50 protein-coding genes (1 of these 50 running past the window's edge) are annotated in these 57671 nt (G+C 73.8%); 41 read left to right on the top strand and 9 right to left on the bottom strand.

From position 1 onward, the window contains the following. Positions 1–633, bottom strand: the 5' end (the start) of a protein-coding gene (locus AW16_RS0105435) for an AAA family ATPase (protein ID WP_051681688.1). The gene continues 1656 nt to the left of window position 1, outside the view; 633 of the gene's 2289 nt are visible here — the first part of the coding sequence; the start codon lies at positions 631–633; the stop codon falls past the left edge of the window. Positions 634–803: 170 nt separating this feature from the next. On the opposite strand from AW16_RS0105435, the gene AW16_RS0105425 reads away from it, so the two are divergent. The 5 genes from AW16_RS0105425 to AW16_RS0105405 all read left to right on the top strand — a co-directional run bounded on the left by AW16_RS0105425 (position 804) and on the right by AW16_RS0105405 (position 5472). Beyond that, positions 804–2021: a PP2C family protein-serine/threonine phosphatase gene (locus AW16_RS0105425; protein WP_029288783.1), complete on the top strand. Its 1218-nt coding sequence runs from the start codon at positions 804–806 to the stop codon at positions 2019–2021. Continuing rightward, complete coding sequence (locus tag AW16_RS0105420) at positions 2018–3559, top strand: ATP-binding protein (RefSeq protein WP_029288781.1); 1542 nt, start codon at positions 2018–2020, stop codon at positions 3557–3559. Before AW16_RS0105425 ends, AW16_RS0105420 begins: the two co-directional genes overlap by 4 nt. A gap of 15 nt (positions 3560–3574) precedes the next feature. Beyond that, the gene (locus tag AW16_RS0105415; RefSeq protein ID WP_029288779.1) at positions 3575–4012 is read left to right on the top strand and encodes a response regulator; all 438 of its coding nucleotides are present in this window, start codon (positions 3575–3577) and stop codon (positions 4010–4012) included. A gap of 100 nt (positions 4013–4112) precedes the next feature. Next, positions 4113–5063, top strand: coding sequence for a proteasome assembly chaperone family protein (locus tag AW16_RS0105410; protein WP_029288777.1), 951 nt, complete (start codon positions 4113–4115; stop codon positions 5061–5063). 205 nt (positions 5064–5268) lie between these two features. Next, complete coding sequence (locus AW16_RS0105405) at positions 5269–5472, top strand: cold-shock protein (protein WP_029288775.1); 204 nt, start codon at positions 5269–5271, stop codon at positions 5470–5472. A 70-nt stretch (positions 5473–5542) separates the two neighbouring features. Here the strand turns inward: AW16_RS0105405 and AW16_RS0105400 are convergent, their stop codons facing one another. Next, positions 5543–6421, bottom strand: coding sequence for a spermidine synthase (locus AW16_RS0105400; protein WP_034648154.1), 879 nt, complete (start codon positions 6419–6421; stop codon positions 5543–5545). A gap of 82 nt (positions 6422–6503) precedes the next feature. Between AW16_RS0105400 and AW16_RS0105395 the strand changes: the two genes are divergently transcribed. Genes AW16_RS0105395 through AW16_RS0105385 form a run of 3 tightly spaced genes read left to right on the top strand, consistent with a single transcriptional unit; the run spans position 6504 to position 8729 of the window. Continuing rightward, positions 6504–6974, top strand: coding sequence for an SAV_6107 family HEPN domain-containing protein (locus tag AW16_RS0105395; RefSeq protein WP_197021564.1), 471 nt, complete (start codon positions 6504–6506; stop codon positions 6972–6974). Between the two features lie 34 nt (positions 6975–7008). Beyond that, entirely contained in the window at positions 7009–8286 is a 1278-nt protein-coding gene (locus AW16_RS0105390; RefSeq protein WP_029288763.1) for a DNA polymerase IV, read from the top strand. Between the two features lie 38 nt (positions 8287–8324). After that, the gene (locus tag AW16_RS0105385) at positions 8325–8729 is read left to right on the top strand and encodes a DUF3040 domain-containing protein (protein ID WP_029288761.1); all 405 of its coding nucleotides are present in this window, start codon (positions 8325–8327) and stop codon (positions 8727–8729) included. Positions 8730–8841: 112 nt separating this feature from the next. On the opposite strand, the gene AW16_RS0105380 is transcribed toward AW16_RS0105385, so the two are convergent. Genes AW16_RS0105380 through AW16_RS0105370 form a run of 3 tightly spaced genes read right to left on the bottom strand, consistent with a single transcriptional unit; the run spans position 8842 to position 13423 of the window. After that, on the bottom strand, positions 8842–11187 hold the full coding sequence (locus AW16_RS0105380) for a DUF3488 and transglutaminase-like domain-containing protein (RefSeq protein WP_156044056.1): 2346 nt from the start codon (positions 11185–11187) through the stop codon (positions 8842–8844). Beyond that, positions 11184–12428 (bottom strand): DUF58 domain-containing protein, encoded by a 1245-nt coding sequence (locus tag AW16_RS0105375; protein WP_029288759.1) that lies wholly within the window; start codon positions 12426–12428, stop codon positions 11184–11186. The genes AW16_RS0105380 and AW16_RS0105375 overlap by 4 nt, the downstream gene beginning before the upstream one ends. Next, complete coding sequence (locus tag AW16_RS0105370; protein WP_034648169.1) at positions 12428–13423, bottom strand: MoxR family ATPase; 996 nt, start codon at positions 13421–13423, stop codon at positions 12428–12430. The genes AW16_RS0105375 and AW16_RS0105370 overlap by 1 nt, the downstream gene beginning before the upstream one ends. Positions 13424–13872: 449 nt before the next feature. Here AW16_RS0105370 and mraZ point away from each other — a divergent pair, with 449 nt between their 5' ends. From mraZ to dnaE, 21 genes are all read left to right on the top strand, one after another. Next, a complete protein-coding gene (mraZ, locus tag AW16_RS0105365) occupies positions 13873–14310 on the top strand; it encodes a division/cell wall cluster transcriptional repressor MraZ (RefSeq protein WP_197021566.1) in 438 nt (145 codons plus the stop codon). Positions 14311–14466: 156 nt separating this feature from the next. Beyond that, positions 14467–15477 carry a 16S rRNA (cytosine(1402)-N(4))-methyltransferase RsmH gene (gene rsmH, locus AW16_RS0105360; RefSeq protein ID WP_029288756.1) on the top strand — a complete coding sequence of 337 codons (1011 nt, stop codon included), beginning with the start codon at positions 14467–14469 and terminating at the stop codon, positions 15475–15477. Further along, a complete protein-coding gene (locus tag AW16_RS0105355) occupies positions 15474–15884 on the top strand; it encodes a hypothetical protein (RefSeq protein ID WP_029288755.1) in 411 nt (136 codons plus the stop codon). Before rsmH ends, AW16_RS0105355 begins: the two co-directional genes overlap by 4 nt. A gap of 278 nt (positions 15885–16162) precedes the next feature. Next, the gene (locus tag AW16_RS0105350; RefSeq protein WP_034648168.1) at positions 16163–17872 is read left to right on the top strand and encodes a penicillin-binding protein 2; all 1710 of its coding nucleotides are present in this window, start codon (positions 16163–16165) and stop codon (positions 17870–17872) included. Positions 17873–17948: 76 nt separating this feature from the next. After that, entirely contained in the window at positions 17949–19529 is a 1581-nt protein-coding gene (locus AW16_RS0105345; protein ID WP_029288753.1) for a UDP-N-acetylmuramoyl-L-alanyl-D-glutamate--2,6-diaminopimelate ligase, read from the top strand. Beyond that, positions 19526–20968 carry a UDP-N-acetylmuramoyl-tripeptide--D-alanyl-D-alanine ligase gene (gene murF / locus AW16_RS0105340; protein ID WP_029288751.1) on the top strand — a complete coding sequence of 481 codons (1443 nt, stop codon included), beginning with the start codon at positions 19526–19528 and terminating at the stop codon, positions 20966–20968. The genes AW16_RS0105345 and murF overlap by 4 nt, the downstream gene beginning before the upstream one ends. Continuing rightward, positions 20965–22047 (top strand): phospho-N-acetylmuramoyl-pentapeptide-transferase, encoded by a 1083-nt coding sequence (gene mraY, locus AW16_RS0105335; RefSeq protein ID WP_029288749.1) that lies wholly within the window; start codon positions 20965–20967, stop codon positions 22045–22047. Before murF ends, mraY begins: the two co-directional genes overlap by 4 nt. Next, the gene (gene murD, locus AW16_RS0105330) at positions 22048–23469 is read left to right on the top strand and encodes a UDP-N-acetylmuramoyl-L-alanine--D-glutamate ligase (protein WP_029288747.1); all 1422 of its coding nucleotides are present in this window, start codon (positions 22048–22050) and stop codon (positions 23467–23469) included. A 3-nt stretch (positions 23470–23472) separates the two neighbouring features. Then, a complete protein-coding gene (ftsW, locus tag AW16_RS0105325; protein WP_081861467.1) occupies positions 23473–24765 on the top strand; it encodes a putative lipid II flippase FtsW in 1293 nt (430 codons plus the stop codon). Next, positions 24758–25909: a glycosyltransferase gene (locus AW16_RS0105320; RefSeq protein ID WP_029288743.1), complete on the top strand. Its 1152-nt coding sequence runs from the start codon at positions 24758–24760 to the stop codon at positions 25907–25909. The genes ftsW and AW16_RS0105320 overlap by 8 nt, the downstream gene beginning before the upstream one ends. Before the next feature lie 56 nt (positions 25910–25965). Then, positions 25966–27360 (top strand): UDP-N-acetylmuramate--L-alanine ligase, encoded by a 1395-nt coding sequence (gene murC, locus AW16_RS0105315; RefSeq protein ID WP_081861479.1) that lies wholly within the window; start codon positions 25966–25968, stop codon positions 27358–27360. Continuing rightward, positions 27357–28433, top strand: a complete 1077-nt coding sequence (locus AW16_RS16890; RefSeq protein ID WP_029288739.1) for a cell division protein FtsQ/DivIB — start codon at positions 27357–27359, stop codon at positions 28431–28433. The genes murC and AW16_RS16890 overlap by 4 nt, the downstream gene beginning before the upstream one ends. Positions 28434–28679: 246 nt before the next feature. Next, positions 28680–29933, top strand: coding sequence for a cell division protein FtsZ (gene ftsZ / locus AW16_RS0105305; protein WP_029288738.1), 1254 nt, complete (start codon positions 28680–28682; stop codon positions 29931–29933). Continuing rightward, the gene (gene pgeF / locus AW16_RS0105300; protein WP_051681686.1) at positions 29930–30688 is read left to right on the top strand and encodes a peptidoglycan editing factor PgeF; all 759 of its coding nucleotides are present in this window, start codon (positions 29930–29932) and stop codon (positions 30686–30688) included. Before ftsZ ends, pgeF begins: the two co-directional genes overlap by 4 nt. A 105-nt stretch (positions 30689–30793) precedes the next feature. Next, entirely contained in the window at positions 30794–31273 is a 480-nt protein-coding gene (locus AW16_RS0105295; protein WP_029288734.1) for a cell division protein SepF, read from the top strand. A 3-nt stretch (positions 31274–31276) separates the two neighbouring features. Then, a complete protein-coding gene (locus AW16_RS0105290; RefSeq protein ID WP_029288732.1) occupies positions 31277–31570 on the top strand; it encodes a YggT family protein in 294 nt (97 codons plus the stop codon). 125 nt (positions 31571–31695) lie between these two features. Continuing rightward, positions 31696–32394: a DivIVA domain-containing protein gene (locus AW16_RS0105285; protein ID WP_029288730.1), complete on the top strand. Its 699-nt coding sequence runs from the start codon at positions 31696–31698 to the stop codon at positions 32392–32394. 111 nt (positions 32395–32505) lie between these two features. Next, complete coding sequence (locus tag AW16_RS0105280; RefSeq protein WP_231495955.1) at positions 32506–32964, top strand: TraR/DksA C4-type zinc finger protein; 459 nt, start codon at positions 32506–32508, stop codon at positions 32962–32964. Between the two features lie 20 nt (positions 32965–32984). Next, complete coding sequence (locus tag AW16_RS0105275; RefSeq protein ID WP_051681685.1) at positions 32985–33569, top strand: signal peptidase II; 585 nt, start codon at positions 32985–32987, stop codon at positions 33567–33569. Beyond that, entirely contained in the window at positions 33562–34497 is a 936-nt protein-coding gene (locus AW16_RS0105270; protein ID WP_029288724.1) for an RluA family pseudouridine synthase, read from the top strand. Before AW16_RS0105275 ends, AW16_RS0105270 begins: the two co-directional genes overlap by 8 nt. A gap of 65 nt (positions 34498–34562) precedes the next feature. Beyond that, positions 34563–38138 carry a DNA polymerase III subunit alpha gene (dnaE, locus tag AW16_RS0105265; RefSeq protein WP_029288722.1) on the top strand — a complete coding sequence of 1192 codons (3576 nt, stop codon included), beginning with the start codon at positions 34563–34565 and terminating at the stop codon, positions 38136–38138. 18 nt (positions 38139–38156) lie between these two features. On the opposite strand, the gene AW16_RS0105255 is transcribed toward dnaE, so the two are convergent. Further along, entirely contained in the window at positions 38157–38399 is a 243-nt protein-coding gene (locus tag AW16_RS0105255; protein ID WP_029288720.1) for an RNA-binding S4 domain-containing protein, read from the bottom strand. Positions 38400–38467: 68 nt separating this feature from the next. Here AW16_RS0105255 and hisD point away from each other — a divergent pair, with 68 nt between their 5' ends. The 7 genes from hisD (at position 38468) to AW16_RS0105220 (ending at position 46801) form a co-directional block, all read left to right on the top strand. Then, positions 38468–39790, top strand: a complete 1323-nt coding sequence (gene hisD, locus AW16_RS0105250) for a histidinol dehydrogenase (RefSeq protein ID WP_029288718.1) — start codon at positions 38468–38470, stop codon at positions 39788–39790. Positions 39791–39883: 93 nt separating this feature from the next. Further along, positions 39884–40906: a 3-oxoacyl-ACP synthase III gene (locus AW16_RS0105245; protein WP_029288717.1), complete on the top strand. Its 1023-nt coding sequence runs from the start codon at positions 39884–39886 to the stop codon at positions 40904–40906. Beyond that, positions 40903–43503: an alpha/beta fold hydrolase gene (locus tag AW16_RS0105240; RefSeq protein WP_029288715.1), complete on the top strand. Its 2601-nt coding sequence runs from the start codon at positions 40903–40905 to the stop codon at positions 43501–43503. The genes AW16_RS0105245 and AW16_RS0105240 overlap by 4 nt, the downstream gene beginning before the upstream one ends. Beyond that, positions 43500–44492 (top strand): NAD(P)-dependent oxidoreductase, encoded by a 993-nt coding sequence (locus AW16_RS0105235; protein ID WP_255347051.1) that lies wholly within the window; start codon positions 43500–43502, stop codon positions 44490–44492. Before AW16_RS0105240 ends, AW16_RS0105235 begins: the two co-directional genes overlap by 4 nt. A gap of 43 nt (positions 44493–44535) precedes the next feature. Further along, positions 44536–45663 carry a histidinol-phosphate transaminase gene (locus AW16_RS0105230; protein WP_029288711.1) on the top strand — a complete coding sequence of 376 codons (1128 nt, stop codon included), beginning with the start codon at positions 44536–44538 and terminating at the stop codon, positions 45661–45663. A gap of 35 nt (positions 45664–45698) precedes the next feature. Beyond that, positions 45699–46310: an imidazoleglycerol-phosphate dehydratase HisB gene (hisB, locus tag AW16_RS0105225; RefSeq protein WP_029288709.1), complete on the top strand. Its 612-nt coding sequence runs from the start codon at positions 45699–45701 to the stop codon at positions 46308–46310. Next, positions 46310–46801 (top strand): hypothetical protein, encoded by a 492-nt coding sequence (locus AW16_RS0105220; protein ID WP_029288707.1) that lies wholly within the window; start codon positions 46310–46312, stop codon positions 46799–46801. The genes hisB and AW16_RS0105220 overlap by 1 nt, the downstream gene beginning before the upstream one ends. A gap of 18 nt (positions 46802–46819) precedes the next feature. On the opposite strand, the gene AW16_RS0105215 is transcribed toward AW16_RS0105220, so the two are convergent. Then, positions 46820–49129 (bottom strand): glycosyltransferase, encoded by a 2310-nt coding sequence (locus AW16_RS0105215; protein WP_051681684.1) that lies wholly within the window; start codon positions 49127–49129, stop codon positions 46820–46822. A 5-nt stretch (positions 49130–49134) separates the two neighbouring features. Further along, complete coding sequence (locus AW16_RS17555) at positions 49135–50616, bottom strand: glycosyltransferase family 29 protein (RefSeq protein ID WP_051681683.1); 1482 nt, start codon at positions 50614–50616, stop codon at positions 49135–49137. A 184-nt stretch (positions 50617–50800) separates the two neighbouring features. On the opposite strand from AW16_RS17555, the gene AW16_RS17550 reads away from it, so the two are divergent. From AW16_RS17550 to AW16_RS0105185, 5 genes are all read left to right on the top strand, one after another. Beyond that, a complete protein-coding gene (locus AW16_RS17550) occupies positions 50801–53827 on the top strand; it encodes a glycosyltransferase (protein WP_051681682.1) in 3027 nt (1008 codons plus the stop codon). Further along, complete coding sequence (locus AW16_RS0105200) at positions 53824–55014, top strand: DUF6716 putative glycosyltransferase (protein ID WP_029288918.1); 1191 nt, start codon at positions 53824–53826, stop codon at positions 55012–55014. The genes AW16_RS17550 and AW16_RS0105200 overlap by 4 nt, the downstream gene beginning before the upstream one ends. A 121-nt stretch (positions 55015–55135) precedes the next feature. Further along, positions 55136–55786, top strand: coding sequence for an imidazole glycerol phosphate synthase subunit HisH (hisH, locus tag AW16_RS0105195; RefSeq protein ID WP_029288701.1), 651 nt, complete (start codon positions 55136–55138; stop codon positions 55784–55786). An 81-nt stretch (positions 55787–55867) separates the two neighbouring features. Beyond that, a complete protein-coding gene (priA, locus tag AW16_RS0105190) occupies positions 55868–56608 on the top strand; it encodes a bifunctional 1-(5-phosphoribosyl)-5-((5-phosphoribosylamino)methylideneamino)imidazole-4-carboxamide isomerase/phosphoribosylanthranilate isomerase PriA (protein WP_029288700.1) in 741 nt (246 codons plus the stop codon). 2 nt (positions 56609–56610) lie between these two features. Continuing rightward, positions 56611–57339, top strand: a complete 729-nt coding sequence (locus tag AW16_RS0105185) for an SseB family protein (protein ID WP_029288698.1) — start codon at positions 56611–56613, stop codon at positions 57337–57339. Positions 57340–57445: 106 nt separating this feature from the next. Here AW16_RS0105185 and AW16_RS18570 read toward each other — a convergent pair. Continuing rightward, positions 57446–57671, bottom strand: a 226-nt coding sequence (locus AW16_RS18570) for a hypothetical protein (protein WP_034648152.1), incomplete at its 5' end; no start/stop codon positions are given.

Raw genomic sequence — 57671 nt, 5'->3', positions numbered from 1 at the left:
GGTCTTGCCGGTGCCCGGACCGCCTTGCACGACGAGCGCGCCGCCCAGCTCGGACCGGATGATCGTGTCCTGCTCCGCCTGGATCGTCGCGACGATGTCGCCCATGCGCCCGGTCCGGCCGGCACCCAGCGCGGCGAGCAGCGCGCCCTCGCCCGAGAGGCCCTCGAGACGCTCGTCGCCGTCGACGACGAGCGTGAGGTCGAGCACCTCGTCCTCGACGGCCGTCACGGAACGACCCCGGGTCACCAGGTGCCGACGACGGACCACGCCGTCGGGGTGCGCGGCGGTCGCGCGGTAGAACGCCTGCGCAGCCGGAGCGCGCCAGTCGGTGAGGAGCTGGCTCTGCTCGGCGTCCGTCAGGCCGATCCGACCGACGTAGCGCCTCGACCCGTCCTCGAGGTCGAGCCGGCCGAACGCGAGGCGCTCCTCGACGGCCTCGAGCTGGGCGAGACGGTCCTCGTACAGCGTCGCGAACGCGTCGCGCTCGCTCCGGTTCTGCGGCGAGCCTGCCGGTCCCGTGCGGCGCACGTCCGCGAGGCGCGCGCGAGTCTGCGCGCGCAGCTCGTCGAGCCGCGCGTACAGCGTGTCGATCGTGCGCTGCTCGCCCGTCAGCTCGTCGTTCGTCGCCGTCACGCGTGCCCTCCCGTCGTCGCCCGCTCCCGCGTCCCCGCGAAGCGGCCGTCCATTATCCGCCCGCGGCACGGGGCGTGTTGCACGCGTCCGAGGACGGACCGGACGATCGGAGCGCGCGGCCGGCGACCAGCACGTACAGTTCGCATGCCGACGAGAGGACGACCGTGACCATGGCACCGGAGCACCGTCGGGGCGACCCCTCGGACGGGCGCTCCATCACCGCGCAGCCGGTGCGGCTCGTCGAGCCGGCGATCCGCGTCCTGCTCGTCGAGGACGACGAGGGCGACGCGGTGCTCGTCGGCGAGCACCTGCGCGACGCGGGGCTCGACGTGGTCCTGCGCCGTGCCCGGACGCTCGACGAGGCGATCGCGTCGCTCGACGTCGACTGCGTGCTCCTCGACCTCGGGCTCCCGGACGCGACGGGCATCCCCGCGCTCGAACGGCTGCTCGACGCGGGTGCGCCCGCGGTCGTCGTGCTCACGGGCCTGGCCGCGAGCGGGACCGGTGTGCAGGCGGTGGCCGCCGGCGCGCAGGACTACCTCGTCAAGGACGAGGTCGACGGCCACACGCTCGGGCGCGCCGTGCGCTACGCGGTGCAGCGCCGCAGGCTCGAGGAGACCGACCGTGCGCTGTACCGGTCGCTCGTGCGCGAGCAGGAGACGAACCGCCTCGAGCGGGCTCTCCTGCCCGTCCCCGTCGTGGGCGACGAGAGGCTTCAGGTCCATGTCGGCTACCGCGCGGGGCGTGACGGGGTGCTGGGTGGGGACTTCTACGACGTCGTCGAGCGTCCCGACGGCACGGTGCTGGCGATCGTGGGCGACGTCTGCGGCCACGGCCCGGACGAGGCCGCGCTCGGCGCGACGCTGCGCACCGCGTGGCGCACGCTCGTGCTCACGGGGACACCGGTCGACGAGGTCCTCGGCCGGCTGGAGATCGTGCTCGAGGCCGAGCGGCCGCGCCCCGAGGTGTTCACGACCGTCGCGATGCTGGCCGTCGCGCCGGACCGGCGCACCGCGCAGATGTACCTCGCCGGGCACCCGGTGCCGCTCGTCGTCGGGCCTCCCTCGCACCTCGCGCCGACGCGCACGCGCGGGCGCGCGCTGGGGATCCCGGTGCCCGGGACGTGGCTCCCCGAGACGCTGGAGCTCGGTGACGCCTGGATGCTCATGTGCTACACCGACGGGCTGCTGGAGGCGACCGTCGGCGACGCCGCGACCGCCCCGGCGCAACGGCTCGGCAAGCGCGGTCTGCTCGACGTCGTCGACGCGGCGCTCGTCCGCGGGCCGGCGACGGGACTGGTCGAGAAGGTGATCGCGGACGTCCGCACGCTGCACGGCGGCGACCTGGTGGACGACGCCGCCGTCGTGGTGCTCGGGTGGGGCCGGTGAGCGCAGCTCCTCGTCACGGCGTCACGCTGCGACGCCGGCTCGCGACGCTGCTCGTCGTCGCGGGAGCGGTCCTGGGCCTCCTGCTCGGAGCCGCCGGGTTCGCGATCGCCCGGCTCGTCGACCGGCAGGACGCGGTCACGCAGGACCTGTACGAGGCGGTCGCCGCCTCCGACCAGGCGTTCGCTCAGCTGCTCGACGCCGAGACGGGGTTCCGCGGGTTCGCGCTCACGGCCGCGCCCCGGACGCTCGAGCCGTACGACCAGGCCGCGACCGACCGTGCGTCGTTCGAGCGGGTCGCGCAGGACCTCCAGGGCGTCGTGCACGACCCGCGCCTCGTCGCGCTGGGGTCGCAGGTCGACGACGCGGCCGACGCGTGGTTCGCGTACGCCGAGCCGCTCGTCGAACGAACGCGCGAGCAGGGCAAGGGCGCGGTGACGACGTCCGACATCGAGACGGGCAAGGAGAAGTTCGACCGCATCCGCTCGAACGTCGACGAGTTCTCCGACGAGCTGCGCGCCGCGCGCGGCCACGTCGCCGGCGAGCTGCACCGCTGGACCCGGGTGACGACGGCCGTCGTCGCGCTGCTCGCGGTCGCGGCGGTCGTCGTCGCGGTGCTGCTGTGGAGCGCTCTGCGGCGTTGGGTCGTCGAGCCCGTGGACGAGCTCGCGAGCGACGTGCGCATCGTCGCGCAGGGCGACCTGCACCACCCGGTGCTGGCCACGGGCCCGGGCGAGATCGCGGCCCTCGCACGCGACGTGGAGCACATGCGCATCACGCTCGCGTCCCAGGTCGAGGAGGTCGAGCAGGCGCACGCCGCGCTCGCGGAGCAGGCCGAGGAGCTGCGCCGGTCGAACCGTGACCTGGAGCAGTTCGCGTACGTCGCGTCGCACGACCTGCAGGAGCCTCTGCGCAAGGTGGCGAGCTTCACGCAGCTCCTGCAGAAGCGGTACGGCGGCCAGCTCGACGAGCGGGCCGACCAGTACATCGGCTTCGCGGTCGACGGCGCCAAGCGCATGCAGCGGCTCATCAACGACCTGCTCGGCTTCAGCCGGGTCGGTCGCGTCGGCGGCGAGGTCACCGACGTCGACCTCGCCGACGCCCTCGCGGCCGCGGTCGACAACCTGGACACCGCCGTGACGGACACCGGGGCCGTCGTCACGCACGGTGACCTGCCCGTGCTGCGCGGCGAGCGCGCGCTGCTCGTGCAGCTCTTCCAGAACCTCGTCGGCAACGCCGTCAAGTTCCGCGACCCCGGACGCGAGCCGCACGTGCACGTGAGCGCCGTGCGCGTGCACGAGTCGGGGCGCGACGCATGGCAGATCGAGTGCCGCGACAACGGGATCGGGATCGACGCGCAGTATGCGGAGCGCGTCTTCGTGATCTTCCAGCGGCTGCACCCCAAGGACGTGTACGAGGGGACCGGCATCGGGCTGGCCCTGTGCAAGAAGATCGTCGAGTTCCACGGCGGTCGGATCTGGATCGAACCGGTGGACGGGGAAGGGACCAGCATCCGCTGGACCCTGCCCGACGCCGACTGACGCGAGGAGAGCCGCATGTCGGAGCGCAAGACGATCGACGTCCTGCTGGTGGAGGACGACCCGGGCGACGTCCTCATGACCCGCGAGGCGTTCGCCGACCACAAGGTGACGAACCGGCTGTCGGTGGTGTCCGACGGCGTCAGCGCGATGGAGTTCCTGCGCAAGGAGGGCGAGCACGCCGACGCGCCCACGCCGGACCTGATCCTGCTCGACCTCAACCTGCCGCGGATGGACGGGCGCGAGGTGCTGGAGGAGCTCAAGGCCGACGAGGCGCTGCGGCAGATCCCGGTGGTCGTGCTCACGACGAGCGAGGCCGAGGAGGACGTCGTGCGCAGCTACTCGCTGCACGCCAACGCGTACGTCACCAAGCCCGTCGACTTCGACCGGTTCATCGACGTGGTGCGCCACATCGACGAGTTCTTCGTCGAGGTGGTACGCCTCCCGACCCGCTGACACCCGGTGCGGGAAGAGGATCGGCGTCGGTCGCGTTGAGGCAGGCAGCACGGGGACTTCTTCCCCGGATGGCCTGCACGAGCCGACGAGAGGTACCGAGTTGCTCGACCCCAGCGACATCTACGACGTGGACCCGGACGTGGCCGCTCGCCTCGACGAGCGCGCTGCGGCGGGGCATCGGCCGGTGCTCGTGCACGCGGTGCGCGGCTTCGTCGACGCGGGCGCGGCCGGACGGCTCGCGGCCGAGCACCTGCTCGACGAGCTCGAGCCCACGCGGCTCGCGTCGTTCGACGCCGACCAGCTGATCGACTACCGGTCGCGCCGCCCGACGATGACGTTCGACGCGACGACGTGGACGTCGTACGAGGAGCCGGAGCTCGTGGTCGACGTGCTCGAGGACGGGGTCGGCACCCCGTTCCTGCTGCTGCACGGCCAGGAGCCCGACGTCCAGTGGGAGCGGTACGTCGCGGCGGTCCGCCAGCTCGTCGAGCGGTTCGACGTGTCGCTCACGGTCGGCGTGCACGGCATCCCGATGGGGATCCCGCACACCCGGCCCGCATCGGTGACGGCGCACGCGACCCGCGCCGAGCTCGTGGCCGACCACCCGTCGTGGTTCGGCACGGTCCAGGTGCCGGCGAGCGCGAGCGCCCTGCTCGAGCTCCGGCTCGGGCAGTCGGGGCACGACGCGATGGGCTTCGCGGTGCACGTGCCGCACTACCTGACGCAGTCGTCGTACCCGCAGGCCAGCATCGCCGGGCTGCGGGCCGTCGAGCGCGCGACCGGTCTGGACCTGCGCAGCCACGCGCTCGACGCGGCCGCGTCGGAGGCGACCGCCGAGATCGAGCGCCAGGTGGAGGAGTCGCAGGAGATCTCGACCGTGGTCCACGCGCTCGAGGAGCAGTACGACGCGTTCGCGCGGTCCTCGGAGCGGGGGAGCCTGCTCGCACGCTCGGCCGACCTGCCGACGGCCGACGAGCTGGGCGCCGAGTTCGAGCGCTTCCTCGCGGAGCAGGGAGACGAGGGCCGGGGCGAGGAGGGCCGCGGCGACTGAGCCGTCCCGCGCGTTGCCGCCCCTTCACCCCATCGTTATCGAACCTTGCCCTGAGGGTGCCGCAAACCGTGGCGTGCGCCACACGGTGCGTGCAACGATGCCTGCGTTGCAACGTGCTCGTCGATCGTCCGGTGCAGGACGCGAGGCATTGCGGCACGGCGGTCGGGCCGACCGCCGTCGTCACCGGAGGAGAAGGAAGCAGGACATGGCACAGGGTGCTGTCAAGTGGTTCAACGCCGAGAAGGGCTACGGGTTCATCGCGCAGGACGGCGGTGGCGCCGACGTCTTCGTGCACTACTCCGCGATCGACTCCCAGGGCTACCGCTCGCTCGACGAGGGCCAGCGCGTCGAGTTCGACATCGCGCAGGGCGACAAGGGCCCGCAGGCGGAGCACGTCCGCCCGCTGTGACGCCCCGGGTCGCCGCGGCGCCCGTCGAAGCCCCCGCCCGCTCTCGCGGTCTCACGAAGGGTCGTCCCGCTCAGGGGCGACCCTTCGTCGTGCGCTCGTCAACGGCGTCTCCGTCGTCCTTGGGTCCGGGATCGGCGAGCACGGCCGCGCCACGCGCGAACGCCGCGGCCTCGTCGCCGTGCAGCAGGCGCGCGGGTGCGGGCAGGCTGCGCACGGCGCGTGCGAGCGCCGGCGAGGCGAGCAGGTCGGTGCGGTCGGTCGCCGCGAGCACCACGTTGCCGTAGCCGCGCCCGCGCAGGAGGCCGGGCTCGGCCACGACCGCGACGTCGGCGAACTGCTCGGCGAGCGTCGCGACCTCGGCACGGGCGAGCGCGAGCGGTGCACGGTCCGCGCAGTTGACGAGGTACACGCCGCCGGCGCGCAGCACGCGCGCCACGTGCGTGGCCATCTCACGCGTCTGCACGTGGGTGGGCGTCCGGTCGCCGGCGAACACGTCGCGCACGACGACGTCCGCCGACCGGTCCGGGAGCCTCTCGGTGACAGCACGCGCGTCGCCGGCACGGATCCGCAGCGCGGGGGAACGCGGCAGGTCGAACCACCTGCGCACGAGCTCGGGCAGCGTCGTGTCGAGCTCGACCGCGAGCTGACGCGACCCCGGACGAGCCGCGTCGAGCGCCCGCGCGAGGGCGCACCCCGCCGCGCCCAGGTGCACGACCTCGAGGGGGCCGGCGGGCATCGCGTCCACCACGGCGGCCATCTGCTGCATGTACTCGAACGCGAGCAGCGCGGGGTCGTCGAGGTCGACGTACGAGCTCGGCACGCCGTTGACCATGACGACGACCGCGGACGGTCGGTCCGGGTCCCGCACGAGCTCGACCGTGCCCGTCGAGATCGAGACGGGCCCCGTGGGCCAGTCGCGTGTCGGTGGTCGGTGGGACGCTCGGGACATGGCACACACCGTAGGCGGATCGGGCGTACGGGTTGACGGATCTCGAACGTCTGTTCGATCATGGGGGTCGGAGGTGAGGCACATGGCTCAGTCGTCTGTCGCCGGTCCCGTGACCGACGTCGCCACCAGTGCGCGGCCGTCGCACGGGGGTCTGCTGTCCCCGCAGGCGCGCACGCTGATGAACCGAGCCGACGCGGAGCTCGTGGCCGCGCAGTACTCACCCGAGTCGTGGGAACGCTTCTCGCACGCACACCTCGCAGCGCTGCGCGCCGGCGCGGCCGTGGTCGCGGCACGCGGCACCGTGCCGACGCGTGGGGCGTCGCGGACCGTGTGGGCACTGCTGCGCAAGGCCGCGCCGGAGCTCGATCGCTGGGCCGCGTTCTTCGAGGCGGGCGCCGCGGTGCGCTCCGCCGTGGACGCGGGACGATTCGACGTGCTGTCGGAGGAGCGTGCCGAGGACACGCTGTGCGCGGCGGAGGACTTCGTCGACGCGGCGCGTGCCCTGCTCGGGGAGGAGCACCCGCTCGACCTGCGGGTGGCGCGGGCGTCGTGACCGACCTCGTGGACGTGACCGGCCCGGTGCGGTCGTGAGCCGGGGTCCGCGCGCGGACGCCGCCCGGCGCGACTGGGGGCGCGAGGAAGAGGGCTGCTCGATCCTCCACGTCGACATGGACGCCTTCTTCGCGTCGGTGGAGCTCGCGCGAAGGCCGCAGCTGCGCGGCCTTCCGGTGATCGTCGGGGGAGCGCAGCGCGGCGTGGTGCTCGCGGCGACCTACGAGGCGCGAGCCTTCGGCGTGCACTCGGCGATGCCGATGTCGCGCGCGCTGCGCATGTGCCCCCAGGCGGTGGTCGTGCCGCCGGACCACCACGCCTACCACGAGGTCTCCGTCGGGGTCATGCGCGTGCTCGGCGACGTGACCGCGCTCGTCGAGCAGGTCAGCGTCGACGAGGCCTTCCTCGACGTGGCGGGCGCTCGCCGTCGTCTCGGTGCTCCCACCGTGATCGCGCAGCGGATCCGGGAGCAGGTGCGTGAGCAGTTCGGCATCACGTGCTCGGTGGGTATCGCGTCCACCAAGTTCGTCGCGAAGCTCGCGTCGGGTCATGCGAAGCCCGACGGCGTGCTGCTGGTGCCACGTGCGGCGACCGTCGACTTCCTGCGGGTGCTGCCGGTGGGGGCCCTGTGGGGAGTCGGCGAGCGGACCGAGCAGTCGCTCGCGCGGTGGGGGATCACCTCGGTCGCACAGCTCGCGGACAGTGACGTCGCGACGGTCCAGCGCGCGGTGGGCCGTGTCGCGGGCGCGCACCTGCACGACCTCGCCTGGGGCCGTGACCCGCGGCCGGTCACCCCGGGCCGGGAGGAGAAGTCGATCGGAGCCGAGGAGACGTTCGACCAGGACCTGATGGACCTCGCGGTCGTCGAGACGCGCGCGCTCGCGCTCGCGGACCGGTGCGCGTCCCGGCTGCGCGCCGCGGGCCTCGTCGGACGCACGGTGTCGGTGAAGGTGCGCACGAGCGACTTCAGGACGCTCACGCGGTCACGCACGCTCACGACGCCGACCGACGTGGGCAGGGAGATCTTCCTGGCGGCGCGCGACCTGCTCGCCGCGACCGACCTGGGCGGGCTGCCCGTACGGCTGGTCGGCGTGCGGGTCGAAGGCCTGACCGGGGCGACGTCGTCGGCACGTCAGCCGACGCTCGACGAGGCCGTCGACCTGCCCGAGGCGCGCGCGGACGGACGGCGCCGCGACGCCGAGATGGCGATGGACGAGGTGCGCCAGAAGTTCGGTGGTGGCGCGATCCGGCCTGGTTCGTCGGCCCCCGCTTCCCGTCTGGCTACCACCTTCGTTCCCGCGGATCTATCCTGAGACGGAGAACCTCTTCGTGACAGTGGACAGGAGCCGGGATGCCTCTCTCCGAGTACGAGCAGCGCGTCCTCGAGCAGATGGAGCGCCAGCTCACGTCTGACGACCCGCGGCTCGCCAACACCCTCACCCAGCGGGGTCGTCGGCACGTCGGTCGCTACGTCATCGCCGTCGTCGGCGCCGTCGTCGGGCTGCTGCTCCTGGTGCTGGGCGCCGCGCAGAGCATCCCCGTGCTCGGGGTGGTGGGCTTCGTCGTGATGTTCGCCGCGGTCGCGTTCGCGTTCGCGAACCCGTCCCGGCACCGCAAGCAGGGTCCGCAGGGCGTCGTGTCCGAGGACGGGCACGTCAGCCGCCACCAGGGACGCACCAAGACCCCGCGCTCCGGCGGGTTCATGCACCGCCTCGAGGAGCGCTGGGACCGCCGCCGGGAGAACGGCGGCCGGTAGCCGTCGCACGGGCGCCCGCTTCCGCGGGCGCTCCCTCGGAGGAACGTGGCACCGCGGGCACGTGCCACGGCGTACGTCACGCCGGGCGCTCGGACCGCCGGGTCGAGGCCGCTCAGCGGGTCGAGGTCGCTGCGGTCCGGCCGTCGCGGGCGCCGCGTCTGCTGCGCCCGCCCACCGCGTCGTGCACCGCTCCCGCCGCTTCGTCGACCCACGCGGACAGCTGCCCGGCCGAGACGTCCGTCGGGCTGGGCGCGTAGCGCTGCTGCTCGACCGCCCGGGAGAGCCCGGTGAGCGCCGTGAGGGCGGAGTCCGGCAGCGTGTGCCCGGACCGCTCCTCCACCTGGCGGCAGATCGTGCGCGTCGCGTCGCGGGGCGTCGTCGCATCGGACCAGCGCACGCCGTCGGCCGCGAGCCGCCTGCGCAGCCGACCCCATGCCCGCTCGGCGGTGACCTGCTCGGCACGTCGCCGTCGGACGCGGACGACCGCGGACAGCGCGAGCGCGGCGAGCACGAGCACCACGGCGAGCGTGATGCCCACCGGGGCGAGCCAGCCGGTCGACGAGGTGGTCACGGTCGTGGTGGGGGCGCTGGTCTCGTCGTCGCCCGGTGCCGAGGTCGACGAGTCCTGCGTGGGAGCGGCCGTGGCCCCGTGCGGGATGTCGGGGTTGTCGATCGCCTGTGACGCGCGGAACGGGTCGCTCCACACGGGCGGCGGCCCCGACTGGACCGCGGGGGTCGGCTCGAACCGCACCCACCCGAGGTCGTCGCCGAAGTACAGCTCGGGCCACGCGTGGGCCTGCTTGCCGGTGACGGTGTACGTGCCGTCGCCGTCGGTGCTGCCGGGCAGGAAGCCGATCCCGACGCGCGCGGGGATGCCGAGCGTGCGGGCCATGATCGTCATGGACGTCGCGAACTGCACGCAGTAGCCGTGCCGGTCCTGCAGGAAGTCCCAGACCGCGTCGTCGGTGCGAGCGGGAGCGACGCGGGTGTCGTACGTGAAGTTGGCGGTCGAGCGCAGGTACGACTGCAGGTCCATCGCCTGCGCGTAGGGGCTCGTCGCGTCGGCCGTGATCTTCTTGGCGAGTGCCGCGATGTCGTCGCTGTGCGACGTCGCGGGCACCTCGAGCACACCGGTCGTCGCGGCGTCGGCGGGAGCGGGCGCCTGGGCTGCTGCGAGGTCGTCGGGCGTGAGCGACGGGATCTCGACGACCATCGAGTACGAGTCGCCGCCGCGTGTGGGGCTCGACCCGAACACCTCGTCCTGCGCGGCGTCGTACTCCCACTGCCCGCGCGCGGCGACGGTGCGCGCGAAGATGCCGATCGGCAGCCGCGTCTCGTCGAGCGTGCCCACGTTGACGTCGACCTGCGCGAGCGTGCCACGGTCGGCGCTCGGCTCCTGCCCCTGGAGCGCGGCGACGGGGGACAGCAGCGTGGTCGAGCTCACCGGGGACGAGGCCGACGGGTCGGTCGGCGTCCACGTGCGCCCGTCGAACTGCGTGAGCGTGAAGGCCCGCAGGGGCCCGAGCGAGCCGGCGCCGACGGACACGGCGTCCGTCGCGGTCGGGTTCGGCAGGTCGGGGCCCGGCTCCTGGTCGGCGGGCGTCACCGCGTCGTCCGCCGGGTAGGGGCGCACGGTGTACGTGAGGACCGTCTGCCCGGAGCGCGCACCGAGGCTGTGCCGCAGGTCCAGCTGGTCGCTGAGCCGCAGCGGACCGGCGGCCCCGGACCCGAACGACGGGATGCGCAGGTCCGACCACCCGGGCAGCGCGGCGAGCACGGGGCCGAGCACGAGAGCGCCGACGACGACGGCCACCGATGCGACGAGCGAGGTGGTCGTCCAGCGGCTGCGTTCGTCGTCGCCCTGGACCGCGGGCGCCGAGACCAGGGCAAGGAGCAGCAGGAACGTGATGCCCGTCCACAGGAGCGCGGCCACGCCCGAGCCGATGCCGAGGTAGAGGCCGGGCAGCCACATCAGCAGGAAGGCGAGCCCCGCCCAGGCGGGCCGCCCGAGCCCGACCGCGAGCAGGTCGGCGACCAGCAGCACGCCGAGCGCGGCGACCACGAGGACCATCTCGGACGGCTTCGTGACGTCCATGGGCGCGACGGCGTGGTCGATGTAGGCGAGCCCGTCGCTCCACGCGGCGCGGGCGCGGTCGACGGTGTCGCCGTCGGGCACGAGCTGCAGCCGTCCGGGCGGGGCGCCGTAGCGCAGCACCACCAGCAGGGCCGCGGCGACGAGCCCGACGGCCGAGGGCAGCCACCACGTCCTGGTCGCTGCGCGGGTCGCCGCGACGACGCCGGCGACGACCAGGACCGACCCCCAGGTCGCGCCGCGCCAGCCTCCCGTGCCGAGCATCGCGGCGACAGCACCCAGGCTCGTGCACGTCCCGACCGCCACGAGCGCCGTCGCGAGCAACGCCCGCACGCCCCGCGGTGCACGTGGCGCGACGACGCTCATCGCCCGCACCCGAGCAGCCGTAGCCATGCGTCGGTGGGGCTCTCCCCGGCCGTGACCCCGACCGCTCGCCACCCGGCCCGGCGCAGGGCCCGCAGCGTGTGCTCCGTCTCCTGCACGTGGCCCGCGCCCGACGAGTCGGTGCGGACCATCGCCCAGCACTGCGCGGTGTCGGCCATGTGCGCGAAGGACTCGCGCGTGCGGGCGGTGAGCGCGCCGACGACGGCGAGCACGATCTCCCCGTTCGCCTCGGTCGAGTCGAGCATGTGCGCGGCCGCCACCAGCTGCGCCTCCGCCTCGCTCGTCCCGCGCGGCGACGTCAGGTCGATGGTCCGGTCGAGGAGCGCCGCGCGTGCCCCGTCCGAGCGGGAGTGCACGAAGGGCGCCGCGAGGCCTGCGCGGGTTCCGTCGAGGATGCGCACGGGGTGGCCGGCGTCGAGCATCGCGAGCGCCATCGAGGCCGCGACGGACACGGACCACTCGACGGCCTGCGCGCCACGCTGCGGGAGGTCGATGAGGACCGACACGGGTCGCATCCCGGCGCGCTCGTCGGACCGCACCAGCAGCGAGCCGCGGCGTGCGCTGCTGCGCCAGTGCACACGGCGCAGGTCGTCGCCCTCGCGGTAGTCACGCAGCGACGAGTCGTCGGTCGACGGCGACCGTGCTCCGAGGGCGACGCGGTCCGGCTCGCCGACCAGGACGTCGGAGGAGACGGGGAGCGCGACGACCTCGGGCCACACGGCGATCTCCGCGGCGTCGCCGAGCTCGGCCGTGGTGGCGACCGTGCCGAACACGTCGGTGCGCGTCACGACGAGCGGGCCGACGGGCCAACGGCCGCGGCGCGCCGCCCGCACCGAGTAGCTCACGGTGACGTTGCCGCGCTCGCGCGTCACGCGTGCGCGCAGCGGCTGGCCCGCGGAGAGCTCGGTGGCGGCCTGCTCCGAGAACCGCAGGCCCATCAGCCGGGTGCGCGAGCCTGCGTCGTGCGCCCGGATGCGTACCGCGACCCCGACGTCGGACCCCGCGTGCACAGGGTTCGGTACGGCCACGCGCTCCACGCTCACGCGGTTGCGTCCCTTGGCCGGGTCGCGCCACGCGACGACCGCTGCGGCGCCGCCCACGCACAGGAGCGCGAGCAGCCCGATCCGCAGCAGGTCGACGTTGCCGAGGCCCGAGCCGAGCACGAGCAGCGCGAGGCCCGTGCCGGCGATGCCCCAGCCACGCGGGGTCGGTCGGAGCCGCATCAGCCGACGCGGCGCCCGGTGGCGGCCGCAGGGCTGGGCACCGGCACGCGCTCGACGATCTCGGTGACGATGGCGTCGGTGCCGCGACCCGACAGGCGCGACTCGGTGCTCGGCAGCAGCCGGTGCGCGAGCACGGGCACGGCAAGGTGCTGGACGTCGTCGGGCAGCACGTGGTCGCGGCCGTCCATCGCGGCGACGGCCTTGGCGGCGCGCAGCAGCTGGATCGCGGCGCGCGGTGACGCGCCGAGGCGCAGGCCCTGGTCCTGGCGGGTCGCGGTGACGAGGTCGACGACGTACCGCTTGACCCCGGGCGCCGCGTAGAGCCGACGCGTGGTGTCGATCATCGCGGCCACGTGCGTCGCGTCGGTCGCCGGCTTGAGGTCGGCGAGCGGGTCGGCGGTCTCCTGCAGGTCGAGCATCGCGAGCTCGGAATCCACGCTCGGGTACCCGACCGTGAGCCGGGCCATGAACCGGTCACGCTGCGCCTCGGGCAGCGGGTAGGTCCCCTCCATCTCGACCGGGTTCTGCGTCGCGACGACGAGGAACGGGCGCGGGAGCGCGTACGTGCGGCCGTCGACCGTGGCCTGCGCCTCCTGCATGCACTCGAGCAGCGCGGACTGCGTCTTGGGCGACGCCCGGTTGATCTCGTCGCCGATGACGATGTGCGAGAACACCGGGCCGGGCCGGAACTCGAACTCGTGCGTCTGAGCGCGGAAGATGTTGACGCCCGTGAGGTCGCTGGGCAGCAGGTCGGGCGTGAACTGGATGCGGCCGACCTGGCAGTCGATCGAGCGTGCGAGCGCCTTGGCGAGCGTGGTCTTGCCGACGCCCGGGACGTCCTCCAGCAGGAGGTGCCCCTCGGCGAGCAGCACCGCGAGCGTGGACCGCACGAGCTCGGGGCGGCCGGTCACGACGCGCTCGATCCCGGCGCGCATGCGCCCGGTGGTCTCGACGAGGTCGTCGAGCTCGGTCGACGAGGGCACGGGCTGCACGATGGCGCCTCCTTTGGCGGGATGGAACCGCAGCCTACGTGCGCGAGGGCCGGTGCGGAGCCCTTTCCGTGACGAGCGTTCGACTTCGCCCGGACGGGCGTGCGGTCGTGGGTCGTGCGTCGGGGCCCTCCACTTCGCTCCACCCCGGCTCGTCGGAACCGTGCGTGCGCGTGCCCGCGGCGGCTCGTCGAGCGTGCGCGGGCGCGTGGACCGCGCTCGGACGACTCCGCCGGGATGCCGTGGCGCGTTCCCGCGGGGAAGATCCCTCCACTTTGCTCCACGGCATGTGACCTGCGCGAACGATGCGCAGAAGGGTGAAAACACGTCGCTCTTCCGTCGCTGGTGGAGGAAAGTGGAGTACCGTGGAGGCACGTGGTTGGTCGGGGAGAGCCCGGGAGCTGGAAGGAGGCGCGGTGACACATGACTCGTCGTCCGCTCTCTTCGGTTCCGCCGTGCCCTTCCTGGGCACGTACACGCCACGCCTGGACGACAAGGGGCGGCTCATCCTCCCGGCCAAGTTCCGCCCCCAGCTCTCGACGGGACTGGTCATGACGCGCGGCCAGGAGCGCTGCCTGTTCCTGCTGCCCATGGACGAGTTCCGCCGCTACCACGACCAGCTGCGCCAGGCGCCCGTGACCAGCAAGCAGGCGCGCGACTACCTGCGTGTGTTCCTGTCGGGCGCGAGCGACGAGCTCCCGGACAAGCAGGGCCGCATCTCGATCCCGCCGGTCCTGCGCACGTACGCCGGGCTCGACCGGGACGTCGCGGTCATCGGCGCCGGCAGCCGCGTCGAGATCTGGGACCTGCAGGCGTGGGAGACGTACCTCGCCGAGCAGGAGGCGGGCTACGCCGACACGACCGAGGAGGTGTTCCCGAACGGACCCTTCTGACGAACGACCGGCACGACGGTGCCGCCCGGTGAGACCTCCTCCCGTCCGCTCTGACGCACTTCCCCGCGTCAGAGGGCCGGTGGGGGATCTGGTCGGACGGCGGAGGGGCCGCGAGACCACCAACGAGGACGCAGCGAGCAGGGGAGAGGGGGCGACGTGGACCAGGCCGACGAGAACGACCGCCCGGCCGACGAGCGCCACGTCCCCGTCCTGCTCCAGCGCTGCATCGACCTGCTCGCCCCGGCGCTCGCGGAGCCCGGCGCGGTCATGGTCGACTCCACGCTCGGCATGGGCGGCCACACCGAGGGTGTGCTGACGGCCTTCCCGCAGGTCCGCGTGATCGGGATCGACCGGGACACGCAGGCGCTCGAGCTCGCGGGACGGCGCCTGGCCGCGTTCGGGGACCGGTTCACGCCCGTGCACGCGGTGTACGACGAGATCGGCGACGTGCTCGACGAGCTCGACCTGCCGCACGTGCAGGGCGTGCTCATGGACCTCGGGGTCTCCTCGCTGCAGCTCGACGAGGTGGACCGCGGGTTCTCCTACGCGCAGGACGCGCCGCTCGACATGCGGATGGACGCGACGCGGGGCCGCACGGCGGCGGACGTGCTCAACACGTACGACGAGCGCGACATCGCCCGCGTGCTGCGCGTGTACGGCGAGGAGCGCTTCGCGGGTCGCATCGCCCGCAACGTGGTCCAGGCCCGCACGCGCGCACCGCTGACGCGCACCGCCGAGCTCGTCGACATCGTGCGCGCGAGCATCCCGGCAGCGACGCGCAAGACCGGCGGCCACCCCGCCAAGCGGACGTTCCAGGCGCTGCGCATCGAGGTGAACGGCGAGCTCGAGGTGCTCGAGCGTGCGGTGCCGGCATCGATCGAGGCGCTCGCGGTCGGCGGCCGCATCGTCGTCGAGGCGTACCAGTCGCTCGAGGACCGCATCGTCAAGCACGCGTTCGCCGCGGGTGCCACGACGAGCGCGCCCGCCGGGCTGCCGGTCGTCCCCGAGTCCCACCAGCCGTACCTGCGGCTCGTGACCCGCGGCGCGGAGGAGGCCGACGAGGCCGAGCTCGCGCTCAACCCCCGCTCCGCGTCGGTGCGCCTGCGCGCCGCCGAGCGCACCCGACCCACACCCGAGCACATGCGACCGCGAAGGAGAGCTGCATGAGCGCCCAGACAGCAGCGCGCGTCGCGCCCCCTGCCTACGCCCCTCGTCCCCGCGTCGAGCAGAGCGCCCCGGCGCCCCGGCTCCGCGTCGTGCGCGCGCCTGCGCAGGCGCGAACGCGCGTGCCGTTCGTGCTGGTGTGCATGGCGGTGCTCGCGGGTGCCCTGCTCGCGGCCCTGCTGCTCAACACGCAGATGGCCCAGGTGGCGTACGAGCGGCTCGACCTGTCCAACCAGCTGGGGCAGCTGCAGCAGGACCAGAAGGACCTGTCGGCCACGCTGGACCGCAAGGCGTCGCCCGACGACCTCGCGGCCGCGGCGCGCCGACTCGGCATGGTTCCCGCGGCGGGCACGGGCTGGGTGAGACTCTCGGACGGAAGCGTGCAGGTGGCTCCCAAGGCCACCAAGTGAGCACGCCGACGTCGCAGCGTCCCGGGTCCCGGCGCCCGGGCGTGCGGCCCGAGTCGGTGCGCAGGGCGCCCGGGGACGGAGCACGGGGAGCGGTGCGGACCGACGAGCAGTCGACGACACGTTCGCGCGCTTCGTCGTCGGCGCCGTCCGACCGCAGGTCCCAGCCCCCGGTCAGGACGCACGCCTCCCAGCGCCCCGTGGGCGTCCCCGCCCCGCGGCGGGTCGTGCAGGCGCCGCAGGCCGGACGCCCCGTGCCGGCGGCGGGTTCGCGCCGGCGCATGACGGTGCTCACCATCGCGGTGATCACCGTGCTCGCGGTCTTCGCGGTGCGCCTCGTGTGGGTCCAGGTGGTGCACGGTCCCGCGATCGCGGCCGACGCCCGCACGAGCAGGCTCCAGACGATCTCGCTGCTCGGCACGCGCGGGCAGATCACGGACGTGCACGGGGTCGCGCTCGCGACCTCGGTCGAGCGGTACAACGTCTCGGTCAACCAGAAGCTGGTCGACAAGTTCCGCGGCTCGGGCGACGTCCCTGGCGGCGTCGAGGGCGTCGCGACGGTGCTCGCTCCCATGCTCGGCATGAGCGAGCCCGAGCTCGGCGGGATGCTCGTCGGCGACCGCGGCTTCAAGTACGTCAAGAAGGGTGTGCTGCCCGAGGTGGCGCGCGAGATCCGCGCGCTCAAGCTCCCGGGCGTGAACGTCGACCCGGTGGCGGACCGCGTCTACCCGAACGGCGCGCTCGCAGGGAACCTGCTGGGATTCGTGAACTCGGCGGGCGCCGGTCTCGAGGGGCTCGAGGCGTCGCTCGACAAGAAGCTCACCGGCACGCCCGGCTCCGAGGTGTACGAGAGCGGGGCGCACGGGCAGGCGGTGCCGGGCGGGTACTCGTCCGAGACGCCGGCCACCACGGGCGAGTCGGTGCGCCTCACGATCGACCGGGACGTGCAGTACAAGGCCGAGGCGGAGCTGGCGTCCGCGCTCAAGACCACGGGCGCGTCGTCGGGCAGCGTCGTCGTGATGAACCCGAAGACGGGTGAGCTCCTCGCGCTCGCCGACTCCGGTGCGGTCGACCCGAACCATCCCGGCGACTCGAAGGGCGGCTCGCTCGCGGCGTCCGTCTCGAACGTGTTCGAGCCGGGCTCGACCGGCAAGGTCATCACGATGTCGGCCGCGCTCGACAACGGCATCGTGACGCCGACGTCGCAGTTCAAGGTGCCCGATACATATCGAACGGCCAACCACCAGCCGTTCCACGACTCCCACGAGCACGCGACGCTCAAGCTCACGACCACGGGCATTCTCGCGGAGTCGTCCAACACCGGCACGGTCATGATCGGCGAGCAGCTCACCAAGCAGCAGCGCTACGCCGAGATGCGAAAGTTTGGCTTCGGCACGAAGACGGGCGTCGAACTTCCGGGTGAGTCCCCGGGCCTTCTCAAGAAGCCTGACCTTTGGGATGGCCGCACCCAGTACACCGTGCTCTTCGGCCAGGGCGTCGCGGTCAACGCGATCCAGGCCACGCAGGTGTACGCGACGATCGCCAACGGCGGCGTGCGCGTGCAGCCCCACGTGATCGCGGGCTGGACCGCGGCGGACGGCACCTACACGCCGGCCGCGAAGGCGGGCACGACGCGTGTCGTGAGCAAGAAGACGGCCGACACCGTGCTGACGATGCTCGAGAGCGTCGTCGACGACGAGGGCGGCACCGGCTCGAGCGCATCGATCCCCGGCTACCGCGTCGCGGGCAAGACCGGTACCGCGCAGAACTGGATCAAGGGCAAGCAGGGCATCACGGCGTCGTTCATCGGCGCGGTGCCGGCGGACGACCCGGCGATCGTCGTCAGCGTCATCCTGCACAACCCGAAGTCGTCGGTGTACGGCGGCACGGTCGCGGCGCCCGTGTTCAAGGACGTCGCGTCGTACACGCTGGGCAAGCTCGGCATCGAGCCCTCCGGGACCAAGGCGACCCGCTTCCCGACGACGTGGTGAGCGCCCTGGTGAGCGCCCCGGTGAACGCCGCGGTGAGCGATCCGGTCACGCGACCGGTGCAGGGTAGATTCTCCCCATGACCTCACCCGCCCGGATGCGCCCCGCGCATCCCGCGGCCCACGGTCTGGACGAGCTCGCCGATGCGTTCGGCCTGGTCACGGCGTCGGGAGACCTCGCCGACGTCCGGGTCAGCGGGGTGACCGTGGCCAGCAACGACGTCGAGCCCGGCGACGTGTTCGTCGCGGTCCCCGGCCTGCGCGTGCACGGCATCACGTACGCGCACCAGGCGCTCGGGGCCGGCGCGGTGGCCGTGGTCACGGACGCTGCCGGTGTCGTCGCGCTGGGGGAGGTCGACGTCCCCGTGCTCGTCGTCGACGACCCGCGCGCGCTCGCCGGCCCGCTCGCGGCGCGCGTGCACGGGACGCCAGCGCAGCGTCTGCGGACCGTCGGCGTGACGGGCACCAACGGCAAGACGACCACCACGTACTTCGTCGACGCCGCGCTGCGCTCGCAGCACGCGGTCACGGTCGTCATGGGAACCGTCGAGCTGCGGATCGGGGAACGGGCGATCGAGAGCCCGCGCACGACCGTCGAGGCACCGGTGCTGCAGTCGATCCTCGCGCTCGCCGTCGAGGAGGGGGCCGGCGCGGTCGCGATGGAGGTCTCGTCGCACGCGCTCGCGCTCGGTCGCGTCGCGGGGCTCGAGCTCGACGTCGCCGGGTTCACCAACCTGCAGCGCGACCACCTCGACTTCCACGGCGACATGGAGGGGTACTTCCGGGACAAGTCGCGCCTGTTCGCGCCGGGGCAGGCGCGTCGCGGGGTCGTCGTGGTCGACGACGAGTGGGGTCGGCGGCTCGCGCGCGAGTCGCGCATCCCTGTCGAGACCGTGGCGACCCACGTGGGCTCCGGGGTCGAGGCGGACTGGACCGTCACCGAGGCGGACATCGGCCTGGACGGCGTCGGATCGACGTTCACGCTCGTCGACCCGGACGGCACCGCGCACGCCGCGGCGAGCCCGCTGCCGGGGCTCGTCAACGTCTCGAACGCCGCACTCGCGATCGTGCTCGCGCACCGCGCCGGGGTGCCGCTCGACGCGGCGATCGAGGCCGTCGGGCACGCGGCGGGCATCCCGGGCCGCATGGAGCGCGTGGTCGAGCGCGGCGACGGGTTCCCGCTGTGCCTCGTCGACTACGCCCACACGCCCGACGCGCTCGTGCTCGCGCTCGAGGCCGTACGGCCGATCACGCCGGGGCGGCTGGTCCTCGTCTTCGGGTCGGACGGCGACCGGGACCAGGGCAAGCGGCCGATCATGGGCGAGATCGCGGCCCGGCTCGCGGACGTGATCGTCGTCACCGACGAGAACCCGCGTTCCGAGGTACCCGCGGCGATCCGCTCCGCCATCCTTGACGGGATCCGGTCGCAGCGCCCGGACCTGACCGACGTGCACGAGGCGACGAGCCGCACGCAGGCCATCCACGACGCCCTCGCCCTGGCCGACGAGCCGGACACCGTGATCGTCACGGGCAAGGGCCACGAACCCACCCAGGAGATCGCCGGCGTGTTCCACCGGTACAACGACCGCGACGTCTACCTCGCCGCGCGCGACGCCCTGCTGCTCGCGCGCACCGGCCACGGCTCGGAGCAGCACGCGTGATCGCGCTGACGGCTGCCGAGGTCGCCGCTGCCACGGGCGGGCGGCTGCACGGCGTGGGCGACGAGCCGCTCCTGGTGCGCGGCTCGGTGGTCACCGACTCGCGCGAGGTCGAGCCGGGCGGGCTGTTCGTCGCGCTCCCGGGCGAGCACGTGGACGGGCACGACTTCGCGGCCGCGGCGGTCGAGCGCGGCGCCGCACTCGTGCTCGCGGCGCGCCCGCTCGTGGGCGCCGACGGCTCGGAGCTGCCGAGCGTGCTCGTCGACGACGTCGAGAAGGCGCTCGGCGACCTCGCTCGTGACGCGCTCGCACGCCTGCGGGAGGCCGCGTGCGAGCCGGGCGGTTCCGGGCTGCGTGTGATCGGCGTGACCGGCTCGGTCGGCAAGACGACGACGAAGGACCTGCTCGCGCAGCTGTGCGCGGCGACCGGTCCGACGATCGCGCCCGTGCGCTCGTTCAACAACGAGATCGGCCTGCCGCTGACGGTGCTGCGTGCCGACGAGCAGACGCGGTTCCTGGTGCTCGAGATGGGTGCGAGCGGACCGGGGCACCTCACCTACCTCACGGACATTGCGCCGCCCGACGTCGCGGTCGTGCTCGTCGTCGGGCAGGCCCACCTGGGCGGCTTCGGCGGCGGCATCGACGGCGTCGCGCGCGCCAAGTCGGAGCTCGTGCAGGGCATCGCGCCCGGCGGCGTGGCCGTGCTCAACGCCGACGACCAGCGCGTGGCCGCGATGGCCGCGCTCGCGCCCGGCGACGTCGTGACGTTCGGCAACGCGCCCGACGCGGACGTGCGGGCGCGCGGCGTCTCGCTCGACCGAGCCGGCCGTGCGCGCTTCACGCTCGTGACCGACCAGGGCGAGCGTCCCGTGGAGCTGCGGCTCGTGGGGGAGCACCACGTGCACAACGCGCTCGCCGCCGCGACGGCGGGGCTCGCGGTCGGGCTCACGCTCGACGACGTCGCGAGCGGGCTGTCGGCCGCCGACGCGCTCTCGCCGCACCGCATGCACGTCGTGGACCGCCCGGACGGCATCACGGTGGTCGACGACTCGTACAACGCGAACCCCGACTCGATGCGCGCCGCGCTGAAGGCGCTCGCGGTGCTCGCGGGCCGCGACCGGCGCTCGGTGGCCGTGCTCGGGGAGATGCTCGAGCTCGGCGACGGCTGGCGCGAGGCGCACGACGCGATCGGGCGGCTCGTCGTCCGGCTCAACATCGGTCTGACGGTCGTCGTGGGCGAGGGTGCCCGTGCGATCCGCGACGGCGCGAACCACGAGGGCAGCTGGGGCGACGAGGTCGTGCTGGCCGACGACCTCGAGGCCGCGGCGGCCTTCCTCGACGACGAGCTGCGTCCCGGTGACGTCGTGCTCGTGAAGTCGTCGTACGGCGCGGGCCTGTGGCAGCTGGGCGACCGGCTCGTCGGTGCGCAGGTCGCCTCGTGAAGGCGGTCCTGCTCGCGGGCTTCGTCTCGATGGTCGTCGCGCTGCTCGGTACTCCGCTGTTCATCCGGCTGCTCGTGCGCAAGCAGTACGGCCAGTTCATCCGGCAGGACGGCCCCACCGCGCACTTCACCAAGCGCGGCACGCCCACGATGGGCGGCGTCGTCATCATCGGCGCGACGCTGCTGGGCTGGGCGGTCGCGCTGCTCGTCACGGGTACGCCGCCCAGCGCGTCCGAGGTGCTCGTCCTGTTCCTCATGGCGGGGCTGGGGCTCGTCGGGTTCCTCGACGACTACATCAAGATCTCCCGCCAGCGCAGCCTCGGGCTCTCGGCGCGGTGGAAGATCGTGGGACAGGGCGTCGTCGGCATCCTGTTCGCCGTCGCGGCGCTGCAGTTCCCGAACAGCCAGTTCCGCACGCCCGCCTCCACCCGGATCTCGTTCATCCGGGACACCAACATCGACCTCGCGTTCGCGGGGGCGACCGTCGGGCTCATCCTGTTCGTGATCTGGGCCAACTTCCTCATCACGGCGTGGTCCAACGCGGTGAACCTCACCGACGGGCTCGACGGCCTCGCGACCGGGACCTCGCTCATCGTGTTCGGGTCGTTCGTCGTCGTCGGCGTCTGGCAGTTCAACCAGTCGTGCCAGTTCCTCGCCTCCGCCGGGCCGAGCTGCTACGAGACGCGCGACCCGCTCGCGCTCGCCGTCGTCGCGGCCGCGATCACGGGTGCGTGCTTCGGGTTCCTGTGGTGGAACGCGAGCCCCGCGAAGATCTTCATGGGCGACACCGGCTCGCTCGCCCTGGGCGGCGCGCTCGCGGGGCTCTCGATCCTCACGCGCACCGAGATCCTCGCGGCGATCATCGGCGGTCTGTTCGTGCTCGAGGTGCTGTCCGACGTCATCCAGATCGGCTTCTTCAAGATGACCGGGCGACGCGTGTTCAAGATGGCACCGCTGCACCACCACTTCGAGCTCCAGGGCTGGGGCGAGGTCACGATCGTCATCCGGTTCTGGATCATCGCGGGCCTGTTCGTCGCGCTCGGCATCGGGATCTTCTACGCCGAGTGGGTGTCCGGCTAGGTGGCGGTGGAGCTCGAGGGTGCGCGCGTCGTCGTCGTCGGTCTCGGCGTCTCGGGACGCGCGGCGGCCGACGTGCTCGCCTCGGCGGGTGCACGCGTGGTCCCGGTCGACGACCGTGCCGACGACGCGATCTCGTCCGACGACTACCTCGCCGGTGACGGGCTCGGACGCGCAGACCTGGTCGTCGCCTCGCCCGGCCTCCCGCCGCACCACCCGCTGCTCGCCGCGGCGCTCGTGCGCGACGTGCCCGTGTGGTCCGAGGTCGAGCTCGCGTGGCGGCTGCGGGCCGTGCGCGCGGACGGACCCGCACCCTGGTTGGCGGTGACGGGGACCAACGGGAAGACGACGACCGTCGGCATGCTCGACGCGATCCTCACCGCCGCAGGCCGGACCTCGGCGGCGGTCGGCAACGTCGGCACACCCGTCGTGCTCGCGGCCACCGACCCGGCCTACGACGTGCTCGCCGTCGAGCTGTCGAGCTTCCAGCTCCACTTCACGCACTCGATGTCCGCACAGGCCGCCGCGGTGCTGAACGTCGCGGCCGACCACCTCGACTGGCACGGCTCGCTCGACGCCTACGCCGCGGACAAGGGCCGCGTGTACGAGCGCGCGCAGGTCGCGTGCGTCTACAACCTCGCTGACCCGACGACCGAACGCCTCGTGCGCGAGGCCGACGTGGTCGACGGTGCGCTCGCGGTCGGGTTCACCACGGGGACCCCGCTCGTCGGGCAGGTCGGGCTCGTCGAGGACGTGCTCGTCGACCGCGGGTTCTCCCGGCTGCGGCACACGCACGCGGCCGAGCTCGGCACGCTCGCGGACCTCGCGCGGCTCGCCGGCCCCGACGGGACGGTGCCGCCGCACGTCGTCGCCGACGCGCTCGCCGCGGCAGCGCTCGCGCTCGCGCACGGCGTCGAGCCGACGGCCGTGCGCGACGGGTTGCGCGCCTTCACGCCCGGCGAGCACCGCATCGAGACCGTCGCGACCGTCGACGGCGTCGCGTACGTCGACGACTCGAAGGCCACCAACGCGCACGCCGCCGCCGCGTCGCTCGGCGCGTTCGAGCCCGGCTCGGTCGTGTGGGTCGCGGGCGGACTCGCCAAGGGGGCGCGCTTCGACGACCTCGTGCGTGCGCGGCGCGACCGGTTGCGTGCCGTGGTGCTCATCGGCGTCGACCGCGAGCCGTTGCGCGACGCGCTCGCCCGACACGCACCGGATGTCCCGGTCGTCGAGGTCGACCCCGGTGAGACTGAGGCGGTGATGACCCGTGCCGTGCAGGAGGCCGCGCGCCTCGCCGCCGGTGCCGGCGGCCCCGTGACCGTCCTGCTGGCGCCCGCGTGCGCCTCGATGGACCAGTTCGCGTCGTACGCCGCCCGAGGAAGCGAGTTCACGGCCGCCGCGCGCGCGCTCGACGGGCAGGGCTGAGCCGTGACCGCGACGACCCCGCGCGACGTCCCGCAGCGCGGCCCCCGCCGCCCCTCGGCGACGACGACGGACGGCGTCACGCCCGGCACGTCCGTGCCCACGCGACGTTCGCTGCTCGGGCAGTGGGACAGCGCGGTCACGAGCTACTACGTGCTCGTCGGGACGACGGCGCTGCTGCTGGTCGTCGGTCTCGTCATGGTGCTGTCGTCGTCGAGCGTCGAGTCGCTCGACGAGAAGAACTCGCCGTACGCGGTGTTCTTCAACCAGACGCAGTTCGCGCTGATCGGGCTCGTCGCGCTCGTGGTGCTGTCCCGGGTGCCCGCACGCGTGCTGCGGGCCGCCGCCTGGCCCGCGCTCGGGCTGGCGGTCGCGCTGCAGGGGCTCGTGTTCGTCTCGGGCAGCGGCGTCTCGGGCGGCGGCAACCAGAACTGGCTCGCGGTCGGTCCGTTCACGGTCCAGCCGTCCGAGGCGATCAAGCTGACGCTCGCGGTCTGGCTCGGCACGGTGCTCGCGCGCAAGCAGCCGCTGCTGCGGCAGTGGAAGCACGTGTTCGTCCCGGCCGTCGTCGTCGCGGGCGGCGCGATCCTGGCCGTGCTCGCGGGCCACGACCTGGGCACGGCGATGGTGCTCATGGTGCTCGTCGCGGGAGCGATGTTCGTGGCGGGCGTCCCGATGCGGATGTTCGCCGTCGCGGGCCTCGTCGCGGCGGCCGGTGTCGCCGCGCTCACGATCGGCAACACCAACCGCACGGCGCGCATCTTCTCGTGGCTCGACGGCAGCAACTGCTCGGTCCAGGACCAGTGCTACCAGACGCTTCACGGCCAGTGGGGGCTGGCGTCCGGCGGCATCGGCGGGCTCGGGCTCGGCCAGAGCCGCGAGAAGTGGAGCTACCTGCCCGCGGCCCACAACGACTTCATCTTCGCGATCATCGGTGAGGAGCTCGGCCTCGTCGGGACGGTCATCGTGCTCGCGCTGTTCGGGCTGCTCGCGTTCGCGATGATCCGCGTCGTGCGTCGCCACCCCGACCCGTTCGTCCAGATCACCACCGGCGCGATCCTGTGCTGGGTGATCGGGCAGGCGCTCATCAACATCGCCGTCGTGATCGGCCTGGCCCCCGTCATCGGGGTGCCGCTGCCGCTCGTCTCGGCCGGAGGTTCGGCACTCATCATGACCATGGCCGCGCTCGGCATCGTCATCTCGTTCGCGCGTTCGGAGCCCGGTGCTGCGGAGGCGCTGTCGGCGCGGCCCGGTGTCGTGCGCCGCTCGCTCGCCGTGATCGGACGCGCGCGTGGCTGACGCGCCGCTGTCCGTCCTGCTCGCCGGCGGCGGCACCGCCGGACACGTCAACCCGCTGCTCGCGGTGGCCGACGAGCTGCGTCGCCGCCACCCGGAGGCCGTGCTCACGGTCCTGGGCACGGCCGAGGGGCTCGAGGCGCGGCTCGTGCCCGAGCACGGCCTGCCGCTCGTGCACGTCCCGCGCGTGCCGCTGCCGCGCCGCCCGTCCGCCGACCTGCTGCGCCTGCCGGGCCGCCTGCGCGCGGCCGTCGCCGCGGCGGGTCGAGCGATCGACGAGAGCGGCGCCGACGTGGTCGTCGGCTTCGGCGGCTACGTCTCGACTCCCGCCTATCTCGCGGCACGGCGCCGCAAGGTCCCCGTCGTCGTGCAGGAGCAGAACGCGCGCCCGGGACTCGCCAACCGCCTCGGCGCGCGGTGGGCCGCGGCGGTCGCGACGACGTTCGCGGGCACCCGGCTGCGGGGAGCGCAGCGCACCGGCCTCCCGCTGCGCGCGCCGATCGCGGACCTGGTCGCGCGACGCTCCGCCGACCCGGTCGGTGCGCGCCGCGCGGCGGCGGCCGAGCTCGGACTCGACCCGGACCTCGTGACGCTGCTCGTCACGGGGGGCTCGAGCGGTGCGGCGAGCGTCAACGCGGCGGTGTCGTCGGCCGCGCCCGACCTGCTGGCGGCGGGCGTCCAGGTGCTGCACGTCACGGGTCTCGGCAAGGACGACGCGGTGCGCTCCGCGGTCGCGGACCTGCCCGGCACCGAGCGCTACCACGTGCTCGACTACCTGACCCGCATGGACCTCGCGCTCGCGGTGGCCGATCTCGAGCTCGGCCGCGCCGGGGCGGGCACGGTGTGCGAGCTGGCCGCGCTCGGCATCCCCGCGGTGTACGTGCCGCTCCCGGTCGGCAACGGCGAGCAGCGGCTCAACGCGGCGGACGTCGTGGCCGCCGGGGGTGGCCTGCTGGTCGACGACGCGGAGCTGGACCGGGCATGGATCGCCGCGCACGTGCTCCCGCTCCTCGCGGGCGACGACGCGGCTGCCGACCGTGCACGCATGGCGGCTGCCGCGGCATCCGTCGGCGTGACCGATGCGGCGGGTGCCGTCGCGGACCTCGTCGAGCGCGCCGCTGCCGGACGCCCGCGGGCGGGCTCGTGACGAGCGGCGTGGCCGGGCTCGGCCGCGTCCACCTGGTGGGCGTCGGCGGCGCCGGGATGTCCGCGGTCGCGGCGCTGCTGGCCGCGCGGGGGCTGGCCGTGAGCGGGTCGGACGCCGCCGACGGACCGGCCCTGACCGGGCTGCGCGCCGCGGGTGTCGACGTGCACGTCGGTCACGACGAGGCCTGGGTCGAGGGCGCCGACACGCTCGTCGTCTCCTCAGCCGTACGTGACTCCAACCCCGAGCTCGTCCGGGCCCGTGAGCTGGGCGTCCCCGTGCTGCACCGCTCGCAGGCACTCGCAGCGCTCATGTCCGACCGCGACGCGGTGGCCGTGGCGGGCGCGCACGGAAAGACGACCACGAGCGCGATGGTCGCGACCGCTCTGCTCGCAGCGGGGCAGGAGCCGTCGTTCGCGATCGGCGGGACGGTGCTGTCCGACGGCGGGCCGCTCGGCGGTGCGCGGGACGGCTCGGGTCCGGCGTTCGTCGCGGAGGCCGACGAGTCCGACGGCTCGTTCCTCGCGTACGAACCGCTCGTCGCGGTCGTCACCAACGTCGAGCCCGACCACCTCGACCACTACGGCTCGCGTGAGGCCTTCGAGGACGCGTTCGTGGCGTTCGCCCGGCGGGTACGGCCCGGCGGGACGCTCGTCGTGTGCGCCGACGACGACGGAGCGGCGCGTCTCGTGGCACGTGCGCGGGACGACCTCGACGCGCGCGGTGTGCGCATCACGACCTACGGGCGCGCGGGCGGCGCGGACGTCGCGCTGAGCGACCGCGCGAACCCCGACGGCGGCAGCGACGTCGATCTCACGGGTCCCGCGGGTCCCGCGCACCTCCGCCTGAGCGCCCCAGGTGCGCACAATGCTCTCAACGCCGCGGGAGCGTGGGCTGCGTGCGTCGCGCTGGGCGTCGACCCGCTCGCGGCCGCGGCGGGCCTCGAGCAGTTCCGGGGGACAGGGCGACGCTTCGAGCACCGTGGCACGGCGGGCGGCGTTCGCGTGGTCGACGACTACGCGCACCACCCCACGGAGGTCGCGGCGCTGCTACGGGCAGCCCGCACGGTCGCGGGGGACGGCCGCGTGGTCGTGCTCTTCCAGCCGCACCTCTACTCGCGCACGCGCACGTTCGCCGAGCAGTTCGCGACGGCACTCGACCTTGCGGACCAGGTCGTCGTGACCGACGTCTACGCGGCGCGCGAGGACCCCGATCCCACGGTCAGCGGCGCGACGATCGTCGAGCGCGTGCCGACGCCCGGGCGTGCGCGGTTCGTCGCCGACCGGGTCGAGGCCGCGCACGTCGTGGCACGTCTCGCGCGGCCGGGGGACCTCGTGCTGACCGTCGGGGCGGGGGACGTCACGGCGCTCGGACCGACGATCCTCGCTGACCTCACCGACGTCGCCGACGGCGACGGCCCCGGCAAGGCCGCGGACCAGGGGCAGCGGGCATGAGCCCGTCGCGGCCGCCCGCACCACGCCCCGCGACGCCCGCTCGCCGGCCCGCCCCCTCGTCGCGTGCGGCCACCGGGTCGGGCGAGGCCGCCGCGGCCCAGGGGGGGCCGCGCACCGCCCAGCCGGGCGCGACGGGCACCCCCCAGCCGGGCGCGACGGGCACCCCCCAGCCGGGCGCGACCCGCACCCCCCAGCCGGGCGCGACCCGCACCCCGCAGGCGGGTGCGACGCCCACCCCGCACACCGGGGCGACGCGGACCTCCCAGACCGGCCCGACGCGCAACGTCTCGACGTACAGCGCCTCGGGGCGCCGGCTGTCGGGGCCGACTCGACCGTCCGTCGTCTCGACCACGTCGCTCGCCCGGTTCGCCGAGCGCGCGCGGGCCCGGCGCGTGCTCGCGCGACGTCAGCTGCTCGGGATCGCGGGCGGGCTGGTCGCGCTGCTCGCGCTCGCGTGGCTGCTCCTGCTGTCGCCGGTGCTCGCTCTCGACCCGGACCGGGTCACGATCACCGGTGCGGGATCCGTGGTCGCGGTCGACCAGGTGGAGGCGGTGGTCGACGCTCGCGCAGGCGTGCCGCTCCCGCGCCTCGACACGATCCGGATCCGCGACCAGATCCTCGACGTTCCCGGTGTCCGCGAGGCGCGGGTGATGCGCGACTGGCCGCACGGCGTGTCCGTGACGCTCGTCGCGCGCGAGCCCGTCGCCGCCGTGCCGGACGACGGCCGCTTCACGCTGCTCGACATGGACGGCGTCCAGGTGGGCCGCGTGGACAAGGCGCCCTCCGGGCTGCCGGTGGTCGACGTCCCGGTGGGGGAGCGGCGCACGCTCGAGGCCGTGCTCACGGTCCTGCAGCAGCTGCCCGACGACCTGCTGGGCGAGGTCCGCTCGGTCGCCGCGCAGACGCAGGACACCGTGACGATGACGCTGCGCGACGGTGTGCGGGTCGACTGGGGGAGCTCGGCGCAGACGCCCCTCAAGGCCAGCGTCCTGGCGACGTTGCTCGACTCCAAGGCGGGCAAGGACGTGCGTGTCGTCGACGTCTCGGCGCCCACGCTCCCCGTCACCCGCTGACCGCGAGGGGCCGGGGCACCTCCTGTGCCGGGGCGCGACAGACACGTGCGAGACACGCGCGCGTCGGTCGTTGATCGGCGCCGGTGCGGGACCTACCGTCACGCACTGACAGAGCACCTGACATAACTATAACTCTCAACCTGAAGGTGAAGGTTGAACCCGACGCTCGCGTCGGACCCGCGAACGACGGTCGATCGACCAGCACTGCATCCGGCCCGACCGGAGAGAGAACGAGAGGCACCCACCGTGGCAGCTCCGCAGAACTACCTGGCGGTCATCAAGGTCGTCGGCATCGGCGGCGGCGGCGTCAACGCCGTGAACCGCATGATCGAGGTCGGCCTCAAGGGTGTCGAGTTCATCGCGGTCAACACCGACGCCCAGGCCCTGCTCATGTCGGACGCCGACGTCAAGCTCGACGTCGGCCGCGAGCTCACGCGCGGTCTCGGCGCCGGTGCGGACCCCGAGGTCGGCAAGAAGGCCGCCGAGGACCACGCCGAGGAGATCGAGGACGTCCTGCGCGGTGCGGACATGGTGTTCGTCACCGCGGGCGAGGGCGGCGGCACGGGCACCGGCGGCGCGCCGGTCGTCGCGCGCATCGCCCGCTCGCTGGGCGCCCTGACGATCGGTGTCGTCACACGCCCGTTCACGTTCGAGGGCCGTCGCCGCTCGGTGCAGGCGGACGCGGGCATCGACGCGCTGCGCGCCGAGGTCGACACGCTCATCGTGATCCCTAACGACCGCCTGCTGCAGATCTCGGACCGCAACGTCTCGGTGCTGGACGCGTTCCACTCGGCGGACCAGGTGCTCCTGTCCGGTGTGCAGGGCATCACGGACCTCATCACCACGCCGGGCCTGATCAACCTCGACTTCGCGGACGTGAAGTCCGTCATGCAGGGTGCGGGCTCGGCGCTCATGGGCATCGGGTTCGCGCGTGGCGAGGACCGGGCGGTGCAGGCCGCAGAGATGGCGATCTCGTCGCCCTTGCTCGAGGCCTCGATCGACGGCGCGCACGGCGTGCTGCTCTCGATCCAGGGCGGCTCCGACCTCGGTCTGTTCGAGATCAACGAGGCCGCGAGGCTCGTGCAGGAGGCCGCGCACCCCGAGGCGAACATCATCTTCGGCGCGGTCATCGACGACGCCCTGGGCGACGAGGTGCGCGTGACCGTGATCGCCGCCGGCTTCGACGGCGGGACGCCGGCCGTCCGGCGCGACCAGCGTGGGCTCGGCCAGGTGACGCCCGCCCGTCAGGTCACCGCGCCGGCGGTCCCGCCCGCGGTGCAGGTTCCCTCGCCGCGGCAGGCGTCCGCCCCCGACGACCTCACGGCACCCGTGCCCGCGGCGCCCCAGACCCCCGCGGGTCAGCCGGACGTCCCGGCGTTCCTCTCGACCGAGGCCGAGCCTGTCCCGATCACCGGCGCGCTCGAGGTCCCGCGGATCTTCACCGAGGAGACGCCCCGGCGCGAGCGTGACGAGCTGGACGTGCCCGACTTCCTGAAGTGATCCCCGTCGCGAGCGTGGACCTCGGCCCGGGTGTCCGGGCCGGGTTCACGTCCCGTGCGGGCGGCGTGAGCGTGCCGCCCTTCGACGCGCTCAACCTCGGCGACCACGTCGGCGACGCCCCCGCGGCCGTGACCCGCAACCGTGAGCTGCTCGCGCGGTGGGCGGGCTGCGCGGTCGCGTTCGCGCACCAGGTGCACGGGCGTGAGGCCGTCGTGCTGCACGCGCCGCCCTCAGGTCCGCTCGGCGACGCGGACGTGCTCGTGTCGACGAGCCCGGACGTCGCGGTCGCCGTCATGGTGGCCGACTGCGTGCCGGTCCTGCTCGCCGATGCCCGCGCGGGCGTGGTCGCGGCGGTGCACGCGGGCCGCGCGGGCCTCGTCGCGGGGGTCGTGCAGTCCGCGCTCGCCGCGATGCTGGACCTCGGCGCGGACGTCACGCGCATCCGCGCCGCACTGGGCCCCTGCGTCGCCGCGTCGTCGTACGAGGTGCCGGCCGGGCTGCGCGACGAGGTCGCGGCCGCGGTGCCCGGGACCGGCGCGACCACCTCGTGGGGGACGCCCGCGCTCGACCTGGCGGCGGGCGTCGTCGGGCTGCTGCACGCGGCCGGCGTCGAGCACGTCGTCGCGGACGGCCGCGACACGTGGTCGGATCCCGGCCTGTTCTCCTACCGGCGCGACGGGCGCACGGGCCGGTTCGTCGGGGTGGTGCGCACGGCGCGTCGCGAACAGCACGAGCCGGGCGTGTCGCGCCCCTGACACCACGCCACGCGTTGCTAGCGTGGCCAGCGAGGTGGGACCGGCCGTACGCGCCGGGACCGACGAAACAGACGTGCCGGAGCTGTCCGGGGAGGGGCGAGGGCCATGGCCGGAGCGCTGCGCAAGACGATGCTGTACCTCGGCCTGGCCGACGAGCAGCAGGGCCACGAGGGGGAGTACCTCGACGAGTACGACCACGGGGGGGACGCGCCGGTGGAGCAGCAGGACTACGAGGCCCAGGTCACCCCGCTGCGTCCCACGCGGACGGCGGTCGTGCAGCACGAGCAGCCCGCGGGCGACCTGCGGCGCATCACGACGATCCACCCGCGCTCGTACAACGACGCGCGCAAGATCGGCGAGGCGTTCCGCGAGGGCACGCCCGTGATCATGAACCTCACCGACATGGACGACGCGGACGCCAAGCGTCTCGTCGACTTCTCCGCGGGCCTGATCTTCGGCCTGCACGGGGCGATCGAGCGCGTCACCAACAAGGTGTTCCTGCTGTCGCCGTCGCACGTCGAGGTCTCGGGCGAGGGTCCCGCGCCCGAGGGTGCGACGCGCGCCGGCTTCTACAACCAGAGCTGACGCGTGCACGTCGTCCTCACGGTCGCCTACCTCGCACTGCTGCTGTTCTTCCTGCTCCTCCTGGCGCGCCTCGTGCTCGACTGGGTGCAGGTGTTCGCGCGCGACTGGCGCCCGCGCGGCATCGCGCTCGTGCTCGCCGAGTCGACGTACACCGTGACCGACCCGCCGCTGCGCCTGCTGCGACGCGTCATCCCGCCGCTCCGCATCGGCCAGGTGAGCCTGGACCTCGCCTTCATGGTGCTGTTCCTGGCCTGCACGATCGGCCTGTCGGTGCTCGGGAGCGCCGCCGAGCGCTGAGCGCGGCACCCGACGAAACGACCGCGCAGGCGACGTGCGACCTGCGCATTGTCCGCTACGGTGGCCCGAGGTGGTCGGTGGACTGCCGCCGGCCCGACCAGTTCGACCTGACAGAGGTGACGACCATGGCACTGCTGACCGCTGACGAGGTGCTGAACAAGAAGTTCCAGGCGACCAAGTTCCGCGAGGGCTACGACCAGGACGAGGTCGACGACTTCCTCGACGAGGTCGTGAACACGCTCCGCGAGGTGCAGGGCGAGAACGAGGACCTCAAGACCAAGCTCGCCGCCGCCGAGCGTCGCATCGCCGAGCTCAGCCGCACCGGCGCGCAGCAGGCGGCGCCCGCCGCCAAGCCGGAGCCGACGCCCGAGCCCGAGCCCGTGCCGGCTCCCGTCGCCGCACCGGAGCCCGTGCAGGCCGCGCCGGTCGTCGCACCCGCCCCGGTCGTCGCACCCGTGACGGGCCAGCGTCCCAACGAGCCCGAGTCGGCCACCGGCATGCTCCAGCTCGCGCAGAAGCTCCACGACGACTACGTGCGCAGCGGCCAGGAGGAGTCCGAGCGGCTCGTCTCCGAGGCCAAGAACCAGGCCACGCGCATCGTCCGCGAGGCGGAGGAGACGTCGCAGCGCACGCTCGGCCAGCTCGAGCAGGAGCGTTCGCTCCTCGAGCGCAAGATCGACGAGCTGCGAGTCTTCGAGCGGGACTACCGCACACGCCTGAAGAGCTACCTCGAGAACCTGCTCGGCGACCTCGACAACCGTGGCAACGCCCTGCCCCCGCGCTCGAACCAGTCGCAGCCGGGCCAGGACTCGCCCAACCTCTAGGTCTCACCGCACGTCAGCAGCGCGCCACGCCGGGATTCACCCGGCGTGGCGTGTTGTGTCCTCAGATCACCACGTCTACAGTCACGTGACCTCACAGACAGGGGGATGGTCGTGGCCATCAACGACGCGCTCGGCACGGTCGACCTGACCGACGCCAAGGAGCTGTCCAAGCTCGTCCGTCAGTTCCCGGTGCGCGACGGTGAGTCGGCGTGGACCACCAAGGAGGTCCGTGCGGTCGCCGACGAGCTGACGTCCGACATCGACCGGCTCACGGCCGAGCTCGCCGCGGCGGACGCGGAGCTGTCCGACCTCCTGCGGAACTCCGGCGACGGCGCCGGCGACGACCAGGCCGACTCGGGCTCGTCGGCCCTCGAGCGCGAGCAGGAGCTCACGCTCGTGAACAACACGCGCGACATGCTCGGCCAGACGCAGCGCGCCCTGGCCCGTATCCAGGCCGGCACTTTCGGCACGTGCGAGTCGTGCGGCCAGGCGATCGGCAAGGCCCGTGTGCAGGCGTTCCCGCGTGCCACGCTGTGCGTCGCGTGCAAGCAGCGGGAGGAGCGGCGCTGAGCCGCCCCTAGACTCCTGCGGTGCCCTCTTCGCCCTCGGCCGGCTCGCGCCGCCTGCTCGTCACGCTCACGGTCGTCGCCGTGGTCGTGCTCGTCGTCGACCAGCTCTCCAAGCGGTGGGCCCTGAGCTCGCTCGTCCCGGGTGAGCGCACGGACCTGCTCGGTCACGCGCTCGGCTTCCAGCTCGTGTTCAACCCGGGTGCGGCGCTGTCGATCGCGACGGGCATGACGTGGGTGCTGACGCTGGTCGCGCTGGGCGTGGTCGTGCTCGTCGTGCGGGCGTCTCGTCGCATCGGCTCGATGCTGTGGGCGGTCTCGCTCGGCCTCCTGCTCGGCGGGGCGATCGGCAACCTCGTCGACCGCCTGGTGCGCGAGCCCGGGTTCGCCCGGGGGCACGTCGTGGACTTCATCGCCTACGGGGACCTGTTCGTCGGCAACGTCGCCGACATCGCGATCGTCGTCGCCGCGGTCCTCATCGTGCTCGCGGTGCTGCTCGGCGTGCACCTCGACGGCTCGCGCGACGGTGACCGGCGCGGCGACGACGAGCCGGACGAGCACGCCGAGGCGTCCACCGGGCGGACCGGCGAGGCGACGAACGGTGCCTGAGGTCCGGCAGCTCCCCGTCCCCGACGGGCTCGCGGGCGAGCGTGTCGACGCCGCGCTGTCGCGCCTCCTGGGGTTCTCCCGCACGCGCGCGGCCGAGATCGCCGCGGCCGGCGGCGTGAGCGTCGACGGCCGCGTCGTCGGCAAGTCGGACCGCCTCGTCGCGGGCGCGTGGCTCGAGGTCGAGATCCCCGACGTCGCCGCGCCGACGGTCGAGGTCGTGCCCGAGCCCGTGCCCGGCATGGGGATCGTCCACGACGACGACGACGTCGTGGTCGTGGACAAGCCCGTCGGCGTCGCCGCGCACCCGTCACCCGGCTGGACGGGGCCGACGGTCGTCGGCGCGCTCGCCGCGGCGGGCTACCGCATCGCGACGTCCGGGGCGGCGGAGCGCCAGGGCGTCGTGCACCGGCTGGACGTCGGCACGAGCGGTCTGATGGTCGTCGCCAAGAGCGAGCACGCGTACACCGTGCTCAAGCGCGCGTTCAAGGAGCGCACGGTCGAGAAGGTCTACCACGCGCTCGTCCAGGGCCACCCGGAGCCGACGACGGGCACGATCGACGCACCCATCGGCCGGCACCCGTCGTCGGACTGGAAGTTCGCGGTGGTGGCCGACGGCAAGCCGAGCGTCACGCACTACGAGCTGCTCGAGATGTTCCCTGCCGCGTCGCTCGTCGAGGTGCACCTCGAGACCGGCCGCACGCACCAGATCCGGGTGCACTTCTCGGCGCTGCGCCACCCCTGCGTGGGCGACCTCACGTACGGGGCCGACCCGGCCCTCGCGGCCCGCGTCGGCCTGTCGCGGCAGTGGCTGCACGCGGTGCGTCTCGGCTTCGAGCACCCCTCGACGGGTGCGTGGCTCGAGGTCACGAGCGAGTACCCGGCGGACCTGCAGCACGCCCTGGACGTGGTGTCCGCGGGCTACCGCTGACGCGCGGGCCGAACGGCGTGGCACGTCGGTCCGGACGTGTCGGTGGGGCGACCTAGACTCCTCGCATGGCACCCGGCGGAGCGAGCACCAGCACCCCGGCGGACTCGTCGTTCGTCCACCTCCACGTCCACACCGAGTACTCGATGCTCGACGGCGCGGCGCGCCTGCCGGACCTGTTCGCAGAGGTCGAGCGGGTCGGTCAGACGGCGATCGCGACGACCGACCACGGCTACCTGTTCGGGGCGTTCGACTTCTGGTCCAAGGCCACCGCGGCCGGCATCAAGCCGATCATCGGCATCGAGGCCTACGTCACGCCGGGCACCAGCCGCTTCGACCAGACGCGCGTGCGCTTCGGCCAGCAGGGCCAGGAGTCGGACGACGTCTCGGCACGCGGTGCGTACACCCACATGACGCTGCTCGCGCGTGACAACGAGGGCCTGCACAACCTGTTCCGCGCGAGCTCGCTCGCGTCGCTCGAGGGGCAGATGGGCAAGTGGCCGCGCATGGACCGCGACCTGCTCGAGCGGTACGGCAAGGGCCTCATCGCGACCACGGGCTGCCCGTCGGGCGAGGTGCAGACGCGCATCCGCCTCGGGCAGTGGGACGAGGCCGTGCGGGCCGCGGGCGAGCTGCAGGACATCTTCGGCAAGGACTACTTCTACGTCGAGCTCATGGACCACGGGCTCGACATCGAGACCCGGGTCTTCAAGGACCTGCTGCGGCTCGCGGAGGCGATCGACGCGCCGCTCGTCGCGACCAACGACCTGCACTACGTGCGCAAGGAGGACGCGGGCTCGCAGGAGGCGCTGCTCGCGATCAACTCCGGGTCGGCGCTCACCGAGCCCACCTACGAGCAGGGCGGCAACCGCTTCGCGTTCGAGGGCACCGGCTACTACGTGAAGTCGGCGGCGGAGATGCGCCGGACGTGGTCCGAGCTGCCGCAGGCGTGCGACAACACGCTGCGCATCGCCGAGCAGTGCGAGGTGTCGTTCAACACCTCGGCCAACTACATGCCCAACTACCCGTGCCCGCCCGGCGAGGACGAGACGAGCTGGTTCGTCAAGGAGGTCGAGACCGGCCTGCACGCGCGGTACCCCGGCGGCATCCCCGACGAGGTGCGCAAGCAGGCGGAGTACGAGACCGGGGTCATCACGCAGATGGGCTTCCCGGGGTACTTCCTCGTGGTCGCCGACTTCATCAACTGGGCCAAGGACAACGGGATCCGCGTCGGGCCGGGCCGTGGTTCCGGTGCTGGCTCGATGGCGGCGTACGCGATGCGCATCACCGACCTCGACCCGCTGCAGCACGGCCTGATCTTCGAGCGGTTCCTCAACCCGGACCGCGTCTCGATGCCCGACTTCGACGTCGACTTCGACGAGCGCCGGCGCGGTGAGGTCATCCGGTACGTCACGGACAAGTACGGCGAGGACCGCGTCGCCCAGATCGTCACCTACGGCACGATCAAGGCGAAGCAGGCCCTCAAGGACTCGTCGCGCCTGCTCGGCCTGCCGTTCGCGATGGGGGAGAAGCTCACCAAGGCGATGCCGCCCGCCATCATGGGCAAGGACATCTCGCTCACGGGCATCTTCGACCCGGCCGACAAGCGCTACCACGAGGCGGAGGAGTTCCGGCAGGTCCACGCCGCCGACCCCGACGCGCAGCGCGTCGTCGAGCTCGCGAAGGGCATCGAGGGCCTGAAGCGGCAGTGGGGCGTGCACGCCGCGGGCGTGATCATGTCGAGCGCTCCGCTGATCGACATCATCCCGATCATGCGGCGCCCGCAGGACGGCGCGGTCATCACCCAGTTCGACTACCCGACGTCCGAGGGCCTCGGCCTGATCAAGATGGACTTCCTCGGGCTGCGCAACCTCACGATCCTCGACGACGCGCTCGAGAACATCGAGATGAACGGCAAGGACGCCGTCGTGCTCGAGGACCTCACGCTCGACGACCCGAAGACCTTCGAGCTGCTCTCGCGCGGTGACACGCTCGGCGTGTTCCAGCTCGACGGCGGCGGCATGCGCACGCTGCTGCGGCTCATGCGCCCGGACAACTTCGAGGACATCTCCGCGGTCGGCGCGCTCTACCGGCCGGGCCCGATGGGTGCCAACTCGCACACCAACTACGCGCTGCGCAAGAACGGCATGCAGGACGTCACGCCGATCCACCCCGAGCTGGCCGAGCCGCTCGAGGACATCCTCGGCACGACGTACGGCCTGATCGTCTACCAGGAGCAGGTCATGGCCATCGCGCAGCGCGTGGCCGGGTACTCGCTCGGCCAGGCGGACATCCTGCGCCGCGCGATGGGCAAGAAGAAGAAGTCGGAGCTGGACAAGCAGTTCGAGGGCTTCTCGGGCGGCATGGTCGAGCGCGGGTTCTCGATGGCCGCGGTGCAGACGCTGTGGGACATCCTGCTGCCGTTCTCCGACTACGCCTTCAACAAGGCGCACTCGGCGGCGTACGGCGTCGTGTCGTACTGGACGGCCTACCTCAAGGCGAACTACCCGACCGAGTACATGGCGGCGCTCCTGACGAGCGTGCGCGACGACAAGGACAAGTCGGCGCTGTACCTCGGCGAGTGCCGGCACATGGGCATCACGGTGCTCCCGCCGGACGTCAACTCCTCGGCGGCGAACTTCACAGCCGTCGGGACCGACATCCGGTTCGGCCTCACGGCGGTGCGCAACGTCGGCGCGAACGTCGTGGACGCGATCGTGCGGGCGCGCGAGGAGAAGGGCGCCTTCACGTCGTTCACCGACTTCCTCGACAAGGTGCCTGCGGTCGTCTGCAACAAGCGGACCATCGAGTCGCTGATCAAGGCCGGCGCGTTCGACTCGCTCGGCCACCCGCGCCGTGCCCTGCTGCTCGTGCACGAGCAGGCCGTCGACGCGGTGATCGGCGTCAAGCGCAAGGAGGCGGAGGGTCAGTTCGACCTGTTCGCCGACGCGTTCGGCGGCGACGACGACCCGGGCTTCGCGATCGCCATCCCCGACCTGCCGGACTGGGACAAGAAGCAGCGCCTCGCGTTCGAGCGGGAGATGCTCGGCCTCTACGTGAGCGACCACCCGCTGTCGGGCATCGAGCACGTGCTCGCGGCGGCGGCCGACGTGTCGATCGCCACGCTGAACGCCGACGAGGCGCGCCCCGACGGCTCGACCGTCGTCGTCGCGGGCCTCGTCTCGTCGCTGCAGCGCAAGATGTCGAAGCAGGGCAACCCCTGGGCGTCGGTGACGATCGAGGACATGGAGGGCTCGGTCGAGGTCATGTTCTTCGGCGAGACGTACCTCGCGTACTCGACCGTGCTCGCGGAGGACACGGTCGTCGTGCTCAAGGGTCGCGTGCGCCGGCGCGACGAGACGATGCAGCTCCAGGCGATGGAGGTCTCGCTGCCCGACGTCTCGGTGACGGCGGACTCGCCCGTGGTCGTCTCGCTCGCAGTCGCGCGCTGCACGCCCCCGCTCGTCGAGCGTCTCAAGGAGGTGCTCTCGACGCACCCGGGTGTCACCGAGGTCCACCTGCGGCTCACGCAGCCAGGGCGGGCCACGGTCATGCGTCTCGACGACCAGCTGCGGGTCGAGCGCTCGCCGTCCCTGTTCGGCGACCTGAAGGCGCTGCTCGGACCGAGCTGCCTCGCGTCCTGACCGCGGCGCGGGCAGCTGTCAGCCGACGACCACCGAGCGGCGCCCGGTCGGCAGGTCCACCTCGACGACGTCGCCGCGCCGCAGCTGGCGGCCGCGGCGCGCCTCGGGCTCGCCGCTGACCCGTACCGCGTCGTCCTCCAGCAGCGTGCGCGCGTCCGCGCCCGAGTCGGCGAGGCCGGCCAGCTTGAGGAACTGCCCGAGTCGGATGACGTCGTCGGTGATCGGGACGGTCGTGGGGCCGGGGACGGGGCGCGTGCTCATGCTCACAGTGTGCCCGCGATGCGGTCGTCGGGCCTTCGCCCGCGGGTCGCGCGGCATAGACTCCCGAGGTGATCTCCCGCATCGACCTGCGCGGACGTGAGCTGTCACGCCGCGAGCTGCTTGCCGAGCTGCCGCGCGCGGAGGTCGACGTCGAGCACGCCGGAGCCGTCGTCGCGCCGATCCTCGACGCGGTGCGGACCCGCGGTGCCGTGGCGCTGCGCGAGTACGCCGAGCGCTTCGACGGCGTCCGGCCCGCCCGTCTGCGCGTCGCCGCGCAGGACGTGGCCGCCGCGGTCGACGCCCTCGACCCCGATGTGCGCGAGGCGCTCGAGGAGACGATCCGCCGCGTGCGCGAGGTCCACTCCGCGCAGCGGCCGGACGACTTCACCGTGCAGGTCGCGCCGGGCGCGCAGGTGCGTCAGCGCTGGCTCCCCGTGCGTCGCGTCGGGCTCTACGTCCCCGGCGGGCTCGCCGTGTACCCGTCGTCGGTGGTCATGAACGTGGTCGCAGCGCAGGAGGCAGGTGTCGGCTCGCTCGCGGTCGCGTCGCCTCCGCAGAAGGACAGCGACGGGCTCCCGGACGCGGTGGTGCTGGCGACGTGCGCGCTCCTGGGGGTCGACGAGGTGTACGCGGTCGGCGGTGCGCAGGCGATCGGCATGTTCGCGTACGGCGCCGCAGGTGCCGAGGAGGTCGACGGCGAGACGCTGTGCGAGCCGGTCGACGTGGTCACCGGGCCGGGCAACGTCTACGTCGCCGCGGCGAAGCGGCTCGTGCGCGGCGTCGTCGGCATCGACGCCGAGGCGGGCCCCACGGAGATCGCGATCCTCGCGGACGCGACGGCAGACCCCGTGCACGTCGCCGCGGACCTCGTGAGCCAGGCCGAGCACGACCCGCTCGCCGCGGCGGTGCTCGTCACGCCGAGCGTCGAGCTCGCAGGCGCGGTCGAGGCCAAGCTCGTCGACCGCATCGACTCGACGTTCCACCGCGGGCGCGTGGCGACCGCCCTCGACGGCTCGCAGTCGGCGATCGTGCTGGTCGACGACCTCGAGGCGGGCCTCGACGTCGTGAACGCCTACGGCGCGGAGCACCTCGAGATCCAGACCGTCGACGCCGCTGCAGTCGCCGAGCGGGTGACGAGCGCAGGCGCGATCTTCGTCGGCGCGTACTCGCCCGTGTCGCTCGGTGACTACATGGCCGGCTCGAACCACGTCCTGCCGACGGGCGGTTGCGCGCACTTCGCGAGCGGCCTGGGCGTCCACTCGTTCCTGCGCGCGGTGCAGGTGATCGAGTACGACGCGGACGCGCTCGGGCAGGTCGCGGACCGGATCGTCGCGCTCGCCGACGCGGAGGGCCTGCCGGCCCACGGCGAGGCGGTGCGCGCGAGGTTCTGACGCCGCACGCCGTGCGCGAGCGGCGTCGGGGGGACAAGGTAAGGACGGCGGGACCAGCGTGCCCGTGAGGCACGAAGGAAGAGGGTGCGGTGCATGGGCGCCAACGCCGTGTTCGAGCACAAGGACGTCGCGCTGCTGGCGGTGACCGCCGTCGAGGCGCCCGTCGCGGTGCCGTCGACGCAGTTCGACGAGCAGCTGGCCGCGACGCTGCGGCGGCTGCGCCTGCCCAAGGGGCTGCTGCGCCGGGTCGCGGGCGTGCAGGAGCGGCGCTGGTGGGACGGCGCGACGAGCTTCGACGACGCCGCGATCCAGGCGGGCGCGAAGGCGCTCGCCGAGTCGGGCGTCGACCCCGCCGCGGTGGGTCTCCTGGTGAACACGTCGGTGACCCGCACGCACCTCGAGCCGTCGGTGGCCTCCCGTGTGCACGACGGGCTGTCGCTGCCGTCGTCGGCGCTCAACTTCGACATCACGAACGCATGCCTGGGCTTCGTCAACGGCATGACCCTGGCCGCGCAGCTCATCGACGCGGGCCAGATCGACTACGCGGTGGTCGTCGACGGCGAGGACCCCGAGCCCGTGCAGCGGGCCACGATCGAGCGGCTCACCCAGCCGGACGCGACGCGCGAGGGCTTCCTGCGTGAGTTCGCGACGCTGACGCTCGGTGCCGGGGCGGCCGCCGCGGTGCTCGGCCGCGCGAGCGAGCACCCGGGCGGGCACCGCCTGCTCGGCGGTGTCTCGCGCGCGGCGACGCAGCACCACGAGCTGTGCGTCGGTGGTCCCGACGGCATGTCGACCGACCCGCAGGGCCTGCTCGACGGCGGGCTCGAGCTCGTGGTCGACGCGTGGCGCGAGGCCGAGCCCCGGTGGGGCTGGAGCGGCGCCGACCGCTTCGTCACCCACCAGGTCTCGCGCGTGCACACCCGGTCGATCGTCGAGGCGCTCGGGCTCGACAAGGCGCGCGTCCCGACGACGTTCCCGCGCTGGGGCAACGTCGGGCCGGCGTCGCTGCCGATGACGCTCGCCGCCGAGGCTGACTCCCTGAGCACGGGGGACCGCGTGGTGTGCATGGGCGTGGGCTCGGGCCTCAACACGGCGATGACGGAGATCGTCTGGTGACGATCGCGCTCGCCTCGGCGTCGCTCGCGCCGAGCGGTCTGCCGGGTCTCGACCCGGCGTGGTCGCGCGTGGTCCGCACCCCGGTCGGTGCCTGGCACGTGCTCGACAACCAGGCCGTGCTCACGACGACGTCCGACGACGCGCCCGTCGGGACGTTGCTGTGCGTGCACGGGAACCCGACGTGGTCCTACCTGTTCCGGTCGCTCGTCGCGGCGGGGACGCGCGCGCAGCGACCGTGGCGCGTCGTCGCGGTCGACCAGCTCGGCATGGGGTACTCGGAGCGCACGGGCCGCATGCACACGCTGGGGGACCGCGTCGCGGAGCTGGCCGTGCTCACCGAGGCGCTCGGCGTCACGGGCCCGGTCGTGACCGTCGGCCACGACTGGGGCGGCTCCATCAGCCTCGGCTGGGCCGTCGACCACCCCGACCTGCTCGCGGGCGTCGTGCTGCTCAACACCGCCGTCCACCAGCCCGAGGGCTCCGAGCTCCCGGCTGCGCTCCGGCCCGCGGTCGCCAGGCCGTTGCGCCACGGCGCCACCGTGTCGACCACCGCCTTCCTCGACACGACACTTGCGCTGGCGCACCCGCGCCTGCCGCGCGACGTGCGCTCCGCCTACCGCGCGCCGTACCGGGTCGCGGCGCGGCGTGCGGCGATCGGAGACTTCGTCGCGGACATCCCCATCGACGACGAGCACGTGAGCCACGCCGAGCTCGAGCGCATCGCCGAGGGGGTCCGGGACGTCGGCGTGCCGGCTCTGCTCGCCTGGGGTGCACGCGACCCCGTCTTCTCCGACCGCTACCTGCGCGACCTGCGCGAACGACTGCCGCATGCGGACGTGCACCGGTACCCGGATGCGGGTCACCTGGTGATCGAGGACCACGACGTCGCGGCCGGGGTGATGTCGTGGCTCGACGAGCACTTCGGACCGGCGTCCGGCGTGCCGAGTGCGTCGCCCGAGCCGCCGGTCACCGACACCGTCGATCAGCCCTGCCGTCCGCTCGGCGCCACTCTCGTGGAACGCGCGGAGGACGACGGTGCCGCGCTCGTCGAGCTGCGGGGCGAGACGACGCGCACGGTCTCCTGGCGCCTGCTCGCACGACGCACGGAGCAGCTCGCGCGAGGACTGGCCTCGATCGGCGTGCGGCCGGGGGACCGCGTGGCCGTGCTCGTGCCCCCGGGAGCCGACCTGACGGCCGTGCTGTACGCGTGCCTGCGGCTCGGTGCGGTGGTGGTCGTGGCGGATGCCGGGCTCGGTGTGCGGGCCCTGTCGCGAGCGGTGCGTGCGGCCGACCCCGTGGCCGTCGTCGGCATCGAACGTGCGCTCATGGCGGCGCGTGCGATGCGGTGGGCGCCGACGCTCGTGGCGGCCGGTCCGCTGCACCGACGCACGCGTTCGGCGCTCGGGGTGCGCGCGACGCTCGTGGAGCTCGCGGAGCTCGGTGAGCAGGCGGGTGAGCGCAGCGAGCTCGTGTGGCCCTCGCCCGACGCCGACGCCGCAGTCCTGTTCACCTCGGGCTCGACCGGCCCGGCCAAGGGCGTCGTCTACACGCACCGCGGGCTCGCGGCGATGCGGGACGCGGTCGCGACGACGTACGGCATCGCGGCGGACCGCCCGTTCGTCGCGGCGTTCGCGCCGTTCGCCCTGCTCGGCCCTGCGCTGGGCGCGACGAGCGTGAGCCCCGACATGGACGTGACCGCACCGCGCACGCTCACGGCGGGTGCGCTCGCGGCGGCCGTGCGAGCCGTCGACGGGTCGGTCGTGTTCGCGTCGCCCGCCGCGCTCGGCGGTGTGCTGGCCACGGCGGACGCCCTGACGCCCGACGAGAGGTCGGCCCTCGCCGGGGTGCGCACGCTGCTCTCCGCGGGTGCCCCGGTCCCCACGGGTCTGCTGGTCGCCGTGCACGAGCTGCTGCCGGCCGCGAGCCTGCACACCCCGTACGGCATGACGGAGATGCTCCCGGTCACGGACGTCGACCTCGACGAGGTCCTCGCAGCGGGCGACGGGCCCGGGGTGTGCGTCGGCCGTCCCGTCGCGGGCGCGCGCGTCGCGATCAGCGCCCTCGACGCCGAGGGCGAGGCGAACGGGCTCCCGTCGACCGAGCCGGGCGTGGTGGGCGAGGTGCTCGTCGGCGGTGCGCACCTCAAGGACCGGTACGACGGGCTCTGGTTCACGCACGCCGCGTCGGTCCGCGACGTGGGCTGGCACCGCACGGGCGACGTGGGCCGGCTGGACGACGCGGGACGCCTGTGGGTCGAGGGCCGGCTCGCGCACGTGGTCCGCACCGACCGCGGCGTCGTGACCCCCGTGCTGCCCGAGCGCCTCGTCGACGCGCTGCCGCACGTCGTGCGCTCGGCCGTCGTGGGCGTCGGCCCGGCGGGGACGCAGCAGCTCGTGGTGGTCGTGGAGCCCGACGAGCGACGCAAGCCGGGCCTCGCCGACGCGACGACGGTGGCCGCCGTCCGCGCCGTGCTCGCCCCGCTCGGGGTGCCGGTCGCGGCGGTTCTCGTCGTGCCGGAGCTGCCGACGGACCTGCGGCACAACTCGAAGATCGACCGCACGGCGCTCGCCGCGTGGGCGCAGGACGTGCTCGGGTGACGGGTACCGCGACGGTCCTGGTCACGGGCGCGAGCGGGATGCTCGGCCGCGCGGTCGCGCAGCGGCTCGTCGACGACGGGTGGGACGTGCGCACGCTGCAGCGCCGTCCGAGCGGCGTCGACGGCGCCCGGGACCGGCTCGGCTCGATCACCGATCAGGCCGACGTCGAGCGTGCGGTGGACGGCGCGACGCACGTGCTGCACCTCGCCGCGAAGGTGGACATCGTCGGGCCGCCCGAGCAGTACCGCCAGGTCAACGTGGAGGGCACGCGCACGCTGCTCGCCGCCGCGCGCACGGCGGACGTGGCCCGGTTCGTCCAGGTGTCGTCCCCGTCGGTGGCGCACGTCGGCGGCTCGCTGGTCGGCGTCGGAGCCGGCCCGGCCCAGCCGGAGCTCGCCCGCGGACCGTACGCGCGCACCAAGGCCGCCGCAGAGGTGCTCGCGCTCGCGGCCGACGAGCCCGGGTTCCGCGTGCTCGCGGTGCGACCGCACGTCGTGTGGGGGCCAGGGGACACGCAGCTCGTCGGCCGCATCGTCGACCGCGCGCGTGCCGGTAGGTTGCCGCTGCTCGGGTCGGCTGCGCCGCTCATCGACACGACCTACGTCGACAACGCCGTCGACGCGCTCGCCGCAGCGCTCGTGGCGGACGAGAGCTCCTTCGGCGAGGCGTACGTCGTGACGAACGGCGAGCCGCGCCCGGTCGCGGAGCTGCTCGAGGCGATCTGCACCGCGGGGGGTGCTCCGGTGCCGACCCGCCACGTGCCGGCCCGGCTCGCACGTGGCCTCGGCGGGGTGCTCGACGAGGTGTGGGCGCGCCTTCCGCTGCGTGGCGAGCCGCCGCTCACTCGATTCGTCGCGGAGCAGCTCTCGACCGCGCACTGGTTCGACCAGCGACGCACGCGTGCGGCGCTCGGCTGGTCGCCACGGGTCTCGCTCGACGAGGGGATCGCGCGGCTCGCAGCCCACACGCGCGTGCACGCGCGGGGCTGAGACGGCCCGCTCCCCGGACGATGTCGTCCCTAGACTCGGTGCCGTGACCGCCGACCTCGCACGTCCCGCCACGCCGACACGGTTGCCGCTGCGCCCGGAGCTCGAGGGCATCGAGCCCTACGGTGCGCCGCAGCTCGACGTGCCGCACGCGCTCAACGTGAACGAGAACCCGTACGCGCCGTCCGAGCAGGTCGTCGCCGACGTCGCCGCGGCGGTGGCGGATGCGACGCGCGGGCTCAACCGCTACCCGGACCGCGACTTCCTCGGTCTGCGCACCGACCTCGCGACGTATCTCGAGGCCGAGTCGGGCGTCCGGCTGACGCCCGAGCAGCTGTGGGCCGCCAACGGTTCCAACGAGATCATGCTGCACGTCCTGCAGGCGTTCGGTGGTCCCGGCCGCACCGCGCTGTCGTTCGCGCCCACGTACTCGATGTACCCGGAGTACGCACGCGACACCTCGACCGCCTGGGTGACGGGCCGCCGCGAGGAGGACTTCAGCCTCGACCCGCGGCACGCGCGCGCGACGATCGAGCAGCACGCCCCGTCCGTCGTGCTGCTCGCGAGCCCCAACAACCCGACCGGCACGGCGCTGCCCGCGAGCACGGTGCTCGAGGTCCTGGACGCGGCCGCGCACGTCCCCGGGGGCTGCGTCGTCGTGGTCGACGAGGCCTACGGCGAGTTCCGCCGAGCCGGGACCCCCTCGGCCCTGGAGCTGCTCGCGGACCACCCGCACCTCGCGGTGAGCCGCACGATGTCGAAGGCGTTCGGCCTCGCGGGTGCGCGCGTGGGCTACCTCGCCGCGGCGCCCGCGCTGGTCGACGCGCTGCGCGTGGTCAGGCTGCCGTACCACCTGTCCGCCGTGACGCAGGCCGTCGCACGGGCCGCGCTCGCGCACAGCGCCGAGCTCATGGCGCAGGTCGGGTCGCTGCGGGACGAGCGCGACGCGCTCGTGACCTGGCTGCGCGCGCGAGGGCTCGTGGTCGCGGACTCCGACGCGAACTTCGTGCTGTTCGGGACGTTCGACGACCGGCGCGCGATCTGGCAGGGTCTGCTCGAGCACGGCGTGCTCATCCGGGAGGTCGGCCCCGCCGGGTGGCTGCGCGTCTCCGTCGGCACGCCGGAGCAGACCGCGGCGTTCAAGGACGCGTTGGTCGAGGTGGCAGGACTGTGAACGAGACGCGGCGCGAGCGCGCCCGAGGAGGAGACGTGGCCGCAGCACCCCGCCGCACGGCGCGCATCGAGCGTGCGACGAGCGAGTCGAGCGTGCTCGTCGAGCTCGACCTCGACGGCACCGGACGGACCGAGATCTCGACCACCGTCCCGTTCTACGACCACATGCTCACGGCGCTGGGCAAGCACTCGCTCATCGACCTGCGCGTGCAGGCGACCGGCGACACGCACATCGATGCCCACCACACGGTCGAGGACGTCGCGATCGTGCTGGGCGAGGCGCTGCGCGAGGCGCTGGGCGACAAGCGCGGCATCTCGCGGTTCGGCGACGCGACCGTGCCTCTCGACGAGGCGCTCGCGCAGGCCGTCGTGGACGTCTCGGGCCGGCCCTACCTCGTGCACACGGGTGAGCCGCCCGGCCAGGAGTTCCACCTCATCGGTGGCCACTTCACGGGGTCGCTCACGCGGCACGTGCTGGAGTCGATCGCGCACCACGCGGCGTTCAGCATCCACGTGCGCGTGCTGGCCGGCCGCGACCCGCACCACATCGTGGAGGCGCAGTTCAAGGCGCTCGCGCGTGCGCTGCGGTTCGCGGTCGCCCTGGACCCGCGCGTCGAGGGGATCCCGTCCACCAAGGGCGCGCTCTAGTGACCGACGGCCCCGACGACGAGATCGTCGTCCCCGACGACCTGTCGTCGCTGTTCGCGCCGGCCGACGAGGCCCCGAGCGTGGCGCTCGTCGTCACGCCGGTCGCGGTCGCCGAGCCGCTCGCCGCAGCGTGCGCGCTCGCCGGGGTCGAGGTCGACGTCGTCCCATCGGCCGACGGTGCGATCGCCGTGCTGCGCGACCCCGCGGCCTCGCGCGAGGGTGCCACCGCGGTGTCCCAGCTGCTGCGCGCGGTGCCCGTCGTGCTGCTCGAGCGCCGCGCCGAGGCGATCACGGCGGCGCGCTGGACGGACGGGGCCGAGGGCGAGCAGGTGCCGGGCGGGCTCGTGCTCGCGCAGGGCCCCCTCGTGCTCGAGGACCTGCTGCTCGGCTCGCGCGCGGTCGGCGACGTCGAGGGCGTCGTGACCAGCGTGGGCATGTCGCGCTGGCGTGCGACGCGGATCCTCGCGTCGTCGGCCCGGCGCCGCCGCTGACACCGGGCCGACGGGCGGCTACAACGTCCCGAGGAACGGGGTGAGCGCCTTGACCGTCGTCTCGTACAGCGCCGAGCGCGCCTGCTCGACCTGCGCCCTGTAGCGTCCTTGAGCGCCGAGCACGTCGGTCGCGAGCTCGGTGAGCCGCGCGCCGAGGTGCTTCTCGGACACCTCCACGGCCCACTCCGGTCGACCGACGTCCTCGAGGAAGTACCGCAGCTTGGGGTGCGAGACGAGCGACACGATGGGCGTGCCGAGGCCGAACGGGATCATCCCCGCGTGCCCGCGCATGCCGACGACGAGTGCGGCGTCGCGGTACAGCGGCACGGTCGCCTCGATCCCGAGCCGGAAGAAGCTGTCGACCGGGACACGCGTGCCGTGCTCACGGAAGAGGTCCACGGCGATGCGTTCGTCGGGGATCGTGTGCGCGCCGACACGCACGTCGGCGACGGGTTGCAGCGCTCGTACGAACGCGTCGATCTCGGCGAGGAACCGGGCGTAGTCGTCCTTGAACCGCAGCGCCGAGCGGTCGTACGCCACGTTGAGGTACACCACGTCCCGTCCGCTCGCACTGCGCGGCTGTGCGTACGGGGTCCCGTCGAGCACGCCCAGCACGGTCGTCGGGCAGGGCAGGTAGGTGACCTTGTCCGCGAGCGTGGACGGCAGCAGGTCGCGCACGCGCTCGATCGACCCGGTGTTGCGCAGCCCGACGAACGAGGCGCGGTCGACGACGTGCTCGAGCGAGCGCCGGAACGTCGAGCCGACGAACTCCTGGCCGGGGAACAGGTTGTACCCGACGGCGACCAGTCCGAGGGGCACCTCGAGCCGGTCGAGCGACGCGGCGGGTACGTTCCATTGCCAGCCCGAGGTGCCGTTGGGCGAGGTGTCGGGCAGGAAGAGCCCGCCGCCGCCGACGAGCAGCCCGCTCGTCGCGTTGACCGCGTCGACCGCGGCGTCGTCGAAGACCTGGTGCACGTGCACGCCCTGCCACCGCTCGACGCCACGCACGTGGTTGGCGACCTCGCGCACGGCGGGCGGCAGCAGCACGTCCCCGAAGTTGCCGAGCGGGTCGACGTAGAACGCAGCGTGCGAGAGCGTCACCCCGCCCGGTGTGCTCGTCGCGACGACGTCGGCGTCGGGCGTCGACCGCAGGGAGCGTGCGTGCACGAGGCGCGCCTTGTGCCGCAGCGGGTCGAGCGCGAGGGCCTCGGTGCTGTGCTCTCGCGCTCCTGCGAGGTCACCCACGACCCACGCGGTCTCCGCGAGCGACAGGTGCGCGTCGGCCGCCCGTGACGTCGTCAGCGCGGTGCTCGCGAGCGTCGCGGCGTCGTCGTACCGGGAGACCGCGCGGTACGACGACGCGAGGTCCAGCGCGTAGCCGGCGTCGAGCCGGCGGGCCTCGAGCGCGTGCCCCTCGAGCACGTCGACGGCCCCCGCGAAGTCCCCGGCCGCACGCCGCGCGGCGGCCTCGCGCTGCGCCGCGGCGGGCCCGCGGACCTCGGGCGCCGCGTCGTCGACGAAGCGCTCGGCGTGCGCGGCCAGCGTGGCGCTCGCCACCTCGCCGCGTGCTGCCAGCGCGCCGACCGCGGCGAGGAAGTCGCGGTCGGGCAGGTCGAACCGGTGCCAGTGGGCCTCGAGGCGCGCGTACCCGTGCTCGCCGCCGTCCCAGGGCTTGTAGCGCCCGGTGAAGTGCAGGATCGCGACGTCGTCGGGGGCCGCACCACCGCGTCGCGTGGCGCGCTTGACCCAGTTGTACCGCCGCGGCAGGCGCACGTAGTCGCCCTCGAGCGCGGCCGTGATGACACCCTGGTCGTGGCGGTCGAGCTCGTACGCGCCGCTCTCGCCGATCTCGTCGAGCCGGTCTGCGAACGTGCCGTCGGTGTACGTCTCGTCGAACACGAGCAGACCGGAGTTGAGCTTGCGCCCGCCGTCGGAGTCGAACAGCTGCGGGACCGCCGCGAACGACGCGTCGACGCTCAGCAGCTCGTCGAGACGGTCCACCACCACCATGTCGGTGTCGAGCGTGACGATGCGGCGGTACCCGGGCAGACGGAACGCGTCGAGGATGTAGTACGCCTTGGTGTACAGGTAGTTCGACGCGTCACCCTTGGCGTAGCGCTCGTAGCGCTGCGTGCCGACGCGCACGAACCGCAGGTCGGGGCGCAGCGCGAGCGCGCGCGACACGTTCGCCGGTGCGAGGCCGTCGTGCAGCACCACGACGTCGGCGTCGAGGTGCGGGTTGATCAGCGTCAGGCTCTTGAGCAGCACGACGAAGCCGGGGAAGTACGTGTCGTCGACGAACGAGACGAACGCGTCGCGGGGAGTCATCCGGGTCACCTCAGGCTGATCGTGATGTCGGTGGCGGCGACGGCGCGTCCCATGACCCAGTCGCGCTCGGCGGAGTAGCTGTGGGCTTCGGCGACCGGCAGGTGCATCGCCTCGGGCAGGCGGTGGGCCCCGCCGTCGTAGAAGTCGAAGCCGACGAGGTCGATCGCCGTGCTCACGTCGAGGAAGTCGATCAGGCGCAGCGTGTTGAACCCCGTGGTCGGCACCTTGAACCGGGCGCGCTCCTCGGGCGAGAAGAGCTGCAGCGCGGGCCAGCGCAGCGACTCGTCGCCGAGCCACGTCTGGGCGTCGGGGTCGACGTTCGCGACGACCGACGAGCGCCACAGGTCGCGCTTGCCGCTGAACACCAGCCGGACGTCCACGGGGACCGACCAGTTGAAGCCGTGCAGGTGGATCGTGGCGTGCACGTCGGTCCGCGTGCCCGTGTGCGGTGCGTCGAGCGCGAACGAGTTGAACCGGATCACGACGTCGTGCTCGTCGACGAAGCCGCCGACGCGGTGCTCGAGGAGTCGTGCCGAGTTGGCGACGAGGCACACCGACCGCCCGGCGAGGTACTGGCGCAGGCCGGACAGGTCGAGCGTGCGCAGGGCGGCTGCCTGCTCGCCGGTCAGGCGTCCGTGCGCGACGGGTCGACGCGCGGCGTTGACGGCGTCGACGAGCGGCGCGAGCTCACGCGTGGGGCCGCCCGACGCGACGGTGCGCGCGACGAGCGCGTCGTACGCCGCCCCGAACCCCGCACCCGTCGACGTCGGGGCGGTCCGCGCAGCGACGAGAGCGCGCGCGAAGACCGGCAGCGCGGCGCCGATCCCGTCGCGCGCCGCGATCCGCTCGGCCTCGACCCACGTCCCGGTGATGTCGTCGCGCGCCGGCTCGTCGTCCGAGTCCGCGGGCTGAGCGGTGCGGGCGAGCCGGTCGAGCTCGGCGTCGAGGAGGGCCGTGTCGGCGGCCCACGAGCGTGCGGCCTCGTTCGGGAGGTCGAGCGGCGTCCCGGTGAGCTGCTGGTAGCGCTCGGCGGCGGCGCGCGCCCCGGCGTAGTCGCCCGTCGCGTCGAGCGCACCGGCGAGCCCACGCCACGAACCCTGCGAACGCGGGCGCGAGTCGACGAGCAGGCGGTACACGTCGGCCGCGAGCTCGTCCTCACCCGCGGCCTGGGCCTGGCGCGCGACCTCGAGCAGCGTCGTGAACAGTGCCGGGGAGGCGCCGTGCCACGGCTTGATCCCGGACTCGACCGCGAGCGACCGCGCGGTCGCGCGTCGCATCTGGGCGAGCGCCTGCGAGTGCGCGAGCACCGCCTGCGTGAGCGAGATGCGCTGGAGCTGCGAGCTCGCCGAGACGCCGATGCCCGCGGCAGACACCTGCGCCGCGACGTCGGCGTAGTGCCGGTTCAGCCGCAGGTGGGGCAGCGTCCCGGCGGCGCGGCGGGCACCGGTCGAGGCGAGGCGGCGCGCATGGCGCCGGACGTTCTTCACGCGGGTCCTCCGGGACGTGGGTGCGCCGGCGGGGTGCCGGTGGCTGGACACTAGGAGGGCCAGGTGACGCGATGGCCACGTCCGGATGCCGTGACTGACGACCGGCCGAACGTGAGGTGAACATTGGCCCGCGCCGAGCGTGCGGGCGTGGTCGGTCGATCTCGCGGGCGGGCATCCTCGGCGCATGCACGCACCACCGCTGCTCGTCGACGGGCCCGCGATCGACGAGACGTACGACATCGCGTACCTGACGAGCTACCTCGGCAAGCTCGACACCGGCATCGCGTTCACCGACCGTGCCTACCTCGCGGGCCTCGCCCGCAGCCCGTGGTCGACGCTCGTGCTGGGCAACGCGATGGCCGCGACCTACCCGGGGGACGGTCTCGCCTACACCAGCCAGGTCAACGAGTACCGGCGTCGCGACCCGCGCCTGCACCTCGTCAACGGGCTCGGCTCGTTCGTGTCGCACCTGCGCGGCTCGTACCTGCCCGAGCACCGTGGCTCGCACCGCGTCGCCGTGATGCACGACGAGCCCGCGGCGTTCGACTTCTACGCGCACGACGTGTGGAACCGCCGGCACGTGCGCGACGTGCTCATGGCCGCGCAGGACGGCTTCGTGTTCGTGTCGCGGCGCAGCCGGGACCTGTGGGTCGAGTACGCAGGTCTCGAGGACTCGTCGTTGTTCGTGCTCCCCAACACGTGCGCCGAGGAGGAGTGGGTCACCGCGACGCTGCTGGGCCGTGAGCGGGGAGACCTGCGGGCCGCGGCGGGACTGCCCGAGCACGGCACCGACCTCGTCGTCGTCGGGACGCTGCAGCGTCGCAAGGGTCAGGCCGAGGTGGTCGAGGCGGTGCGCCGTGTGCGTGCGAGCCGACCCGACCTGGAGGTCCGGCTCCACCTGGTGGGGCGCCCGCGCGAGCGCGAGTACGGCGAGGAGCTCGCCGCAGCGATCGAGCTCGCCGGTCTCGGTGACGTCGTGACGCTCGTCGGCGAGCTGCCCAAGCACCGTGCGCTCGAGATGCTCGCGGCGTGCGACGCGATGGTCCTGGCGTCGCACACCGAGGCGATGCCGCTCGTCGTGCTCGAGGCGATGCTGGTCGGCACCCCGATCCTCACGACGCGCGCGGGCGGGGTCCCGGAGATGGTGGACGACGCGAGCGCCGCGTTCTTCGACGCCGGGGACGTCGACGCGCTCGCCGCGCTCGTGGAGCGGGTGGCCGACGAGCCCGGCTGGGCCCGCTCGCTCGGCGACACCGCCGCGTGTCGCTACCAGCAGGACCTGTCGCAGGCGCGGTTCCGGCCCAGGTTCGACGAGGTGCTGGCCACGCTCGCGCGCGACGCGGGGCTGGGCACGGGCCCGACGGTGGGACCGACGACGGGACCGAAAGCGATGCACCACGGCCTCGGACCCGAGCGCGCCGTGGTCGAGCGCGGCGCCGACGCGAGCCACGTCGTGGTGCGCGCGGTGCCCCGAGGCGCCCGGTCGTGGCGGGCCGAGGTCGCACGGCTGTCGTCGGCCGGCCCCGTGACGCGCGTCGAGCTCGAGACGGGCGCCGATCTGGTCGAGACGTTCGAGGCGGCGGCACCGTGGGTGCGCGTCGGGCTGGGGGTCGCCGAGGTGAGCGCACCGCCCGTGCGGGTGGTGCTCGCGGCAGACGTCGTGCCCGCGCTCGCGTCGCGGGACCTGCTGCGCGTCGTCGGCGCGCCCGCGCACGAGGCCTCGTATGCGCTGCACGTGCGCGCTGCGGCACGGCGCGCGGCGGCCCGCGCCCGAGCGCAGGCCGCCACCGCCGTGCCCGTCGTGTCGCCGACCGGCGGGTCCTCGCGGGCGGTCGACCACGACGAGCAGGCGGGCGTCCGCGCGTCGCCCCGGACCAGGGGCCGAGGGATCGCCCGGCGCGCGCGCAGGTCGCTCGCTCGTCGGGCCCGCGCGCTGCGGGGGCGCCGCGCGCCGGTGCTCGTGACCCCGGCGACGACCGAGTCGACGATCGAGGCGACGATCGAGGCGCCGCAGCCGGTCGTCGACGAGGTCGTGAGCGGCGCGGTGGTCGCGATGGTCTTCAACAGCCCGATGCAGCTCATGGCCGTGCTCTCCCTGTGGGACGCGAACGGGCAGCGAGACGGGCAGCCGCACAGGCAAGAGCACGTGCTGGCCGACGGCAGCGCCGACGCCCGGCTGGTGGCTCTCGTGCACTCCACGACGGGGGCGGACGGATTCGCCGCACGGCTCGTCGAGATGTGCCGCGGCACCGGACGCTTCGCGACCGTCGCCGACATCTCCGTGGCCTACGCGCAGGTCTACGCGGACAAGCCGTCTGCCGCGTCCGTGCGCGGGTTCGCGGCGGCGCTGAGCGACGCGTGCGGCGGCGTGCCCGACGAGGTCTACGTCGCGGCGTACATGTCCGCGCGCGCGCAGAAGTACCTCTACGAGGCGTTCCCGGGCGTGCCGCTGCACCTCTTCGAGGACGGTGTCGGCTCCTACGTCCCCAAGTCGATCCGGCTGCGCGACGACGGGCTCGTCGACCGTGTGACCGGCCGCGACTGCGCGCAAGGTGCGCACGTCTCGGCCCTCAGCACGGTCGACCTCATGCTCCGTGGCGTCCCCGTGCCGGCGCAGTACGGTGCCCAGGTGCTCGCCGACGTCCCGCGGATCCGTTTCCCGCAGGTCCGCGTCGGCGCGTACGCGATCGACTACCCGCGCTGGGCACGCGTGCTCGGCGCGCAGCATCGCGCCTTCGCGCCCGACGAGGTGCTGCTCGTGACGCAGAACTTCTCCGACCACCTGCGACCGCGGGCGCTCGTCGCCGAGGTCGAGCGCGCCGTCAACGACCAGGTGATCGAGGCGCTGCTCGCCGACGGCCACCGCGTGGTCGTGCGACCGCACCCGCGCGCCGGGGCCCAGGTCTGGGGCGAGCGCTGGGCCGACGACCCACGGTTCACGGTGTGGGAGGACCAGCCGATGCTGCCCGTCGAGGTGCTGCTCGACCCGGGTGCGCCTCCCGCGCTCGTGGTGGGCGCGACGTCGTCGTGCCTCTTCTACGCGCACGAGCGCATGGGGCTGGCCGTCCGGCGCTACCCGGACGCGGCGCTCGACGCGCTCGCGGAGCACGCGAACGACGAGCACGCGTGGATGATGGGGCTCGCGGCGCAGGTGCTCCCGGCACTGGACGCCGACGACGACGCCGCCGTCGTCACCGGTGCGGCCCGGTGAGCGTGCCGGGCGTCGCGAGCATCCTGGCGGTCGCCGACTCGGACTCGTACCTGAAGTGGGCGGCGGCGACCCTCGACCGGCTCGGGTCCGTGCCGCGCCGCGAGCTCGTCGTGCTGCGCACGCCCGTGCGGCCCGACGACGTGCAGGCCACCGCGGCGCTGGCGGGCACCGGGTGGGCCGGTCGCGTCGTCGACGACCACTCGGTGGTGGGCCTCGCGGCGCGCCTGCGGCGCACGCGCCCGGACGCCGTGCTCGTGGCGACGACCGGCCCGGCCGCCGAGGTGCTGATGCGCGTCCTCGTGGCGCTGCCGTACCGGCCGGTCGTCGTGACGGGGCTGCCGGGCATGTCGATCCCGGCGACCGCCCGTGCGCTCGAGTTCCGGGCCGGGGCCGACGTGTTCGTCGTCCACTCGCGGCACGAGCGGACGGAGTTCGACCGGGTCGGGCGTGAGATCGGCGTGCGCCCGACGTGGGCGCTGGACCGACTGCCGTTCCTCGACGCCGGAGCGGACGGACCGGACGACGCCCCGCTGCGCAGGGTCGTGTTCGCACCGCAGGCGAAGTTCCCGCGCGCCCCCGGACAGCGTCTGGCGGTGCTGCGGTCCCTGGGGCAGCTCGCGCGCACCCGGCCGGACCTGGACGTCGTGGTCAAGGTGCGCGCGTGGGCCGGGCAGGCGCAGACGCACGACGAGGCGTACCCGTACGACGAGATGTGGCGCCGCTCGGGCGACGACGCACCGCTGCGCTGGGACGCGGGACCGCTCGCGGCACAGCTCGAGCCGGGCACCGCCCTCGTGACCGTCAGCTCGACCGCGATGCTCGAGGCGCTCGCGCTCGGGCTGCGCGGGCTCGTGGTGGCGGACTTCGGTCTCGGTGACGACAACCTGACGACCGTCTACGAGGGCTCGGGCCTCGTGGGGACCCTGCGCGACGTCGAGGCGGCGCGGTTCTTCGACGCCGACCCCGCGTGGCTCGTCGACAACTACCTGCACCCCGAGCCGGCCGAGCTCCCGCGCGTGCTCGCCGAGCTGACCGGCCCGGGCGCTCCGCCGCTCGGTCCGGTCCGGGTGCGGCCCCCCGTCGGGGGTCGGCGTGCGCTCGCGCGACGCTACGCGCGGCTCGCGCTGCCCGCGGCGGCGCTGCGAGGCGTGCGCAGGGTGCGGCGCCACGGCCTCGCGGGCCACTGAGCCCGCGCCGGCGCGCTCGTGCGCTCCTGTGCTCGAGCTGCTCGTGGCGCTCGCTGCGCTCGTGTCTCGCCCGCCGGGACCCCGGCCGGTCGGGCACGGGGCCGCCGGTAGCCTGGTCGGCGTGAGCACCCCCGCGCGCGTCGTCGTCCTCGACTACGGCTTCGGCAACGTCAGGTCCGCGGTGCGCGCGCTCGAGCGCGTCGGCGCGGACGTGACGCTGACGGCCGACAAGCAGGCGGCGCTCGACGCGGACGGCCTCGTCGTCCCCGGGGTGGGCGCGTTCGCGGCCGTCATGTCCGGGCTCCGCGCCGTGGGCGGGGACCAGGTGGTCGACCGCCGGCTCGCCGGTGGGCGTCCGGTCCTGGGCATCTGCGTCGGGATGCAGGTGATGTTCGCCGAGGGTGTCGAGCACGGCGACCGCACCGACGGGCTGGGGGAGTGGCCCGGGGTCGTCGACCGCCTCGAGGCACCCGTCGTCCCGCACATGGGCTGGGCGACGGTCACTCCGCCGCAGGGGACGGTGCTGTTCGACGGCCTCGCCGACGAGCGGTTCTACTTCGTCCACTCGTACGCCGCGCGCTCGTTCCCGCTGTCCGACGACGTGCCGTCCGAGTCGCCGCTGACGGCGCCGCTCGTCACGTGGTCGGATCATGGCGGACCGTTCGTCGCGGCCGTCGAGAACGGCCCGTTGTCCGCCACGCAGTTCCACCCGGAGAAGTCCGGCGACGCCGGTGCGCAGCTGCTCACCAACTGGCTGACGTCGCTGCACTGACCGTTGCACTGACCGGCTCCCCCCGCTGGATTGACCGGGTGCTGCGCGCGCAGCCCCCCGACCGACTGGAGAACGCCCCGCATGTCCGACCGCCTCGAGCTGCTGCCCGCCGTCGACGTCGCCGACGGCCAGGCCGTCCGACTCGTCCAGGGGGAGGCCGGATCCGAGACGGGCTACGGCGACCCGCTGGCCGCTGCGCTCGACTGGCACACCGGTGGTGCCGAGTGGATCCACCTCGTCGACCTCGACGCGGCCTTCGGACGAGGATCCAACGCGCCGCTGCTCGCCGAGGTGACCGCCGAGCTCGCGGCGAAGGGCGTCAAGATCGAGCTCTCGGGCGGCATCCGCGACGACGCGTCGCTCGCCCGCGCCCTGTCGACCGGAGCGACCCGCGTCAACCTCGGTACCGCCGCGCTCGAGGACCCGCAGTGGACCGCACGCGTGATCTCCGAGCACGGCGACCAGATCGCGGTCGGGCTCGACGTGCGCGGGACCACCCTCGCGGCGCGCGGCTGGACACAGGAGGGCGGCGACCTGTGGGAGGTGCTCGAGCGCCTCGACGTCGCGGGCTGCTCGCGCTACGTCGTGACCGACGTGACCAAGGACGGCACGCTGCGCGGACCGAACGTCGAGCTGCTGCGCGAGGTGTGCTCGCGCACCGACGCCCCGGTGGTCGCGTCGGGTGGCGTCTCCTCGCTCGACGACCTGCGCGTCCTGCGCACGCTCGTGCCGATCGGCGTCGAGGGGTCGATCGTGGGCAAGGCGCTGTACGCGGGCGCGTTCACGCTGCCCGAGGCGCTGGACGTCGCCGGGCGCCCCTGACCGTGGCGGGCCGCGAGCTCCCGCCGTCGTCGCCGTTCGCGTCCGACGACGGCTCGGCCGACCCCGCCGTCGCCGCTGCGCTCGCCGCGATCGCCGCCGGCAGCGGTGACGTCGCGGACCTCGTCGCCGCCCTGCCGGGCACGCGCGTCCTGGTCCCCGTGCTCGCGGAGCTCGAGGTGGCCGAGACCGTCCTCCACGGCGGTCACGAGCACGCCGTGGACAAGGAGGCGTCCGCCGGGATCGTCGCGCTGAGCACGCCCGACGGCCGCACCGCGCTGCCCGTGTTCACGTCGGTCGAGACGATGACGCGCTGGCGCGCCTCGGCCCGCCCGGTCCCCACGGCGCTCGAGCGAGCCGCGCTGTCGTCGGTGCAGGAGGGGTGGTCGCTGCTCGTGGTCGACCCCGGGGGCCCGGTGACCGTGCAGCTGCCGCGGCCCGCGGTGTGGGCGCTCGCGCAGCAGCAGCCGTGGCGGCCTGCGGTCCTCGGCGGGGCGGTCGCCGACGACGTGCGCGCCGCGGTCGCCGCCGCGCTCGCTCCCGTGCCGCACGTCGTGGCCGCCGACGCCGTCCCCGGCACGCGTGCCGAGGTCGCGGTCGTCGTCACGCTCGTCGCGGGACTGGACCGGGCCGCGCTCGACGCGGTGCTCGGGGAGGTCAACGCGGCGCTCGCGGCCGACCCGGTCGTCGCTGAGCGTGTCGACGGCCTCGAGCTCCGCCTGCGCGCGGCCTGACCTCCAGGTCGAGCCCGGCCGCGGCCTGGACCGCCGCTCCACCGCCGCCCAGCCGCGGCCCGGACCGTGGATCGGCCGGTGGATCGGACCGCGGATCGGCCGCCGATCAGCCGCGACGGAGGGCGGACGCGACGCCGCGCACCGCCCACGCGAGCGCCAGCGACGAGACGGCGACGGCACCGACCAGCTGACCTCCGGCGATGACCCTGTTGAGGTCGACGGCGGGACGCCAGTGCACGCCGGAGTCGTCGACCACGTAGACGCCGACGGCCTTGACCCGCACCCCGTACCCGCCACCGCCCCCGTGACCCGATCCGCGACCGCCACCGAAG

It is taken from the genome of Cellulomonas sp. HZM (genome assembly GCF_000708885.1).
Taxonomy (GTDB): domain Bacteria; phylum Actinomycetota; class Actinomycetes; order Actinomycetales; family Cellulomonadaceae; genus Cellulomonas.
Note: the sequence above shows the minus strand (reverse complement) of the source record. Positions and strands in the feature narration are given on the sequence as shown.

Excerpts from the sequence above, each read along its gene's own strand:
- AW16_RS0105215 (WP_051681684.1), bottom strand. The coding sequence starts at position 49,129 with ATGACTCCCCGCGACGCGTTCGTCTCGTTCGTCGACGACACGTACTTC.
- AW16_RS0105405 (WP_029288775.1), top strand. The coding sequence starts at position 5,269 with ATGGCACAGGGTGCTGTCAAGTGGTTCAACGCCGAGAAGGGCTACGGG.
- AW16_RS0105285 (WP_029288730.1), top strand. The coding sequence starts at position 31,696 with ATGGCACTGCTGACCGCTGACGAGGTGCTGAACAAGAAGTTCCAGGCG.
- dnaE (WP_029288722.1), top strand. The coding sequence starts at position 34,563 with ATGGCACCCGGCGGAGCGAGCACCAGCACCCCGGCGGACTCGTCGTTC.
- AW16_RS16890 (WP_029288739.1), top strand. The coding sequence starts at position 27,357 with ATGAGCCCGTCGCGGCCGCCCGCACCACGCCCCGCGACGCCCGCTCGC.
- AW16_RS0105400 (WP_034648154.1), bottom strand. The coding sequence starts at position 6,421 with ATGTCCCGAGCGTCCCACCGACCACCGACACGCGACTGGCCCACGGGG.
- AW16_RS17550 (WP_051681682.1), top strand. The coding sequence starts at position 50,801 with ATGCACGCACCACCGCTGCTCGTCGACGGGCCCGCGATCGACGAGACG.
- AW16_RS0105345 (WP_029288753.1), top strand. The coding sequence starts at position 17,949 with ATGACCTCACCCGCCCGGATGCGCCCCGCGCATCCCGCGGCCCACGGT.
- AW16_RS0105380 (WP_156044056.1), bottom strand. The coding sequence starts at position 11,187 with ATGAGCGTCGTCGCGCCACGTGCACCGCGGGGCGTGCGGGCGTTGCTC.
- AW16_RS0105395 (WP_197021564.1), top strand. The coding sequence starts at position 6,504 with ATGGCTCAGTCGTCTGTCGCCGGTCCCGTGACCGACGTCGCCACCAGT.
- murC (WP_081861479.1), top strand. The coding sequence starts at position 25,966 with ATGTCCGCGGTCGCGGCGCTGCTGGCCGCGCGGGGGCTGGCCGTGAGC.
- AW16_RS0105355 (WP_029288755.1), top strand. The coding sequence starts at position 15,474 with ATGAGCGCCCAGACAGCAGCGCGCGTCGCGCCCCCTGCCTACGCCCCT.
- AW16_RS0105350 (WP_034648168.1), top strand. The coding sequence starts at position 16,163 with ATGACGGTGCTCACCATCGCGGTGATCACCGTGCTCGCGGTCTTCGCG.
- AW16_RS0105415 (WP_029288779.1), top strand. The coding sequence starts at position 3,575 with ATGTCGGAGCGCAAGACGATCGACGTCCTGCTGGTGGAGGACGACCCG.
- priA (WP_029288700.1), top strand. The coding sequence starts at position 55,868 with ATGTCCGACCGCCTCGAGCTGCTGCCCGCCGTCGACGTCGCCGACGGC.
- AW16_RS0105295 (WP_029288734.1), top strand. The coding sequence starts at position 30,794 with ATGGCCGGAGCGCTGCGCAAGACGATGCTGTACCTCGGCCTGGCCGAC.
- AW16_RS0105385 (WP_029288761.1), top strand. The coding sequence starts at position 8,325 with ATGCCTCTCTCCGAGTACGAGCAGCGCGTCCTCGAGCAGATGGAGCGC.
- AW16_RS0105245 (WP_029288717.1), top strand. The coding sequence starts at position 39,884 with ATGGGCGCCAACGCCGTGTTCGAGCACAAGGACGTCGCGCTGCTGGCG.
- AW16_RS0105255 (WP_029288720.1), bottom strand. The coding sequence starts at position 38,399 with ATGAGCACGCGCCCCGTCCCCGGCCCCACGACCGTCCCGATCACCGAC.
- AW16_RS0105425 (WP_029288783.1), top strand. The coding sequence starts at position 804 with ATGGCACCGGAGCACCGTCGGGGCGACCCCTCGGACGGGCGCTCCATC.
- AW16_RS0105375 (WP_029288759.1), bottom strand. The coding sequence starts at position 12,428 with ATGCGGCTCCGACCGACCCCGCGTGGCTGGGGCATCGCCGGCACGGGC.